The organism is Labrys sp. HAY1-8F, from assembly GCF_056754975.1.
In genome coordinates this window covers 4,837,606-4,893,134 of the sequence record NZ_JBPGWZ010000002.1, presented here as the reverse complement: position 1 = coordinate 4,893,134, position 55,529 = coordinate 4,837,606, and the positions used below count along the sequence as shown (strand labels likewise).

At 62.3% G+C, this 55,529-nt stretch carries 54 protein-coding genes and 2 pseudogenes (1 of these 56 running past the window's edge); 16 read left to right on the top strand and 40 right to left on the bottom strand.

Annotated features, from left to right (window positions below; genetic code table 11):
* Both ACR9ZN_RS31700 and ACR9ZN_RS31695 read left to right on the top strand, forming a co-directional pair.
* On the top strand, positions 1-412 hold the 3' portion of the coding sequence (locus ACR9ZN_RS31700; RefSeq protein ID WP_434955573.1) for a T6SS effector amidase Tae4 family protein. Its footprint begins 119 nt before the window's first position; 412 of the gene's 531 nt are visible here — the last part of the coding sequence; its start codon lies beyond the left edge, outside the window; its stop codon occupies positions 410-412.
* Between the two features lie 176 nt (positions 413-588).
* On the top strand, positions 589-1,119 hold the full coding sequence (locus ACR9ZN_RS31695) for a DUF3455 domain-containing protein (protein ID WP_481274103.1): 531 nt from the start codon (positions 589-591) through the stop codon (positions 1,117-1,119).
* An 87-nt stretch (positions 1,120-1,206) separates the two neighbouring features.
* On the opposite strand, the gene ACR9ZN_RS31690 is transcribed toward ACR9ZN_RS31695, so the two are convergent.
* The 4 genes from ACR9ZN_RS31690 to ACR9ZN_RS31675 all read right to left on the bottom strand — a co-directional run bounded on the left by ACR9ZN_RS31690 (position 1,207) and on the right by ACR9ZN_RS31675 (position 4,637).
* Complete coding sequence (locus ACR9ZN_RS31690; RefSeq protein ID WP_481274102.1) at positions 1,207-1,890, bottom strand: hypothetical protein; 684 nt, start codon at positions 1,888-1,890, stop codon at positions 1,207-1,209.
* Between the two features lie 134 nt (positions 1,891-2,024).
* Positions 2,025-2,501 (bottom strand): hypothetical protein, encoded by a 477-nt coding sequence (locus ACR9ZN_RS31685; protein WP_481274101.1) that lies wholly within the window; start codon positions 2,499-2,501, stop codon positions 2,025-2,027.
* 228 nt (positions 2,502-2,729) lie between these two features.
* On the bottom strand, positions 2,730-3,671 hold the full coding sequence (locus ACR9ZN_RS31680; RefSeq protein WP_434955570.1) for a T6SS effector amidase Tae4 family protein: 942 nt from the start codon (positions 3,669-3,671) through the stop codon (positions 2,730-2,732).
* A 213-nt stretch (positions 3,672-3,884) separates the two neighbouring features.
* A complete protein-coding gene (locus ACR9ZN_RS31675; protein ID WP_441774595.1) occupies positions 3,885-4,637 on the bottom strand; it encodes a hypothetical protein in 753 nt (250 codons plus the stop codon).
* A gap of 454 nt (positions 4,638-5,091) precedes the next feature.
* Here ACR9ZN_RS31675 and ACR9ZN_RS31670 point away from each other — a divergent pair, with 454 nt between their 5' ends.
* Positions 5,092-7,089, top strand: coding sequence for a peptidoglycan-binding domain-containing protein (locus tag ACR9ZN_RS31670; RefSeq protein WP_481274100.1), 1,998 nt, complete (start codon positions 5,092-5,094; stop codon positions 7,087-7,089).
* Between the two features lie 57 nt (positions 7,090-7,146).
* Here ACR9ZN_RS31670 and ACR9ZN_RS31665 read toward each other — a convergent pair whose 3' ends face one another.
* Positions 7,147-7,386 (bottom strand): hypothetical protein, encoded by a 240-nt coding sequence (locus ACR9ZN_RS31665; protein WP_441774597.1) that lies wholly within the window; start codon positions 7,384-7,386, stop codon positions 7,147-7,149.
* A gap of 125 nt (positions 7,387-7,511) precedes the next feature.
* Positions 7,512-8,432, bottom strand: a complete 921-nt coding sequence (locus tag ACR9ZN_RS31660; protein WP_454813259.1) for a LysR family transcriptional regulator — start codon at positions 8,430-8,432, stop codon at positions 7,512-7,514.
* Between the two features lie 145 nt (positions 8,433-8,577).
* Here ACR9ZN_RS31660 and ACR9ZN_RS31655 point away from each other — a divergent pair, with 145 nt between their 5' ends.
* Positions 8,578-8,853 carry a DUF4242 domain-containing protein gene (locus tag ACR9ZN_RS31655; protein ID WP_454813258.1) on the top strand — a complete coding sequence of 92 codons (276 nt, stop codon included), beginning with the start codon at positions 8,578-8,580 and terminating at the stop codon, positions 8,851-8,853.
* 97 nt (positions 8,854-8,950) lie between these two features.
* Here ACR9ZN_RS31655 and ACR9ZN_RS31650 read toward each other — a convergent pair.
* Positions 8,951-9,727: pseudogene (locus tag ACR9ZN_RS31650) on the bottom strand (DUF6882 domain-containing protein).
* A 138-nt stretch (positions 9,728-9,865) separates the two neighbouring features.
* Between ACR9ZN_RS31650 and ACR9ZN_RS31645 the strand changes: the two are divergent.
* The gene (locus tag ACR9ZN_RS31645; protein WP_481274099.1) at positions 9,866-10,279 is read left to right on the top strand and encodes a VOC family protein; all 414 of its coding nucleotides are present in this window, start codon (positions 9,866-9,868) and stop codon (positions 10,277-10,279) included.
* A 68-nt stretch (positions 10,280-10,347) separates the two neighbouring features.
* Here the strand turns inward: ACR9ZN_RS31645 and ACR9ZN_RS31640 are convergent, their stop codons facing one another.
* The 8 genes and pseudogenes from ACR9ZN_RS31640 to ACR9ZN_RS31605 form a co-directional block, all read right to left on the bottom strand.
* Positions 10,348-10,536, bottom strand: coding sequence for a DUF2171 domain-containing protein (locus ACR9ZN_RS31640; protein ID WP_441774447.1), 189 nt, complete (start codon positions 10,534-10,536; stop codon positions 10,348-10,350).
* A gap of 204 nt (positions 10,537-10,740) precedes the next feature.
* Positions 10,741-10,986 (bottom strand): annotated as a pseudogene (locus ACR9ZN_RS31635) (general stress protein); the annotation flags it as partial.
* A gap of 362 nt (positions 10,987-11,348) precedes the next feature.
* Positions 11,349-12,407, bottom strand: a complete 1,059-nt coding sequence (locus tag ACR9ZN_RS31630) for a methyltransferase (protein WP_481274098.1) — start codon at positions 12,405-12,407, stop codon at positions 11,349-11,351.
* 873 nt (positions 12,408-13,280) lie between these two features.
* Positions 13,281-14,504: a multidrug effflux MFS transporter gene (locus ACR9ZN_RS31625; RefSeq protein ID WP_481274097.1), complete on the bottom strand. Its 1,224-nt coding sequence runs from the start codon at positions 14,502-14,504 to the stop codon at positions 13,281-13,283.
* Positions 14,505-14,593: 89 nt separating this feature from the next.
* The gene (locus ACR9ZN_RS31620) at positions 14,594-14,884 is read right to left on the bottom strand and encodes a hypothetical protein (protein ID WP_434955559.1); all 291 of its coding nucleotides are present in this window, start codon (positions 14,882-14,884) and stop codon (positions 14,594-14,596) included.
* Positions 14,881-17,199, bottom strand: a complete 2,319-nt coding sequence (locus ACR9ZN_RS31615; RefSeq protein WP_481274096.1) for an FdhF/YdeP family oxidoreductase — start codon at positions 17,197-17,199, stop codon at positions 14,881-14,883. The genes ACR9ZN_RS31620 and ACR9ZN_RS31615 overlap by 4 nt, the downstream gene beginning before the upstream one ends.
* A 524-nt stretch (positions 17,200-17,723) precedes the next feature.
* The gene (locus ACR9ZN_RS31610) at positions 17,724-19,775 is read right to left on the bottom strand and encodes a caspase family protein (RefSeq protein ID WP_481274095.1); all 2,052 of its coding nucleotides are present in this window, start codon (positions 19,773-19,775) and stop codon (positions 17,724-17,726) included.
* A gap of 200 nt (positions 19,776-19,975) precedes the next feature.
* Positions 19,976-20,989 (bottom strand): DUF4261 domain-containing protein, encoded by a 1,014-nt coding sequence (locus ACR9ZN_RS31605; RefSeq protein ID WP_481274094.1) that lies wholly within the window; start codon positions 20,987-20,989, stop codon positions 19,976-19,978.
* 235 nt (positions 20,990-21,224) lie between these two features.
* Here ACR9ZN_RS31605 and ACR9ZN_RS31600 point away from each other — a divergent pair, with 235 nt between their 5' ends.
* On the top strand, positions 21,225-22,514 hold the full coding sequence (locus tag ACR9ZN_RS31600) for an aminotransferase class V-fold PLP-dependent enzyme (protein WP_481274093.1): 1,290 nt from the start codon (positions 21,225-21,227) through the stop codon (positions 22,512-22,514).
* 23 nt (positions 22,515-22,537) lie between these two features.
* On the opposite strand, the gene ACR9ZN_RS31595 is transcribed toward ACR9ZN_RS31600, so the two are convergent.
* Together ACR9ZN_RS31595 and ACR9ZN_RS31590 are read right to left on the bottom strand one after the other, a co-directional pair.
* A complete protein-coding gene (locus ACR9ZN_RS31595; RefSeq protein WP_481274092.1) occupies positions 22,538-23,353 on the bottom strand; it encodes a hypothetical protein in 816 nt (271 codons plus the stop codon).
* Between the two features lie 182 nt (positions 23,354-23,535).
* Entirely contained in the window at positions 23,536-24,927 is a 1,392-nt protein-coding gene (locus ACR9ZN_RS31590) for a cytochrome P450 (RefSeq protein WP_481274091.1), read from the bottom strand.
* Between the two features lie 95 nt (positions 24,928-25,022).
* Here ACR9ZN_RS31590 and ACR9ZN_RS31585 point away from each other — a divergent pair, with 95 nt between their 5' ends.
* Positions 25,023-25,667, top strand: coding sequence for a TetR/AcrR family transcriptional regulator (locus ACR9ZN_RS31585; RefSeq protein ID WP_481274090.1), 645 nt, complete (start codon positions 25,023-25,025; stop codon positions 25,665-25,667).
* A gap of 35 nt (positions 25,668-25,702) precedes the next feature.
* Here ACR9ZN_RS31585 and ACR9ZN_RS31580 read toward each other — a convergent pair whose 3' ends face one another.
* The 5 genes from ACR9ZN_RS31580 to ACR9ZN_RS31560 form a co-directional block, all read right to left on the bottom strand.
* Entirely contained in the window at positions 25,703-26,080 is a 378-nt protein-coding gene (locus tag ACR9ZN_RS31580) for an outer membrane protein (protein WP_481274411.1), read from the bottom strand.
* 156 nt (positions 26,081-26,236) lie between these two features.
* On the bottom strand, positions 26,237-26,527 hold the full coding sequence (locus ACR9ZN_RS31575; protein ID WP_481274089.1) for a hypothetical protein: 291 nt from the start codon (positions 26,525-26,527) through the stop codon (positions 26,237-26,239).
* Between the two features lie 180 nt (positions 26,528-26,707).
* Complete coding sequence (locus ACR9ZN_RS31570; RefSeq protein ID WP_454813241.1) at positions 26,708-27,154, bottom strand: SAM-dependent methyltransferase; 447 nt, start codon at positions 27,152-27,154, stop codon at positions 26,708-26,710.
* Positions 27,155-27,161: 7 nt separating this feature from the next.
* A complete protein-coding gene (agp, locus tag ACR9ZN_RS31565; protein WP_481274088.1) occupies positions 27,162-28,397 on the bottom strand; it encodes a bifunctional glucose-1-phosphatase/inositol phosphatase in 1,236 nt (411 codons plus the stop codon).
* Between the two features lie 79 nt (positions 28,398-28,476).
* Entirely contained in the window at positions 28,477-28,896 is a 420-nt protein-coding gene (locus tag ACR9ZN_RS31560) for a hypothetical protein (protein WP_481274087.1), read from the bottom strand.
* 321 nt (positions 28,897-29,217) lie between these two features.
* Between ACR9ZN_RS31560 and ACR9ZN_RS31555 the strand changes: the two genes are divergently transcribed.
* Positions 29,218-29,685: a hypothetical protein gene (locus ACR9ZN_RS31555; protein ID WP_441774434.1), complete on the top strand. Its 468-nt coding sequence runs from the start codon at positions 29,218-29,220 to the stop codon at positions 29,683-29,685.
* Between the two features lie 68 nt (positions 29,686-29,753).
* Here ACR9ZN_RS31555 and ACR9ZN_RS31550 read toward each other — a convergent pair whose 3' ends face one another.
* Entirely contained in the window at positions 29,754-30,929 is a 1,176-nt protein-coding gene (locus tag ACR9ZN_RS31550; protein WP_481274086.1) for a PcfJ domain-containing protein, read from the bottom strand.
* 414 nt (positions 30,930-31,343) lie between these two features.
* On the opposite strand from ACR9ZN_RS31550, the gene ACR9ZN_RS31545 reads away from it, so the two are divergent.
* Both ACR9ZN_RS31545 and ACR9ZN_RS31540 read left to right on the top strand, forming a co-directional pair.
* Complete coding sequence (locus tag ACR9ZN_RS31545; RefSeq protein WP_481274085.1) at positions 31,344-31,727, top strand: hypothetical protein; 384 nt, start codon at positions 31,344-31,346, stop codon at positions 31,725-31,727.
* A 158-nt stretch (positions 31,728-31,885) separates the two neighbouring features.
* Positions 31,886-32,305, top strand: coding sequence for a hypothetical protein (locus ACR9ZN_RS31540; RefSeq protein ID WP_454813236.1), 420 nt, complete (start codon positions 31,886-31,888; stop codon positions 32,303-32,305).
* A gap of 29 nt (positions 32,306-32,334) precedes the next feature.
* Here the strand turns inward: ACR9ZN_RS31540 and ACR9ZN_RS31535 are convergent, their stop codons facing one another.
* The 8 genes from ACR9ZN_RS31535 to ugpB all read right to left on the bottom strand — a co-directional run bounded on the left by ACR9ZN_RS31535 (position 32,335) and on the right by ugpB (position 39,389).
* Positions 32,335-33,276 (bottom strand): DUF6454 family protein, encoded by a 942-nt coding sequence (locus ACR9ZN_RS31535; RefSeq protein WP_481274084.1) that lies wholly within the window; start codon positions 33,274-33,276, stop codon positions 32,335-32,337.
* Between the two features lie 65 nt (positions 33,277-33,341).
* A complete protein-coding gene (locus ACR9ZN_RS31530; RefSeq protein WP_434955543.1) occupies positions 33,342-33,956 on the bottom strand; it encodes a pyridoxamine 5'-phosphate oxidase family protein in 615 nt (204 codons plus the stop codon).
* A gap of 48 nt (positions 33,957-34,004) precedes the next feature.
* Complete coding sequence (locus ACR9ZN_RS31525) at positions 34,005-34,418, bottom strand: VOC family protein (protein WP_434955542.1); 414 nt, start codon at positions 34,416-34,418, stop codon at positions 34,005-34,007.
* A gap of 130 nt (positions 34,419-34,548) precedes the next feature.
* Positions 34,549-34,959, bottom strand: coding sequence for a hypothetical protein (locus ACR9ZN_RS31520; protein ID WP_434955541.1), 411 nt, complete (start codon positions 34,957-34,959; stop codon positions 34,549-34,551).
* A gap of 80 nt (positions 34,960-35,039) precedes the next feature.
* The gene (gene ugpC / locus ACR9ZN_RS31515; RefSeq protein WP_454813234.1) at positions 35,040-36,095 is read right to left on the bottom strand and encodes a sn-glycerol-3-phosphate ABC transporter ATP-binding protein UgpC; all 1,056 of its coding nucleotides are present in this window, start codon (positions 36,093-36,095) and stop codon (positions 35,040-35,042) included.
* A gap of 7 nt (positions 36,096-36,102) precedes the next feature.
* Positions 36,103-36,951 (bottom strand): sn-glycerol-3-phosphate ABC transporter permease UgpE, encoded by an 849-nt coding sequence (gene ugpE, locus ACR9ZN_RS31510; protein ID WP_441774441.1) that lies wholly within the window; start codon positions 36,949-36,951, stop codon positions 36,103-36,105.
* 36 nt (positions 36,952-36,987) lie between these two features.
* The gene (gene ugpA / locus ACR9ZN_RS31505; RefSeq protein ID WP_434955538.1) at positions 36,988-37,869 is read right to left on the bottom strand and encodes a sn-glycerol-3-phosphate ABC transporter permease UgpA; all 882 of its coding nucleotides are present in this window, start codon (positions 37,867-37,869) and stop codon (positions 36,988-36,990) included.
* A gap of 209 nt (positions 37,870-38,078) precedes the next feature.
* Positions 38,079-39,389, bottom strand: a complete 1,311-nt coding sequence (gene ugpB / locus ACR9ZN_RS31500; protein WP_481274083.1) for a sn-glycerol-3-phosphate ABC transporter substrate-binding protein UgpB — start codon at positions 39,387-39,389, stop codon at positions 38,079-38,081.
* A 382-nt stretch (positions 39,390-39,771) separates the two neighbouring features.
* Between ugpB and ACR9ZN_RS31495 the strand changes: the two genes are divergently transcribed.
* Positions 39,772-40,929, top strand: coding sequence for a diphosphate--fructose-6-phosphate 1-phosphotransferase (locus tag ACR9ZN_RS31495; RefSeq protein ID WP_434955536.1), 1,158 nt, complete (start codon positions 39,772-39,774; stop codon positions 40,927-40,929).
* Positions 40,930-40,964: 35 nt separating this feature from the next.
* Here ACR9ZN_RS31495 and ACR9ZN_RS31490 read toward each other — a convergent pair whose 3' ends face one another.
* Together ACR9ZN_RS31490 and ACR9ZN_RS31485 are read right to left on the bottom strand one after the other, a co-directional pair.
* Positions 40,965-41,615 carry a DUF2161 domain-containing phosphodiesterase gene (locus tag ACR9ZN_RS31490; protein ID WP_434955535.1) on the bottom strand — a complete coding sequence of 217 codons (651 nt, stop codon included), beginning with the start codon at positions 41,613-41,615 and terminating at the stop codon, positions 40,965-40,967.
* A gap of 9 nt (positions 41,616-41,624) precedes the next feature.
* The gene (locus ACR9ZN_RS31485) at positions 41,625-42,626 is read right to left on the bottom strand and encodes a ribonuclease T2 family protein (RefSeq protein ID WP_454813231.1); all 1,002 of its coding nucleotides are present in this window, start codon (positions 42,624-42,626) and stop codon (positions 41,625-41,627) included.
* Positions 42,627-43,019: 393 nt separating this feature from the next.
* Here ACR9ZN_RS31485 and ACR9ZN_RS31480 point away from each other — a divergent pair, with 393 nt between their 5' ends.
* The 3 genes from ACR9ZN_RS31480 to ACR9ZN_RS31470 all read left to right on the top strand — a co-directional run bounded on the left by ACR9ZN_RS31480 (position 43,020) and on the right by ACR9ZN_RS31470 (position 46,463).
* On the top strand, positions 43,020-43,190 hold the full coding sequence (locus ACR9ZN_RS31480; protein WP_434955533.1) for a hypothetical protein: 171 nt from the start codon (positions 43,020-43,022) through the stop codon (positions 43,188-43,190).
* Positions 43,191-43,578: 388 nt separating this feature from the next.
* Positions 43,579-44,832, top strand: a complete 1,254-nt coding sequence (locus ACR9ZN_RS31475) for an MFS transporter (protein ID WP_434955532.1) — start codon at positions 43,579-43,581, stop codon at positions 44,830-44,832.
* Between the two features lie 224 nt (positions 44,833-45,056).
* The gene (locus ACR9ZN_RS31470) at positions 45,057-46,463 is read left to right on the top strand and encodes an MATE family efflux transporter (protein ID WP_454813230.1); all 1,407 of its coding nucleotides are present in this window, start codon (positions 45,057-45,059) and stop codon (positions 46,461-46,463) included.
* Between the two features lie 53 nt (positions 46,464-46,516).
* Here the strand turns inward: ACR9ZN_RS31470 and ACR9ZN_RS31465 are convergent, their stop codons facing one another.
* Complete coding sequence (locus ACR9ZN_RS31465) at positions 46,517-48,043, bottom strand: caspase family protein (protein WP_481274082.1); 1,527 nt, start codon at positions 48,041-48,043, stop codon at positions 46,517-46,519.
* Positions 48,044-48,167: 124 nt separating this feature from the next.
* Here ACR9ZN_RS31465 and ilvA point away from each other — a divergent pair, with 124 nt between their 5' ends.
* Positions 48,168-49,682, top strand: coding sequence for a threonine ammonia-lyase, biosynthetic (ilvA, locus tag ACR9ZN_RS31460; protein ID WP_481274081.1), 1,515 nt, complete (start codon positions 48,168-48,170; stop codon positions 49,680-49,682).
* Between the two features lie 240 nt (positions 49,683-49,922).
* Positions 49,923-50,102, top strand: a complete 180-nt coding sequence (locus tag ACR9ZN_RS31455; protein WP_209431936.1) for a hypothetical protein — start codon at positions 49,923-49,925, stop codon at positions 50,100-50,102.
* A gap of 181 nt (positions 50,103-50,283) precedes the next feature.
* On the opposite strand, the gene ACR9ZN_RS31450 is transcribed toward ACR9ZN_RS31455, so the two are convergent.
* The 6 genes from ACR9ZN_RS31450 to uvrC form a co-directional block, all read right to left on the bottom strand.
* Entirely contained in the window at positions 50,284-50,571 is a 288-nt protein-coding gene (locus tag ACR9ZN_RS31450) for a hypothetical protein (protein WP_068284544.1), read from the bottom strand.
* 202 nt (positions 50,572-50,773) lie between these two features.
* Positions 50,774-51,922 (bottom strand): hypothetical protein, encoded by a 1,149-nt coding sequence (locus ACR9ZN_RS31445; RefSeq protein ID WP_481274080.1) that lies wholly within the window; start codon positions 51,920-51,922, stop codon positions 50,774-50,776.
* 75 nt (positions 51,923-51,997) lie between these two features.
* Entirely contained in the window at positions 51,998-52,459 is a 462-nt protein-coding gene (locus ACR9ZN_RS31440) for a molybdenum cofactor biosynthesis protein MoaE (protein ID WP_454813226.1), read from the bottom strand.
* 121 nt (positions 52,460-52,580) lie between these two features.
* A complete protein-coding gene (gene moaD / locus ACR9ZN_RS31435) occupies positions 52,581-52,832 on the bottom strand; it encodes a molybdopterin converting factor subunit 1 (RefSeq protein WP_481274079.1) in 252 nt (83 codons plus the stop codon).
* Between the two features lie 19 nt (positions 52,833-52,851).
* On the bottom strand, positions 52,852-53,454 hold the full coding sequence (gene pgsA / locus ACR9ZN_RS31430) for a CDP-diacylglycerol--glycerol-3-phosphate 3-phosphatidyltransferase (protein WP_434955525.1): 603 nt from the start codon (positions 53,452-53,454) through the stop codon (positions 52,852-52,854).
* 61 nt (positions 53,455-53,515) lie between these two features.
* Positions 53,516-55,474, bottom strand: coding sequence for an excinuclease ABC subunit UvrC (gene uvrC, locus ACR9ZN_RS31425; RefSeq protein ID WP_481274078.1), 1,959 nt, complete (start codon positions 55,472-55,474; stop codon positions 53,516-53,518).
* Positions 55,475-55,529: the final 55 nt, after the last annotated feature.

Here is a 55,529-nt window from a genome sequence, read left to right as displayed (position 1 = left end):
ACATGCGTATGCGCCGGGCGCAACGTCGTGCTGTATACAGTTAAGTTACGCATTAAATGCAGCAGGCATTAAAGTTCCGGAAAGAAGCTATCGCCGGCCAAATTTTCGCGGAAAAAGCGGAGATTATTATTTTGGAGCCCCGGATGAAGTAGATCTTTTTCTCGAGGGAGAGTTTTTCCCTGGAGAAAATATTAAAAACATGGCCGACCCGTCCTTGAGTAATATGAAGGCTTACTTGGCAGACAGATGGGGGATATTGGTTTTTTATGATACCAGAACCCATCTTGGGCCCAGGGCTCACAACGAGTTATGGAACATGAGCACTATAAAACAAAGTGCGAATAGCCCTGCGGGTATGAGTGAGGGGGGCATTTTCAGCAACAAAACAGTATTGTTCTGGGATTTCGCATAAACGAGGCTGGTCCCAATTACCAACTACGGTGATAGTTTACGTATTTTGCTGTCTCACATATGGGGTGCAGTCCAGCTCCGGCCTGTGTTCCCCACAGTGTTGCCGCCCCCATGGCGCCGTGCCATGTTACCGTGGCCGCGACATGCACCAGCCCGGGATCGGGCCAGGAGACAGTGATGCTTATGCAAAGAACCCACGCATTCGTCGCCGCGGCGATGCTGCTTGCCGGAGGAACGCAGGCTGCAAACGCAGCAGAGGCCGTGCCGGCCACGTTGCAGCCGCCCGCCGGCTACACACTGGCCTTCACCGCCAAGGCCAAGGGCCTGCAGGTCTATACCAGCGCGGCGGAAGCCGGCGCAGCGCCCAAATGGGTGCTCGAGGCTCCTGTGGCGGAGCTGGCGGCGAAACAAGGCGCCGTGCATCATTATGCCGGCCCCTCCTGGGAAGCCGCCGATGGCAGCAAGATCGTCCGCGACAAGGATACGCCGGTGGTGACGGTGCCGGCCAAGAAGGCCAGCGCCGATATTCCCTGGCTGCTCATCAAGGTGACGGCCGATCCGGCCGCCGGCGTGCTGAGCAATGTGGGTTATGTGCAGCGTATCACAACCCATGGCGGCGTCGCGCCCGCCGCGCCGCCCGTGCGAACCGGGACGAAAGTGGGCGTGCCCTACACCGCGACCTACGCGTTCTTCGCCAAGGCCAACTGAGCCATCACGGGAAGCGGGAGCGCCAATGACCGACAGACAGGCGCCACCCTGCCTCTTCCAGCGCAGTTGCCGACACCACGGTGAAGGTTACCTGATTTCATAGCCTCTCTTCATCAAACGTTCGTGGCGCGTTTGCGAAAAATGAAGACTATCAAGAACGAAGCTGTCCTCTTCCGGAAAGTCCTTCCTGATATCCTCGATCTTTTCCTTCAATCGGATGCAGCGAGCGATATCCAGCCCCCTCATTGCGCGTTTGAGGTTAGCGTCATTCCAGAAGTCATTGCTAAGCGGATTTCGGAATGTTGGCTTGCGATCGCCAACGCCTGAGTTGACCAATTGGGAGAACGCTTCGAATGTTTCATCGGATGCATGAACCGCCCATTTGATGGTCGTGATCCGGACATAAAGATCCAGGTCGTGCAGGCATTTTGCCAGGCCGGCTCCAATCGCTTCGTCATAGCATCCTGAGTTCGTTGCATACCCAACGAAGGCACGTCGGCAGTCGGAAAGAGGGTCATCTGCCAGCGGCATTACGGATGCTTTCAAGCCGTCGATCGCCTCACCGAGCTCACCAAGATAATATGCACCTCGGAGGCGGTCTCGAGAGCGCTCGGACTGGATGAGTTCCACAAGAAAGCTCAGGTCAAACCCCAGCCGCCATCTCTTGAGTAGGTCTTGCTCGGCTCTATATCTCAAATCTCCATCCAGATCGTTGCGTATGAGACTTTTGATAATGTCTTCGGTCGAGTATTCGGGCACATTTTCAGCCATGATATCACTTAGTGAAATTACTCTTTATCGTAATTCTAGTTAGCTTAACTCTCTCGCCTTGACGACAGAAAGCCGGTCCGCAACGCACTTGTCATGTCTCGTCAGCTGCATCGCCGCGACCCGGCGCCGTCAGCTTAGGAACGCCGCTTCAGCAGTTCCGCGAAGGTCGTGCGCTGCCGTGGCAGGACGAAAGGCACGGCCCCGCGCTTGTCCAGGCCGAAAGGATCACCCGCCACGCGCTCGACGACATGCCCCTGATAGAGGGCGATCCCCTCGCATTCCCAGTTGCCGCCATAGTTGAGCGTCAGCGGATTGTAGGTGTTGGCGCCGTATTGGAAGCAGATGTTGTCCTGGAAACCGGTGGTCGGATCGGCACCGACGAGACGCCAGCGGCCCTGCAGCACGATACCGTTGCCGGGATACCAGAGGGCGGTCCGGCCGTCCTTGCTCAGGAACTCGACCTGCGTGCCATGGGCGTCGAACGACATGTTGGTCGTGCCGCCCTGGAATTTCTTCTTGGTCTCCGCGCTCGGCGGCGTCGTGCTGTTGGCATTCGCTCCTATCAGGGGCGCACAGCCAGCAATCAAAGCCGACACCCCCAATACCAACATGAATTTCCGCAACATCGCCAGCCCCACGGTAAAGCACCAGCGAACACACCATGTTTTACTCGAAATTGAAACTATAGAGACAGCGCTCACCGTCTTTTATTTCGCGACATACCCGATTGACCCATATCACCCGTTTACCGGTGCTGCCCTCCCCCCATGTCGTGGAATGTGCAATGGCGAACTACGGCACGATTTACCCAGTATCGGTTTCGGTCCGCACTTGCCGGCCTATAGCGCCACCAGCGGCCAGAAGCTGATTTTTCTCGACCTGAGAAACGCCGATTCACCCTGCATCGGGTCCATGTCGGTGTAGGTGTTGCCCATCCGATCCTTGTTCCACAAATCGATGTGCCCGCCCCACATCGAGGTTTGCCCCTTGATGCTGAAATAATGCGTGAACAGGATGATGCCTTGTCGGCCTTCGACAAATTTGAACGCGGCAAGGCCGGGCATCGGTTCGGGCGAGAATGGGGGCTTTGCCTCCCAGACATAGGCCTTCCCCTTGGCCCAGGACCAGGTTGGGAAATCGTAGGGGTTCGAAAAATGATGCCGGTGATCGGCACCGGGAAGCTGGCATGACGATCCCCAACACCCCTTGAACGACACCCCGCTCAGATGCAGGGCCTCGCAGAGCCGGACGAAACACTGCATATTGCGCAGCGGAGCCTCGCCCTTGTTGCAGGGATAGTGCACGGCCCCGTTTGTCGGGCTCATCGGATGGTTGTTCCACATCTCCTGAAAGCTGCCGACATGCCGGCCGGGCGCAGCCGGCAAGACGAGCAGCTTCGGGTTCGCCTTGACGCTGATGGGCAGTGACGGAGCATAAGTGGCGCCCATCTTCCCTGCCTTGGAAACCCAATAGAAGGCATCCAGTTCGGTATCACCGGCGGACCTGCCGCAAATCTGGAAAAAGTACCGTCCGTGAGACTCGATCGGAACATTATCAGCCGCGACCTTCGCCATGTCGTAGACGTCGATATATTTCTTCTTGGTCACATCGCCCAGATGAACGCATTGCTGGCTGAAGGCGATGTCAGAGTTCCGTGCAATCACTCCCACTTCGACCATGGGCTGCAAATCGAACTTTTTCAGGCTGACGATCCGAGTTTCACCCACAGCCAGATCGACCCGATGCACTGGCTTGCCATGAATATCGACAAAATTGTCCATGGAAATTCTCCGCGAGCCTGATCTTCGAACAACCCTGTGCGTTGAATTCGCTGCCTCGGTAGTTTTCCCCCGCAGGAATTCAACTTTGCTAGAACCGCGAATTACGACGACGATTACGGACGGTTGAGACGACGGTGCATTTCATTTACGGCGGCCGCTGACCGGCTGAACCCGGGATGCGGCCCAAATCCCCTGCAATGCCGCCGGTCCAGCTCAGCTTTTGCATTGGTTGTCCTGCACCGCGACACTCCGCCTGTATTGGGTGATCAGGCGATGGAACACCTTCGGAGGGTCTTCATCCATTGCCCACAAGGACGGATCCGGCTGCGCCAGCACGGTGGTGCGAAGGACGGCGTCCCGCTGGTAATCCAACAAAAATTCCAGCTTGTCGCTCACCCGCATCGCATTGGGTCCGAAACCGCAGCTCTCATACAGGCTGTTTGCCGCGAGTATGGCGGTTGTATCCAGCAGGTCCGTTCGCTGCATCAAGGGGACAGCGCGCCCGCCCCGCGTGAATAGGGCATCCAGATACATGAAAGCTTCCGGGGAAAGCGAAGGTTTCGTTTTCAAGGCGTACAGGTACAAAGCCGCGAGATCGGTGCGTCGCAGCGGCAGGTCCCACTTGTCCCTCCCCTGCACCTCCTGTACGTCGCAGAGGACGCCGTCTCCCCAAGTGCGGCAATCCGTACCCGCGGTGTAGCCTTTCGATTGCAGCCATCCAAGGATCTGAGGGTGCACGACGTTCAGATCGGAAATACTCAAGGCAATCGTTCTTCTCTCGACTTCCGTATCGAACAGTTGCTTGGCCTGCTTGTCCTGGTCGTCTCTCCAGATTTTATATCCAGAGACACTGGATGACGCCAGAATAAGGAAAATAATTGCGCATTTGGCCCACAGAGGCGGCTTGTCCAGGATCGCTCCGATGAGACTAATGAGGAGGGTAAACAGCAACGCTGCATATTCCATTCCTACCTCCTCGTCTTCCTTTCCTGGGAATTACACAGGATTGAAGTATTTGAAATGACGGTCACGACTTGCCGATTTCGCCAGAAACTCGGGTCACGGGCCTGTCATGGCGCTGGTTTTGAGGATTGCAGAACCATACTGAAGGCCGAAGCCGTGACAGCCCCGTGAAAAGCCGCTCGGGAGCGCCAAAACAGTCATTGAAAACATCGCCCGGCGGTGCGTACCTTATCGGCGAACTATCCACGCCTGAAATACGCGACTTCGTAGCAGAAAACCTCGCTCTGCATCGCATCCGTACGCGTCTATTGTGACTATCGATTTCGGCAAGCATCCCTTTTTCTATCGTGAATTCTTGAATCCTTTTCACGCCGCGATGCAGTGCGAACCACGACAGTAAAACCGCGCGACCATACCTATCCGCCTGAGATCTGCTGGCTCGTTGGGAGGGGCTGCCATGGCTGATTGCATCGTGATTTCGAAGGCGTCGCTTTTTCCGGATCCCGACGATTCCTCCATTGCGCTCGTCAGCCTCGCCGCGGGCGACCGGGTTTCGCAGCTGCGGGAGCTTTCGAGCTGGGCCAAGGTCTCGTTCACCGATAAAGCGGTGCAGACCTATCTCGGCTGGCTTCACGCCGACATGCTGAAGATCGCGCAGGCGACGGCGTTCAAGCTCTATGACGAGCCCCTGGGCACGCCGAGGCCTGTAACGGGCAGCATCATCGAGGAACGCGCCCAGTTGCCGCCCTGGAAGAAGGTGCGGATCCGGCTGGAGGACGGCAGCGCCGCCGAAGGCTGGATCGATACCAACGACCTGCCGGCCGATGGCTCCGATGACGCCGACGAACAGCAGGCCGAGGGGCCCGGTTCCGATACCGGCGACGAGCTCAGCCTGGGGCCGAACGAGGTCTATCGCACACCCCTCCTCAAGGCCCATGGCATTACCGACATCGACGCGGCCGCACTCGCTGCCCTCATCGATGCCGAGGCGGCCAAACTGCCGAGCGGCCAGTGGAACGCCAACTCCAAGGCCGGCACCAGCAGCGCTGCCGGGCTCACGCAGTTCCTCGATAGCACCTGGACCTCGCATGCCACCAACAGGAAGACGCTGCTGAACCAGGTCTGCAAGGCCAAGGGCTTCGTCAGCGCCGCCAACGACATCGTGGCCGCGCGGAAGCAGGCCTTGCTCGACCTGCGCTTCGATCCGGAGCTGGCAATCGTGTCGGCGGCCGAATATGGCCTGTTCAATTTGAGCGCCCTGATCGCCGAAGGGCTTGTTGACGACCAGATCGGCGACGACGAGAAAGCCCGCTTCATCTATATCGCTCACCATGAAGGGCTCGGCGGCGCGCAGGCCTTCCTGAAGCAGACGCGGTCCTACACCTTCAGCGACCTGGTGACCCAGATCGGGCGCAGCAAGGCGCAGGCCTATGTCGATGCCGCCGGCGGCGACACCACGCGGGCCTACCGCGCCTGGCTGACCGACTATGTCGACGGCCATATCGTGCCCGCCAAGTTCCGGAAGAGCGGCACCGCCGCGGCGACGGGCGGCGGCACGACCTCGCTGTCGCAATTCGACGGCGCCACCATCCCGGTGGCCGAGCTCGGCGGCAAGACCGGGCTGGTCACGGCGATCCAATGGCGGCTCTCGGAACTGGGCTTCCTCGATCCGCCCGCCGATGGCAAGTTCGGCCCGGTCTCGCTCTGGGCCCTCAGCGAATTCTGCGACCTGAACGGTATCTCGCTCGGCGGCGGCTTCAGCAGCGCCATCGCCCGCCGGCTGCTCGAGCCGACGGCGCTCCTGCCCGAGATCGCCACGACCGGAACCTGGTTCGACAAGGTCATCGCCTATATGAAGGCGCAGAAGTACTTCATCTGCCGCCATCCCGACTGCCGGAACATCGCCTATCTCGAAGGATTGAACCCGGACGGCACGCTGAACGACGACAGGCACAATGTCTTCAACGACCTCCGGATCGTCTTCGCCATCGACAGGAACGGCCGCCCCGATTTCAAGGACGCGCTCTGGGAAGGCACCACCGAGCCGGGCGATTTCTGGACCGTTCGTCCGATGAACCCCGGCGGGGCGGCCAGGATCGCCTTCAACCAGTACAAGGCCTGGGTCGTCGGCACCCACCATGCCGGCTCGCCGTCGGCCCATGAGGCCCTCGTCCAGGCAGAGCCCCTCAGCGTCTTCAGGGACCTCAACAAGGACTTCCAGCGCACCGGCGATCGCCTCGACACCGGCCTTTTCGCCATCAACCAGCATTGGGGCTATGACGCGCCGCAGGGCGATCTCGGCCGCACCAGCGCCGGCTGCCTCGTCGGCCGCACCAAGAACGGCCACCGCCAGTTCATGGCGCTGATCAAGGCCGATCCGCGCTATGGCGTGAACCGCGGCTATAAATTCGTGTCCGCCATCATGCCGGGCGACAAGGTGCTGCAAGTCGGGTGAGAGCGGATTTGATCGGTGGGCCTAACCGATCATCCCGACACCACCCTTGCTTTGCCCTCAATCGATCGCATGCGCCCGATGCGCCACCGTGGTGGCAAAGGCGCGGGCGCTGGCGGCGTACCATTCGGGCGGGTGCTTGGCGGCCAGCCCGGCGACCGAATGCACGGTGTCGGCCAGCACACGCTTGCCCGCGGTGCTCTTCGCCACGCTGAACCTATAGGAATGCCCCTCCTCATGATGGGCGATCACCACCTCGGTGCGGGATTTCGAAACGATGTCGAAGATATGAGCTGACATGAGCGCTTTCCCAGGATGATTATGTGATTACGGTGACGGTTTACCCAAGTGAGGTTCCGGCTCGCACTGTTTGCCGGCATAGTAGCATATTCAGCAGGCTGTCACCGCAATGCCTTGGCCCGGTCTCAGGCCTGCGCGACCGTCTTTTCGATATACTTCCGGGTCTCGCTCGCCTCGTTGCGCAGCCATGCCGCGAAGCTCTGAAGTTGCGGCCGCTTGTCGATATCCTGGCGAAGCTTCAGCCGATAGGGATGTGGGGCAATCAGATGTTGCGACATCGCAAAAGGATTGACGACCAGCCCCTCTTCCAGGTCGCGCTGGACCAGGGACAGGCCACAGACAAGAAACCCCACGTTCTGACGCACCGCCTCCAGGGCCAATCGCATGTGTTGATAGCGCACGCCACGATCCGGACCACTCTCGCGATGTCCGAATGCCTGAAACCATTCCACCCATCCAGGCGGCCCCGATTCCTCCAGCTGCGCTTTCAGATGCAGGAGCGGCATGCCCTCCATCTGTATGCTCGGATCCCGGCCGGCGATGCGGCGCAGATTGTCCGGCCCCGAGAAGGGCAGAAAGACATCGCTGAACAAGGGCTCGTCGCGCCCATTGCCATAGCCGACGCGCACATCTGGCGCCCCGAGCCTGAGCGGCACATCGCCGGCTCCATTGATACAGAACAAGATGTTGGGATGGTCCTGCCGAAATGCGGGCAGGCGTGGCGCCAGCCAAAGCTCGGCCCAATCCGTGTCCGCCACGATCTGGATTTCGCTGACGCGTTGGAAATCCAGCGTTTCGGTCACACGCTCCAGCGCCGCGAACGCCACATGCAGATCACCCAGCGCATGGCTGAGTTCGGGGGTTGGCTGCAGTCCCGAGCGCCCCCGCATCAAGAGGTCGGCCCCTAGATAATCCTCCAGCGCCCGAATGCGCTGGCCCACCGCGGCCGGCGTGATGCCCAGGCGATCCGCCGCCGCCTTGAGCGAACCGGACCTGATCGCCAATTCGAGCGCCTGCAGCGACTTGAGATGCGTGATGGCGGGCATTGCTAAAGATTATCTTTAGACGACAAAAGAACAAGCCTTGTTACTAAAGATTTTCTTTATCAGGCAAAAGAAATTTGCGCTTCCCGTCTCCCTGGCAAAAGCGCATCGTTGCTGGGAAATAAGCCCAAACAGCGAGGAAACAGACATGAAACGCTATGTGATTGAACGCGACATTCCGGGCATAGGGTCGTTCTCGGTAACCGAACTCTGCGGTGCGGCCCGCGCCTCGAACCAGGCACTCGCGACGATCGGCCCCCGTGTCCAATGGCAGCATTCCTATGTTGCCGGCGAAAAGACCTTCTGCATCTACCTGGCCGAGAGCGAGGAAGAGATCAGAAGGCACAGTGAGCTCAGCGGCATTCCGTTCACGAAGATCACCGAGGTTTCACAGATCATTGATCCGTTGACCGCGAACAACTGAACGCCTCGCTTGGCAGGATTGAAGCAAGCGGCCCGCCGAAAAAGCCGCTTGCTTCGGCGCTGGTATTTTCGAAACCCGGCAAAACCGTCCCCGCCGCTCACCATGGCTTCCACCAGGGCTTCTTCACCTCACGGGGCTTGATGACGCCCTCGACCTTGGCGATCCGCTGCTGCGCATCGAAGGCAAGCCTGACCTCGGCGCCATCCGCCTCGCGCGTCGCGGATATCATCGCGGGCTCGGCTTTGACCGTGTACCCCTGCTGGCGCAGGAAGCTCTCCGCCATCGCGCGATGATCGACCTCGAAATTGCTGACGACCTGCATCAGCACCGTGTTCACCCGCTCGGCCGCCACCGGTGCGCGCATCGAGGCAGGCAGCTTCTCGAGCAGAAGGAAGAGTGCGCCGTCCTGATAGGGAGCCCGGTAGTAGCAGGATCTGTCTACCAGTGCCCCGCACAGCATGGCGAGCATGTGATCGGTGATGGTGCCGAGCCCGAATTTCGGTTCGACGAACTCCCTGATGCCGCGCCGATCGCCGATCTCCTTGATCCGCGTGCAGGCCTCGAGAACGGAGGCCGGCAGGCCGCTCTGGTGGTTGGCCCAGCCTCACAGCCAGCTATTGTCCTGCTCCGCGCTAGTCCCGAGAACCTGGATCGGAAAGGCGAGATCGCTGCCGAACGAGATCTTTCCCTGCCCGATGTCGACGTCCCACGAGCGGTCGCCGATCAGGTCACCGAGCGCCAATTGCCGGGCGAATGCCGAGCCGGCTTCCGCGGAAAACAGGTCGTTCAAGGTAGGGCCATGGTTACCGTCCCGGATTGCCGCGTGAATGCCCGACTGCCGATCGAGATGAATCGCGACACCGCATTTCTGCACCGGAGACACGACGAGGCAATGTCCAAGGGAACATTGCCGCCGCATCGTCCCGCCCTGAAGTTCGCCGCACCCGCCCCGCGGCGTTGAATCGCCGCCCGCTTTTCAGCTACCCTCGCCCGGCCACCGCGGAGACCGGCCATGCGCTCGCTGTTCCACCTTGCCTATCACGTCACCGATCTCAATGAGGCCCGCCACTTCTATGGTGACGCGCTCGGTTGCGAGGAAGGACGCAGCACCCAGAGTTGGGTGGATTTCGACTTTTTCGGCCACCAGATTTCGCTGCATCTGGGCACTCCCTTCGCCACCAGCCGGACCGGCAAGGTCGGCGATCATTTGGTGCCGATGCCGCATCTGGGCGTGATCCTGCCCCTCGATGCCTGGCTGGCCCTGGCCGCCCGGTTGGAGAAGGCCGGCATCGCCTTCGAGATCCCGCCGGTGATCCGCTTCCAGGGCGAACCCGGCGAGCAGCGCACCATGTTCTTCCGCGACCCGAGCGGAAATCCGATCGAGATCAAGGGCTTCAAGGATTTCGACGGCGTGTTCGCGCGATAGACTGGCCATACCAAATGCAACGGGCGCCCGATCCGGCGCCCGTCGTCACGCCTCACTGACCAAACGACCTACCAGACCGCCTGCACCTCCGGCGCCTTGCGTTTGAGATGCACTTGCTCGTCGACGTGGTCGACCCAGTCCAGCGGCACGAAATGATGCACGCCGTCGGGCGAGGTGTTCTTGGCGAGCCGGATCTGGTCGTCGCCGAGATCGTCGACCGTGCCGATATTCACGCCATCGGCGGTGATGACCTCCATGTTCTCGCGAATGTTACCCCCGCCCGGTTCGGGGGCGAGCAGCACGCCGTCCGGGGCCACGGCAGCGAAACCCGGCCAGCCGCTCTGGCGCCATGTCTCGGCCCGCGCCGGCAGGTCGATCGAACCGTATTCCTCCAGGATCATCCTGGCGGTTTCGATCTGGTGGCTTTCGGCCTCGACCGTGAGCAGCGTGCCGCCGCGGCTCATGCCCTCGGTGTAGAGATAGCGCCGTTCGTCTGGAAAGAAGAAGTGCTTGAGCATCGCCCAGAAGCCGCCTTCGTCACGCCGGTGATCGTAGGAGGCGCTGTCTTCCTCCCGGACATAGTCGGAATTCTCGTCTTTGGCGTTGAGCGTGATCTGGTCGCGGGCAAACCCGGCCGCCAGCAATTGCTCGAGCGCGGCTTGCGCGTCGGATCGATTGTCGTAGAAACCGGTGATGATCTCGGTCATGGCAGACTTCCTTTGCATCCGCCCGTGGAGTCCACGGGCCTAAAGCGTTTTGCGATGAGACGGAATCGCCCGGAATCGCAAAGACGCGTCGAAACAAGGAACCAGAGCAAACAAGCGTTCAGGCATGAACGCGCTTTGCTCTGGGGTGACAGGACGTTCCACTATGACAATGCCTGAGCAGCGCATGCGTTCCATAAAAAGCGCAAATCGGTGACGGCAAATGGTGGGTGGAGAGCCGGAATCCTCCACTTACGGTCCGGTTTTGGCCGACATCGTACTCCCGATGACGAGACTATCGCTGCAACATTCGGTGCATCACCGGTCGCTGCTGCAGCTGCAAAATGGCCGGGATCACACCCTCCCTACGCCCGCACCGCCTCCACGACGCCCACGGCCGACTCGGTCGGCACCACCCGCGTCAGACGGAACCCGGCCTTGGCGAGAAGCTGCCGGTATTCCTCTTCCGTGCGCTCCTGGCCGCCGGGCAGTGTCAGCATCACCATGTCGAGCAGCTTGCCGGGATGGGGAGCATCGCCGGCGGGCAGCACCATCTCGACGAGCAGGAGCCGCCCGTCGGGCTGCATGGCCTTGTGGACATGGGCAAGAATGGCCAGGCACTGCGCCTCGCTCCAGTCATGGATGACGTGGGAGAGCACATAGGCATCGCCTCCCACGGGCACCGTCTCGAAGAAATCGCCGGCCTCGATCGTCACGCGCGCCCTCACGCCGCGCGCCTCGAGCAGGGCCGGCGCCTCGGCCACCACATAGGGCCGGTCGAACAGGACGCCGCGTGGCCCCGCATGTTGGGCCAGGATCGCCGCGAGCAAATTGCCAGTGGCCCCGCCCACGTCGACCACGGTGCGGAAGGGCGAGAAATCATAGGCTGCGGCGACGGCCGCCGGCTCCTGGCCATGCACGCCGACCATCGTCTCGCTGAACAGGGAGGCTTCGTCCGGGTGCCGCCCGAGATAGTCGAAAACCGGCATGCCATGCACTTTCTCGAAGGCGGTCTTGCCGGTCTGCAGCGAATAGATGATCTCATCGAGGGGTCCAAAGAACCAGGAACTGCCGAAGGTCAGCACCGTGGCCCTGGCCGCGCCCGGCGCGCCGGTTTTGAGCGCCTCGCCCAGCTCCGTCAGAGCGAAGCGCTGGCCGGGATGTTCGCCGAGGACACCCAGGCTGGCAAGGCAGCGCATGAAGCGGTGCAGCGAGGGCGCGTGGAGGCCGAGCGGACTTGCCAATTCGTCGGCGCTGCGCGGGCCGGCGGCGAACTGATCGGCGAGGCCCAGTTTCGCCGCCGCCCAGACCATGCGCGCAACCCAGCTGCCCATCGCGATCTGGATCAGCTTGACATGCGGGGGAGGCTCCTGGACCGTCGGAGAAATCTGCTGGACTGAAGCTGGGCGCGTCTTGTCGTCCATGGCACCTCTCCGGAGCGGCTTGTAATGGACCAGATCTGCAACCTAAAATAGCATGACCATCGATGCCTCGCACGGGAATGATGAAGTTGAATCATACCGCCGCATGGCCGGCCTCCGCCGAGCGCGCCCGGCACGGAAGCGTCGCGGGCAACGCTTCAACCCAAGCACGTTCCCCTTGTTGGAGCCACGGGCACGATCAAGAGGAATGTGCACGATATCAAACGCTTGCAGAATTTCCCGGCGAGGCCCACGGATGGATCTCGCCGGGAAATTCTGCTTGGCCAAAGCCTTCCGTTACCTCGGGGTTCTCTACGGCAATCGCGGAGGACACCGTCTCTCTTCCGCCAGTCCGCCTGCTCCAAAGTGGGCTCGAAGCTCTGGCTACGAATAGCCCTAGCGCGATCCCCTTTTTAGCCAGGAAACGCCGAGGGCAAAACCGTTAGCGTACGAACAAACATTACTGAACCGCCCTTATGAAATATTATTTTCCGCAATACTACTTGGATGTACTCCCTCAATCCGGTTGACATTGCGAAAAGTGGGTATAGTCTCCCTGGTTAACAGCCCTAATACAGGGAAGAATGGAAGTCGGGGATGTCAATCGTCAGCGTCATTACCGCCTCAGGTAGAGACCAGTGCGACTTTCGACCTTGATGACCAGATAAAACTTGAAATCTAAGGGAGGTTTTCGGACCTCCCTTTTTTATTGCCGTAAGGTTATCTCAAGCGCATCGCACCGAAAACTGGGTGCGGATTTTCGGCAAGAACGACGCGGCAGCGATAATCTACGGAGTCCATCTCTTTGCGCCTCGAAATCCGTCGAAGAGCATCGTCCTTCCATGACAATGTTGACGCGGTGGTTTGGCTTGCAAGTCAGCCCGTGATGCGCCCCTTCCCCGCCATCAGCGTCACGCAGGTCGCCGTCAGCGCGACCATGGCGACATAGCCGATGGCGAGGGGGATCACTGTACCGTCGAACACCTGGCCGATCAGGATGCCGATGGCAGCGCCGGGCACCATCTGCAGGAAGCCCTGGGTCGAAGCCGCGGTGCCCGCCACCTCGCCGAGCGGCTCCATGGCCAGGGCGCCGAAATTCGACAGGATCATGCTGAAGACCAGGAACTGTACCGCGCTGAGCCCGAAGAACAGCCAGAGCGGCAGCGCCTGCAGCAAGGCGGCGACGAGGATGGCCAGGGCCGCCGCGCCGAACACCATGAGCGCGAGCCAGGACAGGAGCTGCATGCCGTAGCGGTTGACCAGTTGCGCATTCACCATGCCGCCCAGCGCCGAGCAGGCCGCGCCGCCCGCGAAGAACAGCGGAAACATCGCCTCGACACCGAAGACATCGCGATAGATCTGCTGGGAGGAATTGAGAAAGCCCATCAGCGCGCCGAACAACGCCGCCATGCCGATGATATAGGCGAGCGAGACCCGGTTGGCGAAGACGATGCCGAAGCCTTCGATCACAGCGCTGAAGCCGAGCGGGCGCTTGTGTTCGGGCCGCAGCGTCTCTGGCAGGCGCCACCACACCCAGGCGATGACGATCACCCCCCACCCGGCCATGAAGCCGAACAGGCCGCGCCAGTCCATCACCGTCATCAGGCCCTGGCCGAGCGAGGGCGCGAGGATGGGCGAGAGCATCAGCACGGTGAACACCAGCGACATGATCCTGGCCATCTGGTTGCCGGCGAAGACGTCGCGCACCAGCGCGGTAGAGATTACGGCGGAGGCTGCCGCGCCGCTACCCTGGATGAAGCGCAGGGCCACCAGGGCATTGAAGTTCGAGGTGAAGAAGGCGCACAAGGCCGCTACACAATAGATGGAGAGCCCGACCAACAGCGGTCCGCGCCGGCCAAACCGGTCGGAGAGCGGCCCGAACACGAGCTGCAGCAGGCCGAAGCCGAGCAGATAGGCTGGGATCACCAATTGCCGCCGGTTGGGATCGGGCTCGCCGAGGCTGGCGCCGATCTGCTGCAGGCCGGGCAGCATGATGTCGATCGCGAAGGCGTTGACGGCAACGAGGCTGGCCACCAGCACGATGAATTCCGTGCGCCCGAGCTTGCCCACCACGGGCTCGTGGCTTGTCGTGTCGGTCATGATGGGATTCCTATGAACTGCTTTCATAGGATGATTCCAGGGGGCGCCGATAGGGCTTGGCGGCGGACCGGCAGCGTCCATCGGCGCCTTTACAGCCCGGCCAGCCGCGCCCTGCCCGCTTCGCTGATCGCCACCTTGGTGCGCTGCGTCCGCGCCTGGCGTTCCACCACGTCGAGCCAGCGTCCTTCCTCGGTGAGGTCATGTGCGGCGCGGATCACCAAGGCGTGCTCCACCTCGAACAGTCGCGCGAAGCTGCTTGTATCGTCGGCGATGTCCAGGGTCACGGCGGCGAGGATGACGCCATCGAGAGGCGAAAGACGCGGGTCGAGCCGGCGGATTGCCTCGATCGTCGCCATCAAATCCTCTTCCTCTTGGCTCATGCGGCCACCATCACCCGGCGCCTCAGGGAAACCAGCACCGATTTGGAGGTCGGCGTGTCGCTTTCCTCGCCGGCGCTCGACAGCGGCACCAGCACGTTCGCCTCGGGGTAGTAGCCCGCAATGCAGCCGCGCGGAATGTCGTAGGAGACCAGCCGGAAATTCTCGGCGACACGAATGATGCCATCGTCATGCTCGCCGACCAGATCGATGATCTCGCCGGGCACGGCACCGATGGCGGTGATGTCGTCGGGATGGATGAAGATCACCCGGCGCTCGCCCTTGATGCCGCGATAGCGGTCATCATGGCCGTAGATCGTGGTGTTGTACTGGTCGTGCGAGCGGAAGGTCTGTAATACGAAGACGCCTTGGCGCCCGCGAGCCTGCTGGAAGGCTGTCGCCTCCGGCAATGGGACGGCAGCGAAATTGGCGCGGCCGGTCGGCGTATTCCACTCGCGCTCGGCGGCGGCATTGCGCAGATGGAAGCCACGCGGCTTACGCACCCGCGCATTGTAGTCCTCGAAGCCGGGAATGGTGCGGGCGATCCTGTCGCGGATCAAATCGTGATTGTCGGCAAGCGCTGCCCAATCGACCTTGTGCGAGCCGACGGTCGCGGCGGCGATGCCGGCGACGATCGCGACTTCCGAGCGCAGCTCCTTGGAGGCCGGCGGATTGATGCCACCCGAGCCGTGCACCATGCTCATCGAATCCTCGACCGTAACGATCTGGATCTTGCCCGCGCTGTTGCGGTCGACCTCTGTGCGGCCGAGGCAGGGCAATAGATAGGCGGCGCGCCCCGGCATCAGATGCGAATGGTTGAGCTTGGTGGCGATGTGGACGGTGAGGTCGCAGGCCCGGAGCGCCTTTCCCACCAGGGGCGAGTCCGGCGTGGCGCGGGCGAAATTGCCGCCGAGACCGATGAAAGCCTTGGCGCTGCCGTCGAGCATGGCGCCGATGGCGGCAAGCACGTTGTGGCCGTCGGCGCGCGGTGGCTCGAAGTCGAACTCGCGGGCGAGCGCGTCGAGAAAGGCGGCAGGTGGCTTCTCGTTGATGCCGACGGTGCGGTCCCCCTGCACATTGGAGTGCCCGCGCACCGGGCACAGCCCCGCGCCGGGACGGCCGACATGGCCGCGCAGCAGTAGGAAGTTGGTGATCTCCCGGATGGTCGCAACCGAATGGAGATGCTGCGTCACGCCCATGGCCCAGGTGCAGATCACCTTCTCGGCCGACAGGTAGATGTCGGCGGCCGTCTCGATCTCGACCTGCGTCAGGCCCGACTGGTCCTCGATCTCTTCCCAGCTCGTGGCCTCGATGGCGGCGCGGTAGGCGGCAAGGCCATGGGTGTGCTCGGCCAGGAAGGTTTCGTCCAACAGGGTCGGCCGGCCAGCGGCGCGCTCGGCATCATCGCGGGCGAAGACGGTCTTGGCCATGCCGCGGAAGGCAGCCATGTCCCCTCCGAGGCGCGGCTGGAAATAGTCGCTGGCGACGGGTTTGGAGCCGCCACGCAGCATTTCGAGCTTGTCCTGTGGGTCGGCGAAGCGTTCGAGGCCCCGCTCGCGCACCGGGTTGAATACCACTACGCGGGCCCCGCGCATCGCTGCGCGCCTGAGATCGCCGAGCATGCGGGGATGGTTGGTGCCAGGGTTCTGGCCGACGACGAAGATGGCATCCGCCTCCTCGAAATCCTCGAGCAACACCGTGCCTTTGCCGACGCCGATGGCCTGGCGCAAGGCGACGCCGCTGGCCTCGTGGCACATGTTTGAGCAGTCCGGGAAATTGTTGGTGCCGTAGAGCCGTACGAAGAGCTGGTAGAGGAAGGCCGCCTCGTTGCTGGCCCGGCCCGACGTATAGAACTCGGCCTGATCAGGATCGGTCAGCGCGTTGAGATGGGCACCGATCTCTTGGAAGGCCTCGTCCCAGGCGACCGCCTCGTAGCGGTCGCTGGCCTGGTCATAGCGCATCGGATGCGTCAGCCGGCCCTGGGCTTCCAGTTCGTAATCGCTCCAGCGGCTCAGCTCGGCGAGCGTGTGCTCCCGGAAGAACACCGGCGTGGTGCGCTTGTCGGTTGCCTCCCAGGCCACGGCCTTGACGCCGTTCTCGCAGAACTCGAAGGAGGAACCATGCTCGGGATCACCCCAGGCGCAGCCCGGGCAGTCAAAGCCATCGGGCTGGTTCGCCTTCAGCATGGTGCGCGCGCCCGTCAGCGGCGAACCACTCGCCAACAGATGCCGGCCGCAGCTCTTGAGCGCTCCCCAGCCACCGGCGGCCGCCTTGCGAAGTCCGGTCTTGGCTGTCTCGGTCTTCGTGGTCTCGTTCATGGAGGGCTCGCAACGATCTGAAAAACTGCCCTCGCGACATATGGACGATAGCCAGTTTTATCAAATCGAAATATTCTATCGTGCGATAGGATATTGCCCCCATTCAGTATTTATATGCAGTCTTGTTCATATTTATACGAATTACAAACTGCGTGACATGGGTCATTCCCAGTCATACTGCACAATAACATGTCGCTATAGACGCATCGGCGATGCGAAAACGCGCTTCGTGCCCATTTCAAAGGCATCAACTCTCATTCCCTAAAGCAGATCTGCATGTATTGCATGGCGCATCAGCGCCGGGCTCATACCGGGCAACTTCGCAGATTATTTCTGGGAATGAGGTCAAACCGTTGCGCGAAAACTGGCAAAGGGATGCGCCGCTTAAAGCGCGCCCCGTTCAAGGTGCTTGCAGGCCATCGAGCCGGAAGTGCGCTACCTTATCGTTGAGGTCGCGGAGCCCCTCACCTTACACAAATCCATTCACTTTCAAGTACCTTGCAAAGACCTTGAAAGGGATGCGCTTAAGGCGTAGCTGCCACCGGGGCCGTCGGCATTGGAGCGAGCTTGCGCAGATCCTCCGTCATGCCGGGCGCGAGCTCGCTATCGGCCTTGCCTTCGATGAGGTTGCGCTTGAGCAATTCCTGCTGCAGCACGACCCGGTATTCCCGCGGCCATTTGGCGAAATTGGCAAGGATGTCGTCGACGCTGCGCGGATCGCCGCCGACGGCGGCATCGCCCATCATGCGGGCGGCAGCGGCATAGTTCTGCGGCACGCCGAGCCCATCCAGATACATCAAGGCGAGTTGATAGGTGGCGTAGCTGTTATCGGCCTTCTGCGCCTTGCCGAACTCCTCCAGCGCATCCTTGACGTCCTGCCGCACGCCGTAGCCGGTCTTCAGCATCAAGGCGAGATGGATGCCGGTGTCTTCGGGACGCGACAGGCGGGCCTTGTCGAGCGCCGCCATGCCCTTGGCATAGTCCTTCGGCACGTTGAAGCCGAAGAGATACATGTAGCCGATCCAGACATTGGCGGCCTGGTCGCCGGACGCGGCGGCCTTGCTCAGTTCCCGTGTGACGCCAGCCTTGCCCCGCATGCGCTCGAAGGGCTCGACGAAGCCGCGCTTGAAGAAGAAGGAGCCGAGCGGCTGCTGCCAGGCCATGGTGAGGGAGATGGAGCTGTTGCCGTCCGGGTTGCTGGCTCCGCCGGCCCTGGCCTTGAACAGGCGGCCGGAGCTGATCCAGCCACCCTGGCTGCCGGCAATGCCGGCCCGCAAATTCATGGCGAGCGCCTTGTCGTTCTGGCCGGCATCGGCGAGCGCATCGCCGAGCTGATGCATGAAGCGCCGCTCGCGCGGATATTGCTTGAGTGCCGCCTCGCAGGCCGCGACGATCTCCTTGGGCGAGGCCGTGCGGGTGCGCCGCATCACGGTGTCGGGATCGAGCGGCGCCGCCCCGATGCGATCGCATTCGGTTTCAGGCGCGGGGATGCGCTCGCCGGCCGGCGGGGGCAGTGGATCGAGCTCGCTGACGCCCAGAAGCTGCTTGAGCCTCTCCTCCGCCTCGCCGGCATCGCGAGAGTCGCGGAAACGGTCCCGGAATTCCTCGATCACCTCAGGCATGTCGACATCCTTGACCACTTGCCAGATGCGCGGATCGCTCATGCGCAGCATCGCACCGCTAGCGGCCCCGCCATTCTGGAACAGCGAGGGCGGCACCACCTGCGGCGTGAACTTGGTCTGCTTGCGCGGCGGTGGCTCGACGGGAGGCGGTGGTTCGGCCGGCGGCACCATCGCCACCTGCCCGCCTTTCGCAGGCGCCAGGGTGATGACGTCGCCGCCCAGCGAACCATTGAAGAAGGGCGTCTGCTGGCGGTCGGTGGCGCTGAGCACGTCGTCGCGCACCTTGCCGAGGGCGAGGCGGATGTCGAGGCCGGGCCGGGTGAGATAGCGCGCCAGCGCCTGCGCATAGGGGCTGTTGATGCCGTTGCCATCCAGCGCCACGCTGCCCTCACGGGCGGCATAGGCGACGAGCACATTGTCACCCTCCGGCTCCACCCGTGCCAGCCCCTTGCCGACGGAGCGCGTGCCGCGCGTGCGCGACATCTTGGCGAGGAAGGGATTGTTGCGGCAGGCATCGAGGATCACCAGCTTGAGCTGGCCGGCTCCATCCGTCGCCTCGACCACGCGCGACAGCGCCAGCGTCTCGTCCTGGACGTCGCGATCGCTGGTCAGATGCGCATCGATCGGCACCAGATAGTTCTCGCCGCCGATCTCGATGCCGTGGCCGGAGAAATAGACCACCGCGATATCGGCATTCGACGCGCTCGCCTGGAAGCGCCGCAGCGCCGCGATCATGCCGGCACGGTCGGCGTCAACCACGGTATCGACCGCATCGAAGCCGGCCTTCTGGAGCGTCTCCTTCAACAGCCCGACATCGCGCCCGGGATTGGCGAGGCGCGCCACCTTGGCATAGTCGCTATTGCCGATCAGCAGCGCCACGCGCCGGCCGGCAAGGGCGACATCCGGCACGAAGGCCACCGCAAGGAAGAGCAACAGGGCAAGGCATCGTTTCATCGGACAATCGGACCGTTCTGGAGACTCCATGGCCGCCAAAGGGCGGCGCGCCTATCTCCGATGGAACAAGTGGGCCCCGATGTCCATGGGCGGGGTTGGGATTCGGAGGCAACAATGGCACTATCGACTTATAATCGCACAGCGACCACCGCCCGATACGGAGCTGTCCTTCTTTCCCCAACACGACGCCACTCCAACCTTCATTTCTGTGACCGGCCAAACCAGTCGGCAATGCGAGCGCCCAGACTCTGTGGGCTTTTCCGTTTGGCCCACATCCCCGGTGGCACCAGTGTTGGCGGTATGTTTGCGACATCGGTCGGAAGCCAACGGATAACTTGGCGCGGTGGATCAGAGAGACCTTCGTCGACATGGTGGCCTCGCCATCTGATGTCACCTGGCCCGTCCATCGTGTCCCCTTCCTCTATGACATCACCCTTGTCGATGATGTAGAGCGCTGCGTTCCTGAGGAAACGATCTACTTCTTGCGGAGAAAAGCGGTTCTTAGGGAAGACGGCCTCCTGATCCGGCCGGTCGAATTGCCAGCTGCCGACCATATCCATGGCCAGCCAATCCCCCGCGACGTCGAAGAGCCGGATGTTGCTCCACGCATCGATGGCAGGCAGGCCATTTCGGCGATTAAAATCCAACGTATCTTCAAACACCTCGGATGGGAGCACGACTTCGCCATTCGGATTGAAATAGCAAATGGCTCCCGGCAGTTGCAGGACGTGTCTGGCAAGCCCGGTCACGAAGACGAGTTCATCGACGCCATCATAGTGTTCGGGCCGCACTGGCGCATCGTTGGGCTCTCCAAAAACATAGCTCGCTCTGATACGAACGAAGCTGTCGTGAGCCCCTACCTTCGACGTAGCATCCGCCCAGCGCCATGATTGCTGGACCGCTCGGGCAAGTGCGTTCGGATAGGTGAAAGGACCGAAATGTCCCAGGCTCCATGCGCCGAATAGCATGGCATCGATTTTGGAATCACCCATGTGATCCGGCCACATTTGATTGACGACATCGACGTTTACCAGTCCATTGACGTCCGGACGGTAGGCAACTGTCAGACTCGGACCGCCAAATTGCCAGTGTTCGGAAGACTGATTTTCTCCGATGATGGTATAACTAGGCTGCAGAATTTTCCGAATTACATCGAGATTAACCGCCCCCTCGAACAAGATCACGACAGTTTGTGTGAAGAAGCCTTTTCCCATGGCCATTACTTTGTGAAAATCCGAAACAATTGCGGTTTAGGATAATTACTGAATAGAGAAGATCTGTGCAGGAAAGACTGGCGGAAGGACCACCGGACGATGTTCCCTAGTTTTGCTTCTATCGCATCGCCAGTTATCTGGCAGCCGGAATCCATGATTTGAGCCGGTTTCATGCTCCCGTTATGAAGTCGCCCTAAGCGAACGCCATCGCAAGCAAGGGCAAAATGGAGCTACCATGATCCAGCGTCGCAATTTCCTGATCAGCGGGCTGCTGACCACCGTGATGGCGGCGGCGATGCGGCCGGCGCGGGCGGCCGAAAGCGTCACCCTGCCGGCGCAGGACCCGAGCAAGCTTGCCACCGATGCCGGCTTCTGGTCCGGCGTTCGCGACCTCTATGACGTCGACCGTTCCACCGCCAATCTCGAAAACGGTTATTGGGGCATCATGGCCCGGCCGGTGCTGGAGACCTATGTCGAGAACATCCAGCGCGTGAACCGCCAGAACACGCTCTATGCCCGCAAGTCCTTCGATGCCGACTTTGCCGCTGTGCGTGACCGCGTCGCCACCGCGCTCGGCGTCTCACCCGAGGAGATCGCCATCACCCGTGGCGCCACCGAGGCACTGCAGACACTGATAGCCGGCTACAACAAGCTCCAGCCCGGCGACGCTGTGCTCTATGCCGACCTCGACTATGATTCCATGCAATATGCCATGGGCATGCTCGAGAGCCGCCGCGGCGTCACGGTCAAGACTTTCGCCATCCCAGAGCCGGCCACGCGCGAGGCCGTGCTGGAGACCTATCGCAAGGTGCTGGAGGAAACGCCCAAGGCGAAGCTCCTTTTGCTCACCCATCTGTCGCACCGCACCGGACTGGTGATGCCGGTGCGCGAGATCACGGCGATGGCGCGCGCCAAGGGCGTCGACGTCATCCTCGACGCCGCCCATAGCTGGGGCCAGTTGCCGCTCGACATGACCGATCTCGGCGTCGACTTCGCCGGCTTCAACCTGCACAAATGGATCGGCGCGCCGGTCGGGCTCGGCTTCCTCTATATCCGCAAGGGCCGCCTTGCCGATATCGACACCCATATGGGCGACAAGGACTGGCCGGCCGAGGACATCCGCTCGCGCATCCACACCGGCACGCTCAATTTCGCCGCCGCGCTCACCATCCCGGCGGCGCTCGACCTGCACCAGTCGATCGGCGTCGCGGCCAAACATGCCCGGGTCAGCCATCTGCGCAATTACTGGGTCGAGCGCGTCGCCGACATCGGCGCCATCGAGATCCTGACACCGAACGATCCGGCCCTGCATGCCGGCATCACCTCGTTCCGGATCAAGGGCAAGGTGAGCAAGGACGACAACACCGCCATCGTCACCCGGCTCAGGGACGAGTTCAAGGTGCTCACCGTGCGTCGGGCCGGTGTGGCCGCTGGCCAATGCATCCGTGTCTCCCCGGCCGTCTACACAACCGAGGCGGAACTCGACCGCCTCATCGCCGCCCTGACGGCCGTGACAGCGGCCTGAAGCAAAACGCTCCAGTCCGGCGCTCACCAGCGCATGCTGCGGTCGAGCCGGATATCATCCTGCACCGGCGAGACCGCCGCCTGGACGGCGGCGCGTTCCTCGTCGGTAAGATCGAGTATCTCAAGCCCGGCATCGAGCAGAATCGGCGTCGAGGTCGTCTGAGGCACAACTGCGAGCACCTGGCGCTCCTCGGTGCCGAGGAAGAACGGCGTCTCCTTCTTCTTCAAGACGCTGGTCGCCTTGCGGGTCTTGCCGTCGAGCGAATATTCATACTTGATCGTGTAGTTCAGCCAGGTCCGGGCCTGCGTCAGGACCTTGGCGACGACAGGTCTCATGACAACCGGTTCGGCCACCGCCCGCCTGAGTCTCGATGCCTTGAGCAGCATGGCAAGGCCCGCGATGCCAAGAGCGGCAAACCCACCGACAAATGCGAGGAAAGTGAGGACGCGATCGGTGATCTTCTCGACGCCCAGCTCCAGTGTCAGCAGCTGGGGATCCTCGCGCGAGCGCACAACCCCCGTTTCATAGTCTCCGGCATGCATGTCCACGAACATCATCTCGACCCTGCTCCTGGCGCCGTCGGGTGCCGTGATGGTGGCGGAGCAATCGGTGAAGATGAGCTTGCGGGTCTTGCACTCGCCATTCGAAATCCGCGCATCGTCGGCGATCTCGTAATTGCGGCTGATCTTGTAATCGCGCCACAGATCCTCGGCCTGCCACCAGCCAATGCCGCCCGCGAGGGCGAAGCCGACCAGAACGACGAAACACCCCGTGAGGCGGCTGATGCCGATACGGTTCGCCCGCAGAGGGCGGGTGGGAAATGCGTCGAGCACACTCATGGGGCCGCTTGATCCAGATTGACGATGTACTCGTGTTATCGCCGGGCAGCGGGCATGTCATCAGATCAGGCCGGATTTCTTCTTGAGAAATCACAGTCGAGTTTCGCTGGTTACACCGACGTGACCTTCGGCAAGCGGGGATCAACATCACAAGCAGTCCACAAAACGATTGCGTTCCCTCGCTACCGCCTCTGCACCCCCTTCATCCGCAGCTTACGATCCGGGCGCAGCGTAATGCGCAGCTTTGGCTTGGGTTCGGACGCATCGACGGGGTGTAGCGAAAAGCTCTTCAACAGCACGGCCAGGATCGCGACCGCCTCCAGCATGGCAAAGGCACTGCCGATGCAGGTACGCGGCCCGGCGCCGAACGGCATATAGGCATAGCGGTGGCGTCCTTTCGCCCGCTCCGGGGCGAAGCGATCGGGATCGAAGCGCTCCGGCTCCTCCCACAGGCTGGTATGGCGGTGCACCGCATAGATGGGCACATAGATCGCCGCTCCGGCGGGAATGACATGCTGGCCGAGCTTGAAGTCGGCCAATGCGACACGCGGAATGATCGCCGCCGGCGGATAGAGCCGCATCGCCTCCTGGAATACCTGGCGCGTATAGGCGAGGTTGGCAATGTGCTCCGGCAGCACCGCGCCGGCCTCCCCGGTTACGGCCTCGATTTCTGCCAGGACGCGTGCCTCGATATCCGGATGGGTGGCGAGGAGATGGAACGTCCAGGCGAGGCCGAGCGCCGTGGTTTCATGGCCAGCCATGACGAAGGTCAAGAGGTTGTCGACCACCTGCCCGTCGCTCATTCGGCGTCCGCTTTCAGGGTCGACGGCCGACAGCAGCAGGCCGAGCAGGTCCTGCCGCTGCTCGGACGACAGTCGGCGCTCGGCCACCACCCGCGACAGCGTCGTGCGCAAATAGCCCGCCGATCGCGTGATGCCGCCCCGCCCCGGATAGGGCAACCAGTCCGGCGCCCTGAGCAGGCCCATGGCGAAGGTCCAGCCCGATCCTTCCAGGTAGCGGGTGACGCTGCGTTCCACCGCCTCGGCATCGATCGCGCCCTGCCCGGACATCATGGTCTCGACGATGATATCGAAGGTGGTGTGCATCATCTCGTGCCCGATATCGAATTCAGCGCCGGGGCCCGTCTCGTGCCAGCGCATGCGCGTGCGCTCCGCGGCGGCGATCATGGTGGGCAGGAAGGCAAGCAGCTTCTCGTGCCGGAAGCCCTGCGCCACCGATTGGCGTTGCCATTTCCAGTGCTCGCCATCGGCTGTGAGCAGCCCCTGCCCGAGCGCCGGGCCGAGGCCGCGCCTTGTGTCCTCGCCCTTGCCGAGAGCGGCGCTGTTGGTGGTCAACGCCTCGTGGATCAGCACGGGATCGGTGAGGAAGATCCGCAGCTTGCCGCCGCTGCGCGTGATCACCAGCGGTTCCCTGAAGGCCTCGGGCGGGATGACCTTGAGTGGATTGGTGATCATGGCCGAGAACACCGCCAGCAGGGAACTGCGGCTGACAGCGACGCCTTCGCTCGCCTCGGAAATCACGGGATCGACTGCAATGTTCACGCCGGCCTCCATCGCCTGAATTGTACCCGTACCAGCAATCGATTTAAGGTAATGACCTTAGAGTTAGGCGACATTAAGGTGAGCACCTTAAATTAGGACGGAGACGCATGGCGACGGGGACGAAGGCAAGAAAGGCAGCAACCAGCAAGGGCGGAGAGACGCGTGGGCGTATCGTCTCGCTTGCTCTCGGCCTGTTCAACGAGAACGGGCCTGATCGTGTCACCACGGCGCAGATCGCCGCCGCCGCCGGCATCAACGAAGGCAATCTCTATTACCATTTCCGCACCAAGGAGACGCTGGTCGCGGCCGTGCTCGACCGCTTCGAGGCCGATGCCATGGCGTTGCTGGCGGAAGGAACCGAGGGTACGGCCGATCCGGCAACATCCTTCGGATTACTGGAGCGCTGGTTTGCCTTGATCTGGGAGTATCGCTTCCTGCTGCGCGACATGATCGGCCTGCTTGCGCTCTCACCCGAATTGCGGCTGCGCGTGCGTGCGCTCAGCGCGCATCTGCGTGGCGCCGTCGAAACACTGGCGCAAGTCCTGCGCGAACGAGGATTGCTGGTCCTCCCGGACGACCAGTTCCAGCCACTGCTCGCCAATCTGTGGATCGTAGCGACGTATTGGGCACTCTATCTCGACGTCCACGAGGGCATCGATGCCCTAACGCCGGAGCATCTGGCCTGGGGCCTCGGCCAGGTCCGCAGCCTGCTGCGCCCCTATCTCGCGCCCAGTCTGCAGGCGCTGCTGTAATAGGGTGGCCCGGGAGGCGAGCCACCCACAAACCCTCAAAAATGGTAGTTCACGCCGAGCCGCACCGTATGAAAGGCGGTGCTGATCTTGGTGTGGTAGAGCATGTAGTCATTGTAGGCAGGTGGCGTGGCATTCGGCCAATATTCATTGGCATGGGCCTTCTGATCGCCAAAATCGAGATACTGATATTCGAGCTTTGCGGTCCAGTTCGGCGCAAAGGCATATTCCATGCCGGCGCCGAGCACATAACCGGCCTTGGTCTCGCTCTTGGAGACATGGCCGGCGTAGTGGAACCCTCCGGAGCCGACACCGCCATCGATGAAATCGAACTGGCTCTTGATGCCGCCATAGGCAAGGCCACCCGTGACATAGAAAAGGAAATCGCCATAGGCGTAACCGAGACGTGGACGCAGCGTGCCGAACCATTGCGCCTTGGCGCGGTTGCGATAGCTGTAATAATAGCCGGGACTGTTGCCCCAGGGCGCCTTCCAGGGCTCGAACTGGCCACGGGCCGTGTCCTCGACGCCGCTGACGTCGATATCGGTCTCCAGGCCAACGACGAAGGCGCCCTATTGCAGATTATAGCCGAGCTGGCCACCCCCGAAGACCCCTGAAGGCGAGACTGTGCCCGCCTTGCTGCGCCATTGCACCTCGTTGTTGCGCGAGATGCGGGCGATATCGACATCCTGGCCCGCGCCAAAGCCGTAACCGGCATGCAGACCCGCATAGAAGCCCGTCCAGCTCGGCGCCTCCAAGGGAACCGCGGGCTCGACAACGGCCGGCGCCAGATCGGCCGCCCCCGCAGTCTCCACCGTCCCCAATGCCGCGACCAGCGCAGCCATCCCCACCCAAACACGCATTGCCTGCCCCACCGAGCTCATTCCTGACGCGTGGTGATAGCGGCGGATGGATGAAGACCGAATGTCAGAATTCTGAAGCTTTCGTGAACGCAATTTCAATAAAATTCAAGTAAAAATGCAACTCAAGATTGCGCTTAAATTCCTCGAATTCTTAATGAAAAGCGACAACAGATACCGCCGTCATTTTGAATCCTGAACCCCATTCAGCATTATCTCGTACAAAGGATCACCACCATCGAGGAAAAGTCGCCCCCCGGGCCTCAACGCAGCCGCGAGGCGAAGCCGCACCGTCTCGCCGGCCGCCGGATGTCGCCCATCGAGTGCACCAACTCGTATGGCAACAGCCAGATCATAGGGCATCTCACCGTCTTCCAGCATGAAGGCCTCGGCGGCGACCTCCCGGAAGCTGAGCCGCCCCGCCATGATCTCAACCCTGGAGCTTATGACGGCCTGCGCAATCGCACGGGCGGAGCGGTCGATCGCCAGCACATGGCCATCGCCGATGCGCGCCGCCATAGCCCGCGCCAGTGCACCCGGCCCGCAACCAATCTCCAACACGCGCAGGCCCGGTCGCAGCGGTAAGGCCTCGAGAATAAGGCGCAGCCGCTCAGAGAGCTTACTCGCCACCGTCGTCCTACGGCAGTGCCTTGACGAAATCGCTCCAGGCGCAGAAGCCGTCCTTGTCGGTGGGACACCCCTTGAGCTTCAATGTCACCCGGCGCGGTGGGTTCTTTGGCGTGAGCTTGGCGCCTTGGCGCAATTGCGCTTTGGTCTGATAGACATAGTCGAGCCGGAACAAGTCGCGATTGCCCTTGCCGTCGCGCCAGCGCTGGAACTGGATGACGCCGCCGATCGGCGTCTTCTCGTCCTGTCCCGGCAGCACATAGGGCTCGGCCTCGAGCGCGGCCAGGACGGAAGCGACATTGGAATCGTGTCCAAACAGCACCGTCACCGGCACGGCCTTGCCGGCCTCCGGCTTCACCAGGACACCGGCGATGTAGGCCAGCATCGGGCCGGCTACGTCGCGGGCCACGGCTGGCGTGGTGAACAGAGCCTCCTGGTAGCCATTCTTGATGGCGGCGAGCGAGCGCCATTGCGCTTCGTTGCGGATCCTCCCCCAGGCGACCTCGCCAGGTGGGAAGCCCTCATAATATTGCAGGGTGAAAGCATCGACCACGGCGTTGCCGAGCTTGAGCGGGCCCTTGGTGCCCGGTTCCTCGCCAGCCTTGGCGGTGAAGCTGTCGTCGCTCTTGGTCAGATCGCAGAGCTTGTCCTGCCTGCAGCTCTGCGAGGCCTTGAAGGCGAGGATGCCGTCGAGCAGCCGGTAGCCCGGCGCGAGCGGCGTAGTCTTGGCCTGCGCAACCATCGCCGTGACCGCCTGCTCGCGGAAGCCATCGCTGTCGGCACGGATGGACGGATTGAAGGTGGGATCCATCGTGCCCATCTTGTCCTGATGGTGCACGGCGACATCGCAGCCGGCAAAGGCGCCGGCGACGAAGAACTGTGCCGTCGCGACCGTGCGCTGCAGGCTGTTGGCATAGATGTGGACGCTGCCCGGCGCCGGACAGGCATCCTTGGCGATGAGGCCGTTCTCGGCCAGCCAGCCGCCGATGGAGCGGCCCATATAGGTTTCGAGAATACCGCCCTTGACCGTGAGATTGCCGCCAGGCACCTCCCATTCCGGCCATTTCCTCTCGGTGACCTTGGCGAGCGCACTGCCGCTGTTGGCCAGCGGCGCGCGCAGATTGTGCCGGCTGAGCATCAGCACCTGCTCGAGCTTGTAGCCTTCAGGTACCGGCTCGGCCAACGCCGGCGTCGCCAAAAAGGCGCAAGCCATCGCGGCCAGTAGAGCGACATGTCGTGCAATCATGGCGATTCATTCCCCCTTGCCGACCTCCATCAGTGGCACAGGCGGAGGAGATTGTCGCCTCGCCGCAAAGTGCCGTCTCCTATTTCACGGTCAGATCAACCTCATAGCTTTCGTAGCGACTGGTATATTCAAGCACATTTGGCGCGATGCGCCAGGAAACGCCGAAGCTGTCGCCCCCTGCATAGTTGCCGGCCGGCTGGTAGATGACCCAGGGCGCAGTGACGTTGGTTCCGGCGCAGACCCCGAACGATGCCGGCAATTTAACGCTGACCTTGGCGATCCTGGCCGCGCCGTGCTGGGGCTGACGTTCGATCCGCACATCATGCAGGGAGTATACGCCGCAGGTTTCCCGCGCCAGCCCGAACAAGGGCACCACCGGCATCGGCTTGCCATGGGCAACGGTCCGGACGATGGTACCAGCATCGGCCGGCACCGTGTCGGCAAGCAAGACCGCCGCCACACTTGCTGCGGTAAAACAGAAAACAGATGCATGTTTCATGAATGATACGCCCCTTTGACTGGGGCATCCGACCATAAAACCCAATATTGTCAAGCTAGAACGCTATAAATAACTCCGGAAACCATAGCGATATCTTGAATTTATTGGAAGACGAAAACAAAAGGTAGAAATATACCTTATAAACTAAAAACCAAAATACTTTCCCTTGGAGCACACAAAACAGACCGGCCACAGCAGCCACTCCAATGGTTTGAGAAGACTGTCTGCCTGTCTGTTCTAGAGGGGACAGAAGCTCTTCGAAGATCAAGGTAGTATGGCCCAATGACAAAGCCTGAATTCAGTGGGACGAAATAGGCGGCTATGAACCGACATCGCAGGAATACCCTCATCCTGATGCTGGCTGGAGCAATGGCTGTCATCGGCACAGCCGCGCCGGCCGCAATTCCCGACATGTCGCAGGCTGCCCTCACCGCCGAGGCCGATCTCATCCTCACGGGCCGCTTGGTGGCCGCCACCGCCGCCAAGAAGGTGCCGGAATGGGTGAAAAGACGCGATGACATTTCCTTTTTCGAAAGAGGCGCATTCGTCGACGAAGTCTTCACGCTGACGATCGAGGTCGGCACGGTGGAGAAGGGATCGCGCGCACTCACCGGCCAACGCATCGAGGCGCAGGGTTGGCGTGCCTATGGACGACCTTCGGGCTGGGCCGGACCGGGCGGCACCATCCGTGACCTCCCGGCTGACGGGACACGCATCAAGGTCTGGCTGAAGCAAGAAGAAGGCCGCTGGCAATTGCTGTCCCCATCCGGGCTGGCCCCAGCGCCCTGATATCCCAAGGCTCATCGATATCGATGGCTGTCGGAAACACCCACCGGCAAGCCGGGGGGTGTTGTCCTTCAGCGCAGGGTTACCCCGCGCGCTTTCGCCCAGCGCTTCAGCATCTGCTCCTCTTCCGGCCTGGCGAGCCGGTTGGCAAAACCCCGGATCTGAATGGCGACATGCTGACGATCGAGTTCGATGGTCAGCAGGCGCTCCACTGCTCCTGCCACACGGCGGCGCAGCGACCAGATCGAGGCATTGCCGGTGAGGCACTTATAGGCATAGCCCGAGACGCAGTGATGCATGGCGCGGCTCTCGGTTAGTAGATCGGCGCCGGTCTTGAGCTGCACCATCAGGATCTCTTCCCTGCGGTGCGGGGCTTCCTTGGTCGAAGGCTGCCAGGACCAATCGGCCAAAGCCGCTCCCTGCCAGCGCCCGCCATCCGACGACTTGCCATCGCCATTGGCGGCCGGTCGCCTTGCTTGCGCGGCATGGCGCTGCGCCATCCGCCGGATCTGGTCCAGTTGGGCCAGTTCACGATGCCACTCCCGCATCTGCCGCTGTAGCGAAGCGGGCGTACGGCCCTTCAGGCTGTAGCGCCGGTCCGCCCGGAAGCGGGCCGAGAGGAAATCGCAAAGATCGTCGATCTCCTCCAGCGGCAGCGGATGCACACAGAAGAAGCGTGCCGCCTCGCGCCAAAAGGCATGCACCTTCTGCGTGCGCTGGGTTGCAGCGATCTTCGAGCGGGCGATACGCAGCGCCACGCCGACATCGTCGGTGTAGGAACGGGCGATCGCCTGCCAGAGAGCCGCCTCGAAGGAGAGCTCCGCCGGCGGATTGAGAAAGGCATGTACCTCCTTGCGGGAGAGCCAGTCCTTGGCGCACTCCTTGTAGAGCGAGCCGCCCTGGGCAGCCACAAGATACCAGCGCTTGCGTTCCTTCAGCTCGGACGCCTCCAGGCCGGCAGGACCAGACCAGACGTGTTCGAGCGGAGCGGGCACCGGATAACGGGCGAAGAGATAGCGGGCCGCCGCCAGCCGCAGACGCGCGGGATCGCGCGTCTTCAACTGCGGTCGCCATTCTCCGGGATCGCGCAGCACGGCGCTGGACAGGCCAACCCGTACTGCTGCGATTGCCTCGCTCAGGGGAGAAAAGCACTGCGCCTGCGGCGCGCGGGCGCGCAGCGTGGCCTCATAGGCCGCGATACGTTCGCGCTCGGCATCCTGCCGGCGCTGAATCATGGAACGTGCCATGGTCGTTCAACCTGATGGACATATGGACAGCCGGACGCAATGCGGGCGCCGGCACGAAACGTGACGTTCCCTGTTGCGATCTCATGGCTGTTCTCCCTCGGGTCGAACGGTTGCGGGGCGCGCTCTCTAATCCCGACCGCTCATGGACGCAAGAGCCCATGTCGCCATCGGACCATTTCATGCCGTCCTGTGGCATTGCTGCATCGAGGGCAGCAGGCTTCGGGCCCGCTTGCTTCCCAAAGCGGCCTCATCTGCCTATACACGACCGCAGTGCTCGGTCCAGGCAAGGAGCCTACAATGACCCCTTCGCTTTCAAAGCCCCGTATGCGGCCTCAGGCTGGGACATTGGCCGCGACCTTGGTCCTTGGCCTCGTGCTGGGCCTGCCAAACACGACTTCAAGCAAAGCTGGCGACGTGACAGACAAGGCCTTGATGCTGTTCCGGGACGCCTGCCTTGCCACGGCGCCAGCCTTCGACAGGGCGATGGCAGCAGCCAAGAAACATGGCATCAAGCCGCAGATGGATCTTGGGGCCAGCCTGGTCGGCATGGCCCCTGACGGCTCCTTTTCCCTGCAGGTGCGCGGCAAGAAGGAATGTGCCGTCACGGCCGAGAAAAGTGCCGGCCCGGCTGTGGCCGAGCAATTTCGCAGCGTAGTCGCTGCCGCCGCGGGCGTACCCGCCGCCAGCCTGGCCAGCGACGGCCCGATCCAGATCACGATGCGGGGCCAGACCTATGTGGTCCGCCACGATCGCAAAGGCGGCGAGGCCTATGTCATCATGAGCACGGCGGGTTTGTGAGGAGACCGAGACACTATTGGTCCGAAGTCGAATGCAAAGACCTTTGTAATCTCCAGCACAATCGTTCTGCCTCGCATCCGAGGTCCCGGTACAATCGGCGGCATGGATAACGTTACGTTACCGTGCTATCGATGATGCCCTGCCGGAATTGTCTCATCATGCAGCGAAACCCCATGATCAAATACGGTATCGCAGCCTTGCTTGTGTTCGGCGCAACCGCCGTCCAGGCTCAGACCTGTTCTTCCAATTTCACCGTTTCCGGCGGACTCGCCCCGGCGATCTCGACATGGGATGTCTTTCCCGGCTTGAGCCCCGCCACGGCGATCGACAATCTGACGCGCACGGCGCATCTCAACAGTTACTGGGTCGGCATCAAGGTGAACCGTCGGCTCGGCCTCCTCACCGCACTCAATGATGGCGCCCGTAACGGACGGGTCCAGGAAGTCAAGATGGCCGCCCGCAAGCGCGGCAACGCCACGCGGGTCGACTACACCATGATCCTGAATCCGGGCCAGATACCAGGCCCCGACTTCCGCTCCGACGTCTGCCGTATCATCCGCTCCGCAGCCGGAGGCTGAGCGCCAGGCCGCTGCCAACCGTAGCGACATCAGGGCGTCTGGGCCTCGTAGACGAACAGGGTCGACTTGTCGTCATCCGGCATGAAATAGGCTCGCAGCCCGCCGTCCCTGGTTTCGATGAAGGCCGGATTCTGCGTCATCGGCAAGCCCGAGGGGGCCCAGAGTTCAACAGGCACCTGCCAGACCGGCCGGTTGTCCTTGAGATCGACCAGTTCGAGGCCTCCCAGGCGGAAGGGCTCCGCATTCGGCGCAACCTTGTAGGCGTTCAGGCCGGAGCAGAGCATGCGCGAACCGCCGGCATAATGGCAGTCCTGATAGTCGATATATTGAGCCGGGTTCATCACCCGCAGCGTCTCCGGGCGGGCATCGGCATTGGTGATCTTGCCGTCCGCGCCGAGCGGCCAGGCATAGAAGCGCCGCGATCCCCAGCTCACGCCATGCAGGGAGTTGCGCTGCGTGTCATGGACGATGCCACCGACATGATCCTTGAAGCGAAACACCTCGACGGCCTTCATGGTGGCGGGATCGACCTTGTAAATGATCGACTGGCTGTTGGGCCGATATTCGGCCACCGGCACCCAGATGAACTTGCCGTCGAAATCGATGCCGCCGGGGTGATAGATGCTGCCCTCCCCCAGCTTGAGGTCGGCCAGCAGCCTGCCATCCTTGGAGATGCGGAACAGATGCCCCTCGCCCTCGCCGGTATCGCGGTCATACCCCTCGCGCGGCGAGGGGTATTTGGTGGTCGGCTTGATGATGTTCACCGACGACACGAAGAAATCATCACCGATCTTGACCATGCCCTGCGGATGGAAAGTCGGGAAGGCGATGGGGATGGCCGCCACCTGTTTCCAGGCAGTCCCCCGCGTGAGCCTGGTCACGCGTTCGGCGAGCCCAAGCTCACCCGCCGTGACCACGCTCGGCAACAGCGTCAGCGCGGCGAGAACGGCGGCAATCTTGATTCGGATCATCACAATATCCTCCCTGGCGCCTGCCTTACCGCACGCCCCTAACGTTGATGTGACCGCTGCGCTGCTCAGTAGATCGTCTGGCGCAGACGTTCGGGATAGGCCTTGTCATAGGCCTCGCCGTCGAAATCACCCTTGGTAATCGTGCTCAGGATCTGGCCCATACTCGGCAGCTGCGACCGCGAGATCTGCGTCGAAGGATCCCACAGCTTCGAACGCACCAGCGCCTTCTGGCATTGGGTGTAGATCTCGTCCACCGTGACGATGATGACGCTGCGCGGTGCCTTGCCTTGCATGGCGAAGCTGGCGCACAGGTCCGCATCGGTCGAGATCACGGCACGGCCGACCACGCGCAGCGTCTCGCCGATGCCCGGGATCATGAAGAGGAGATGGACGCGCGGATCCTCGATGATGTTGCGCAGCGAATCCAGCCGATTATTGCCGCGCCTGTCCGGAATGATCAGCGTCTTGGCATCGGCGACGCGGACGAACCCGGCCGGATCCCCGCGTGGCGAGCAATCGACGCCGGACGGCCCCACCGAGGCCAGCATCATGAAGGGCGAAGCCTGGATGAAGGCATGATACTGGTCGGACACATGATCCAGCACCTTGATGCGGGCGGCCGGCTGCACCGGTTCGCTGTAGAGCGTCTCGAGCTCGGCGATGGTTGTGATCAGCGACATCAGGAACTTCCGTTCTTTCGACTGCGGCAGGCGCCGCAGCCCCTCGTTTCAATAGGTTCGCCAAAGACCCGGCGTGGCGAATTCCAGCATATGGCCGTCAGGATCACGGAAATAGACGCTGTCTCCCCCCGCCTGCCAATGGGTACGTCCTTCCACGGCGACGTCATGCACCGCGAGGCGCGCCTCCCAGTCCGCCAGTTCGTCGGCGCCGATGGCAAAGGCGACATGGATGCGCCCCACGGCATCATGGCCCGGTATGGTACCGACCGGCGATGTCATGTCCTGAGCGGAGGCTCCCCGCTTGAAGACGAGCAGGACGCTGGCACCGCCCACGTCATAGGCGTAGAGCCGCTCCATCTTCAGCAAGGGCGGGAGCTGCAGCACCGTCTCATAGAAGCGCGCGGCACGATCGAGATCGTCGACATAGATGGCGGTTTCGAGGATGCGGTCGAGCTTGGGCATGTGATTCTCCTGCGACAGCCGAAGAGGATCCGCGCCTCCGCCTCCCAGTTCGCATCATCGGCCCGGAAGGCAGACAATCAAGACAGCCAGCAATCTGTCAACCTCATGATCGCACTGAATGAGGGTGGCGTCACTTGACCGTGATCTCGATCTCCATTTGGTTGGGAACGAACCGCACATTGTCGGTATGCGAGGGGGCCATCCAGGTGACTGTCACGTGGTCGACACCCGTGAAGGCACCGGCGGACTTGTAGACGACGACAGGTGCCTTGGTCGTGGTACCGGCACACACACCGGTATCCTTGCCCAGTTTGGTCGTCACGGTCACAAGTTGCGCAACACCATGCGTCGGGCCCGATGCAATGCGAATATCCCTGACAGGAAAGACTTCGCAGGTACCGGCACCATAGGAGCCCATGGCCAACAGGGGATACGGCTTACCGCGGGGTACCGTTACTTGCCTGGAACCCGCATAGGCGAAAGACGGCATCGCGGCAACGCCGATGGCGATACCGCAAAGTAGTTTCTTTACTTTTGTCATGTGAAAAACTTTGAAATCCGAAGAATATTGGAGCAGGCAAGCCAACATATCGCCGACCATCCCGCAAATCTATACGCGATTCAATTTGGGATTCTCAATCGGGTCGCGCCATCAAAAAGATGAACCTTGCCGGGATCGACAGCAAACTGCATATGGTCGCTGATGGTGTGGTCCATGCCGAGCGCGACAACCAGAGGCTGCTCGCCGATGTCCCCGTGCACCAGGCGATGAGCTCCCAGCTCCTCGACATAACGCAGCTTCACGGGCAGGCTTCCCGGCGACGGTGTTGCGACCGGCTGCAGGTCCTCGGCTCGCAGGCCGACCAGGACCTCCCCCGGCACCGTACGCGGCAAGGCCAGCCGAGCTTCCCCGAGGATGAGCGTATTCCCCTCGCCGCGCCCCTTCAGGACGTTCATAGCAGGCGAACCGATAAAGCCGGCCACGAAGGTGGAAGCCGGATTGCGATAGATTTCCAGCGGGGCGCCGATCTGCTCGATCGCGCCGCCATTCAGCACCACCAGCACATCGGCCAGGGTCATCGCTTCGAGCTGGTCATGGGTGACATAGATCGAGGTCGTGCCGAGGCGCTGCTGCAGCTGCTTGATCTCACCACGCATCTGCACGCGCAGCTTGGCATCGAGGTTGGAGAGCGGTTCGTCGAACAGGAAGGCAGCGGGCTGGCGCACGATGGCACGGCCCATCGCCACACGCTGGCGCTGGCCGCCGGAAAGCTGGCGCGGCTTGCGCTTGAGCATGTCGTCGCTGAGTTCGAGAATGCGGGCGGCTTCCTTTACCCGCTGGCTGATCTCGCCCTCGGCAGTTCTGCGGTTGCGCAGGCCATAGGCCATATTGTCGAAGACCGACATATGCGGATAGAGCGCGTAATTCTGGAAGACCATGGCGATGTCCCGGTCCATCGGCTCGATCTCGTTGACCCGGCGTTCGCCGATATGGACGTCGCCCGACGAGATCCGCTCCAGCCCCGCCACCATGCGCAGCAAGGTCGACTTGCCGCAGCCGGACGGGCCGACCAGCACGCAAAAGCCGCCATCGGGCACGGTGAAGCTCACTCCCTTCACCGCTTCGAAGCCGTTGTCGTAGATCTTCTTGACGTTGTTCAGAACGACTTGCGCCATCGGTTACTCACTTCTCGGTCTCGACCAGGCCCTTGACGAAGAGCTTCTGCATGACGACGACCACCACTACCGGCGGCAGCATGGCGAGGATCGCGGTCGCCATGGCGATCTGCCATTCGGTCAGGGCGTCCTGGGTGGTGATCATCTTGCGGATGCCGATGACGATGGTCTGCATCGAATCCTGGGTGGTGATCAGCAGGGGCCACAAATACTGGTTCCAGCCATAGATGAACTGGATCACGAACATCGCCGCGATCGAGGTTGTTGACAGCGGCAGCACGGTATCCTTGAAGAATTTCAGCGGGCCGGCCCCATCGATCTTAGAGGCTTCCAGCAATTCGTCGGGAATGGTCATGAAGAACTGGCGGAACAGCAAGGTCGCCGTCGCCGAGGCGATCAGCGGCAAGGTCAGGCCGGCATAGGTATCGAGCAGGTGGAGATCGGAGACGATCTTGTAGGTCGGGTAGATGCGCACTTCCACCGGCAGCATCAGCGTGATGAAGATCAGCCAGAAGGCGAACATGCGGAAGCGGAAGCGGAAATAGACGATGGCGAAGGCCGAGATCAGCGAGATCACGATCTTGCCCACCGCGATCGCCACCGCCATGATCAGGCTGGTGGTCAGCATGGTGAGCACCGGCTCGCGCGTGGCGCCCTGCGTACCGTGGAACAGGGTCTGGGTATAGTTCTTGATCAGATCGGGGCCCGGCAGCATGCCCATCTGCCCATTGGCGATGGTGGTGGCATCATGGGTCGAGGCCACGAAGGCCAGCCAGACCGGAAAGGCCAGAACCAGCACGCCGAGGATCAGGATGGCATGCGGTAGAAGATTTCCGAAGCGGCGGTTCTCAACCATGCGCCGCTCCTCCGGATGGCATCGAGAAACGGGGCATCAATAGGTCACCTTCTTCTCGATGAAGCGGAACTGCAGGGTCGTCATCGCGATCACCAGGATCAGCAGGATCACCGACTGTGCCGCCGAGCCGCCGAGATCGCCGCCGAGCTGGCCGTCATTGAATACCTTGAACACCATGGTGGTGGTCGCCGCGGCCGGGCCACCATGCGTCACCGCGTCGATGATGCCGAACGTGTCGAAGAAGACGTAGACGATATTGATCACCAGAAGGAAGAAGGTCGTCGGCGAGAGCATCGGCAGGATGATGGTCCAGAAGCGGCGTGCCGGGCGTGCGCCGTCGATGGCGGCCGCCTCGATCAGCGATTTGGGGATCGACTGCAACCCCGCCAGGAAGAACAGGAAATTGTAGGAAATCTGCTTCCAGGTCGCCGCCAGCACGACCAGGATCATGGCGTGCTGGCCGTCGAGCAGCGGGTTCCAGGCCACGCCGATTTGGCCAAGGCCGCGCGCCACCAGGCCGAGCGAGGGCTGGAACATGAAGAGCCAGAGCACGCCGGCCACAGCCGGCGCTACCGCATAGGGCCAGACCAGCATGGTACGGTAGAAGGAGGCGCCCTTGATCTTCTTGTCGGCTTGCACAGCCAGGATCAGCGCGAGGCCGAGCGAGAGCACAGCGACCAGAATGGCGAAGACCATGGTGACGCCCACCGCCTGGTAATATTCCGGCTGGGCGAACAACAGCTGGTAGTTCTCGAACCAGACGAATTCCGAAACGGTCCCGAAAGTGTCCTCCAGGAAGAAGGACTGGCGGATCGCCTGCACCACCGGCCAGTAGAAGAAGATCAGCGTGATCGCCAATTGCGGCGCCAGCAAAAGCCAGGGAAGGGTCTTGCCGGAGAAGACGGAGCGTTTTTCCATGGGCGATCCTAATGGGCCGCATCGCTACTGCCGAAAACCGGCAGCCCCTTGTCGGCACGATGCTCTAATGCTCTCGACCTTTGTCATTGCCGGGCTTGACCCGGCAATCCAGCGCCCATGTCCAGGCGGTGGGGGTGTTGGACTGGATGCCCGGGTCAAGCCCGGGCATGACAAAGCTTGGCATCTTTTCGCTGAGGCTTTTACGCCCCTTACCGTCCGGCCGTACGGGCGAAGGTCTTCAGCATCGCATCGCCGCGACGGACGGCATCGTCCATGGCAGCCTGAGCCGATTTCTTGCCGGCCAGGGCCTGTTCGATCTCCTCGGCCCAGACATCGCGGATCTGGGCAAGATTGCCGAGGCGAAGCCCGCGCGAATTTTCCGTCGGCGCCTTGTTGGTCAGCTCCAGCACGGCGACTTCGCTGTTGGGATCCTTGGCGTAGAAGCCCTGTTTCTTGGAGAGCTCATAGGCGGCCGGGGTGATCGGCAGATAGCCGGTCTCCTGGGCCCACCAGGCCTGCACATCGGGCTTGGACAGGTAGGTCAGGAACTTGGCGACGCCCTTGTAGGCCTCGTCCGACTTGCCGCCCATCACCCATAGCGAGGCTCCGCCAATGATCGAATTCTGCGGAGCTCCCTGCACATCGGGATAATAAGGCATCGGCGCCACCGAATATTTGAACTTGGCGTTGGCCTTGACGTTGCCCAGGAAGGCCGACGAAGTCAGGAACAACGGGCATTCGCCCGACGTGAAGCGCCCCTCGCCCTGGTTGGTACGGCCGGAATAGTCGAAGGTCTTGTCCTTCTGGGCCTCGATCAGATTCTCCAGATGCTTGACCACCAGCGGATTGTTGATCTTCAACTCGGTATCGAAGCCATCGAGGCCGTTGGCCTTGGTCGAGAGCGGTACGTTGTGCCAGGCCGACAGTTCCTCGATGTTGGCCCAGGTTGTCCAGCCCGTCGAAATGCCGCAAGTGGCATAGCCGGCTGCCTTCAGCTTCTTGGCCGCCTCGAAGGCCTCAGGCCAGGTCTTGGGCGCGGCCGCGAGATTGGCCTTCTTCAAGGCATCCTCGTTGACCCACATCACCATGGTCGAGGAATTGAAGGGGAAGGACAGCATCTCGCCCTTGGCATTGGAATAATAGCCGGTCACGGCGGGCAGATAGGACTTCTGGTCGAAGGGTTCGTTTGCGTCCTTCATCAACTGGTAGACGGGCTTGATAGCGCCCTTGGCGGCCATCATGGTTGCCGTACCGACTTCGAAGACCTGCAGGATATCAGGCGCATTACCAGCCCGGAACGCGGCGATGCCGGCATTCATGGTATCGGCATAGGAGCCCTTATAGGCGGGAACGATGCGGTAGTCGCTCTGGCTGGCATTGAAATCATTGGCCAGCTTGACGATGCGATCATTATTGGCACCCGTCATCGCGTGCCACCATTGTATGTCGGTGGCTGCCAGGGCCCCGGTGGATACACCGGCAAACAGAACCGTGGCCGAAGCCAAAACGCTCAATTTCATGGATGATACTCCCTCACGGTGCGCCGCTTCTTGAAAAGGACGGCGTTGTTTACGGCCGGATGGTTAGCGCTTCCGTGACGGAACAATGAAGCAATTATGACAATGGAACAAGCTGGCCGCGCACGCGCCTGTCGATAGCGTGAACGGAACACCGTTTTCCGCCTTCGCAACGATCGCCAGCTTTCTGATCCACCGGCAAGTCGCTCGTTGCCGCCCGGCTGTTTCGAGGCTAAGCAACTGGACACCAGAGCGTCAGGCAGCTTCCTCCTGATCGAGCCACGGGCTTGGTCAGGAGGAAGCTGCAGGATTTCAAACGCTTGAAGAATTTCCCGATATTGCCCATTCGTAGGCAATATCGGGAAATTCTGCCCAGGGAGGCTCCATGCCGTCGATCGTCATCGCCCAAGGGGGCGGCCCCACCGCCGTGATCAACCAGACCCTCGCCGGCGCCGTCGTCGCCGCCCGCCGGCACGACCCGTCGCTGCGCATCCTAGGCGCCCGTCATGGCGTGCGGGGCCTGACGCGCGGCGATCTAGTCGATCTTACGGCGCTCTCCGAAACCGATCTCGAACGCCTGGCCCGCACGCCCAATTCGGGCCTCGGCTCGACACGCGACAAGCCCGATCCGGCCTATTGCCAGACCATCCTGCAGGCGCTGGAAAAGCTCGATGCCCGCGGCTTCATCTATATCGGCGGCAACGACACCGCCGGCACGCTCGACCTCCTGCGCCAGCAATCGACCGGCTCCTGCAGCTTCGTGCATGCCCCCAAGACGATCGACAACGACCTGATGGAGAATGACCATGTGCCGGGCTTCATCTCGGCGGCGGCCTTCGTCGCCAATGCCTTCGTCAGCATGGATCTCGATTTCCGGGCGATGCCGGGCATTTATGTCGCCATCGTCATGGGCCGCCATGCCGGCTTCCTCAGCGCCGCTGCGGCCGGCTGGCAGCAGGCGCCGGAGGAGGCCCCCCATCTGATCTACACGCCGGAAAAGTCCTTCTCGGTCGAGCAATTCCTCAACGACGTCGATGCCGTCTACACCCGCGTCGGCCGCTGCATCGTATCGATGTCGGAAGGCGTGCAGGACGAAACCGGGCGGCCGCTGGCCGAGGCTCTCGCCGCCGGCACGGTCGAGCGCGACGCCCATGGCAATGTGCAACTCACCGGTGGCGATCTCGGTATCGAGATCCAGAAGGCCCTCAAGCAGCGCTTTCCCAAGGCCCGCGCCCGGGTCGACACGCTGGGTTACCTGCCGCGCGGCTATCTCGGCATCATCGACGAGACCGATGCGAAAGAAGCCTTCGAGGCGGGCGCCTTTGCGGCGCAGAGTGCCTTCACGGGCTCCGGGTCGGTGGTGCTGCATTATGACGGCAAGCACACCGCGCCGCGCATCGTATCCCTAGACCAGGTTGCCGGGCGCACACGTCACATGCCCGACAGCTTCTTTACCGGATCCAATGCCATTTCCGAGGAAGGCCGGGCCTATTTCCGCCGCCTGCTGCCGCGACGGCCGGACATCTTCACGCCCTATGTATAAGGGAGATACGCCCTCCCCCCGATGGGTCTCCACCCTTACGCCTGCGGCCAGCGCTCCAGCGCTTCCCGGCCCGCAGGCGTCAGGCCGTAAATGCCTTTCTCGACCCGTTCGAACCAGCCATAGACATTGCCTTTCAGGATTCTCGGAGCATCGGGCACCGATTTGGTAAGGTCGCGCCGACGCTGCGGCGCCATGACCAGGGCAGCGGCGCAGGCAAGCGCCTGCTGGCGATAGGCCGTCATCTGAGGCGTGCGGGTGGAGCCTCCGAGGACGGGATCGCCCTGGCGCTTGCGATGCTCCCTCAGGAGACGGGAGCGGCGCTTGGGGTCGCGGCGCGGGAACGGCGCCTCGGGCGTAACGATGATCTGCACCTCGTCACGCTCGGACACGCCCAGCAGGCCGAAGCCAAGCCGCCGGCAGAGATTGCGGAAGCGGGAGTCGCTTTCCCGCCCCTTGCCCCGGGCGGAGAGACGGGCTGCCAGCCAGACCTCGTCGCAGGCCCCGGCCCGGTCGACGCCCTGCAGCACCAGTTCCAGGTTGAAGCTCTGCTTGAGTTCGCAGATCACAACCACCGGCGGGTCGCCCTCGCGCAGGGCAAGGACATCACAGCGGCCGATCTCGCCCTTTACCGCGAAATCAAGCGATTCCAGGAAGGTCTTGATGGGCAGATAAAGTGAGGTCTCCAAGGCCGTCCCTCACTGCAGTCCAACAGGATCGACAATGCCCGACTTGCAGCCCTGATCAGTCGGCGAGGCAGCGGCGATCAGATCGGTGAGCTTGGCACCATCCTTGACCTCGCCGCGCAGGCCGATGGTCATCTCCACGATGATTCGCCGGTTGCCGGCCCGCTTGCAGGCGAAACGCACCCGCTCGCCGGCACCCGCACCGAAGCCCTGGTCGAAGGCGCTACGGATCTCGCCGGTATCGATTTCCTTGCCGATATTGTCGGCGAAGAGCTTTTGCACCGGTGAGGCGTTGATCTCGCCGATCAAGGCCACCGAACGGCGGAAATAGGCGTCGGCCGATTTCTCGAAGAAGCAGGTGCCATGCTCGATCCATTCGTGGCGATCGAGGAAGGAGGCCGTGCCGGGCATGGCCTTCTCCAGGGCGGTACGCGTGGCTGGTTCGAGCTGAGGCGCCGGCAGATCCTCCCAGCGATGCGCCTTGTCGGCCTCGACATCGCGTTGCGCCACACCGCAATAGGCATTGCCGCGCGGCTGCGGCCAGAGGCCGTGCAGGGTGAAATGGCTTGCGTCATAGCGGTCGACGGTTTGCGTGCGACACTCGGTCTTTTCGGGCAGCCCCTCGCAGAAGGCGGCCTGCCAGCTGATGGCGAAGACATAGGAAGCCCCACCCGCCGACGTTACCGGACCGGTTTTGGCTGCGCCAGGCGCGATGGCACTGCCGTCCGCCGCTTTCACCTCACCGCAGGAGACCGGCACCCAGCGTTGCGCAGGCTGCGCATCCTCCACCTCGACGCGATAGAAGGTCGGCTGGGGCTTGTTGCCGGCAAGCAGCCTGTAGCTCTGCGCGGGCACGAGCTTGACGTTGCCGGGATTGGTCTGCTTGCGGATGGACTGGAGGGCCGCGCAGGCCTCTCGCGCCGTGAAAGTTCCCGTCATCGTTTCATCGGCCTTGGCCGGCGCGAAGGGAACCAGGATCGAAACGGCCAAGGCCGCAAGCCGGCTTTTGTGCATGCAATCCTCCAGAGCAGGACGCGCTTCGACGGAAACGACGTTTTGCCCGCACTTCCTGTTCGATGCGTCCTTACGATTCTGGCGATTACGCCCAACCACAAGACGCCTCAGGCTCTATCGCGAGCCACCTGTGGCCCGCCCCCCTCGCCGAGGAATAAAGCATAGGGCTGAACAGAAACCTACCGGGGTATGGCATGGCGCGTGGCTGCACGCGATTTAGGCATCGAATGCAGCACCGTCAGCCATGCTACCGCACTGCGGTAACCCCCTCTAAACCATGCGAAAATAGCATGACGGGCATACCGCTTTGCACGTGCGATTCTGCACAAATTTCACCACGATTCGCCTATATACACGCCAGCAAGTGAGCTACTCTTTTTTGGAACCACTCCCGTGACGACCGTCGCTTTCATCAATGCCATCACCACCCGCCTCGTCGCCTATCGCAACCGCCGTCGCCTCGCGACCGTGCGCCGCGAATTGAGCTACCGCGACCTGCTGGATCTGGGTATCTATCGCGGCCATATCGACCGCGTCGCCAGCGCCGAGAACGAGGCGATCTGACCTCGCTCCCCGGTTCGGGCTTGCATGCCTCCTATCGATAGTCCGATCGCGATCCTGGCCATCCCGGATCGCGATTTTGTTTTCAGGGACCGGGCTTCCATCTTGAACCATTTCTTTCCCGCGCCCTGGCCGCTTTCATTGCGTTGGCGTGATGAATATCATCACGAAGTTTTATAATTGACGATGCGTCTCGATATTCCCCGATTGATGACATTCGGCTAAAACGGTTTAGCGGGCGGCTCCCGCATCTCTTCCCATCGACCGCATAGCCCAGCGGAACCAGGCCCGATCGGCCTTGGCGTGCGCCAAGATGCCGATTTTTCGTGCCGCAACAAAGGGATAGCCTGCGTTTGCACCCCGCGTGCCACCGCGGGTCTAGCACTGACGTATGGACGCCAAAGCAGCCACCTTGCCCCCCTCAGGTGTTTTCAGCCCCGAGCGGACGGCCTATTCGATTCTCATGGCGATCAGCGTCTCGCATTGCCTCAACGACACCATCCAGTCGTTGATTCCCTCGATCTATCCGATGCTGCGCGACAACTATGCCCTCAGCTACACCCAGATCGGCTTGATCACGCTGGCCTTCCAGCTCACGGCGTCGCTGCTGCAGCCCTTCGTTGGCCTTTATACCGATCGCCGCCCCCTGCCCTATTCGCTCACCGTCGGCATGGGCCTCAGCCTCGTCGGCCTGGTGCTTCTGGCCTATGCCCAGAACTACACCACGGTCCTGATCGCCGCGATGCTGGTCGGCACCGGCTCATCCGTCTTCCATCCCGAATCTTCGCGGGTGGCGCGCATGGCCTCCGGTGGCAAGACGGGCCTCGCCCAGTCTGTCTTCCAGGTCGGCGGCAATCTCGGCACCTCGATCGGGCCGCTGCTGGCCGCCTTCATCGTGTTGCCCTATGGCCAGCATTCGATCGCCATCTTCTCGGTGATCGCCTTGCTCGCCATGTTCATCCTGTGGAATGTCGGCAATTGGTATGCTGCCTATCGGCGCCATACGGCGGGCACCAAGGCCAGGGCCGTGCCGGCAGTGGCCTCGCTGTCGCGCGGCCGTGTCATCGCCTCGCTGGTAGTCCTGCTGGCGCTGGTCTTCTCCAAATTCTTCTACATGGCCTCGCTATCGAGCTATTACACGCTCTATCTCGAGGATCGTTTCGGCCTGTCGCCTGAAGCGGTGCAGATGCAGCTCTTCATCTTCCTCTTCGCTGCAGCCGCCGGCACGTTGCTCGGCGGACCGATCGGCGACCGCATCGGGCGCAAATATGTGATCTGGGTCTCGATCCTGGGCGTACTGCCCTTCAGCCTGGCCCTGCCCTATGCCAACCTGACCTGGACCCCGGTTCTGGCGGTGATCATCGGCTTCATCCTGTCCTCGGCCTTCTCCGCCATCGTGGTGTTCGCGCAGGAGTTGGTGCCGGGCAAGACCGGCATGATCGCCGGGCTGTTCTTCGGCCTCGCCTTCGGCATGGGCGGCGTCGGTGCCGCAGCCCTCGGCGTTCTGGCCGATTGGACCAGCATCGAATTCGTCTACAAGGTCTGCTCCTTCCTGCCGATGATCGGGCTGTTGACCGTCTTCCTGCCCAATATCGAGCGCCCACAGCCGCAGCCCGTGGAAGCGGCCAAGGAAGTGTTTGAATAGGAAAGGCGGCTCGTCTTTTCATCCCCGACTTTCTCGATGCCGAACGGGGCTCGTTGGAGCAAAGCGTGTTCATGTGAGAACGCGCTTTGCTCCAAGTCTTTGTTTCCAAGCCAATCCAACGGATTGGCTGGAGCGTCCTTGCGAAACTTGCCGGGTCCCGTCAGATCGCAGAACGCCTTGGGCGGCTCCCGCCCCAATTTTGAACGACGAATGGAAACGACCAAATGGCTACGGTATTTCCGCCGACTGGTTCGCAGGCGAACCTCGGCGGTCACCAGAGCTGGAGCCGGGAGGCACTCGAAACCTTCATCCTGGCCTGGCCTCTCATTCTGACCAATCTGGTCGAGCTGGCGCTGACCACCACCAATCTCATCCTCGTGGGTGAATTGGGGTCGCAGGCGATTGCCGCCGTGACCCTGGCCAACAATCTGTTCTTCTTCTTTGCCATCATTGGATTGGGCGTGGTGACGGCGGTGGCGCCGATGGTGGCCAGCGCGCTCGGTGCCGGTGACGACAGCGGCCGCGATATCCGCCGCACCGTGCAGCAGGGATTGTGGACGTCGCTGATCGTCTCGATTCCGGGCCTTGCCTGCCTGATGAACAGCGAATGGATCATGCTGCATCTCGGCCAGAGCCCCGAGATCGCCAGGCAGGCCTCGCAATATCTCAACGGCCTCGCTTGGTCGCTGCCGGCCTTCGTGGGCTACATCGCCCTGCGTTCGGCGGCAGCCGCCATGGGCCAGCCGCGTGCTGCCTTGTGGAGCGCGCTTGTCGGCATCGTCATCAATGCCGTCCTGGCCTGGGGCCTCACTTTCGGCCATCTCGGCCTGCCGGCCCTCGGCGTGCCGGGCCCGGGCATTGCCACCACGATCGCGACCTGGATCTTCTTCCTGCTGCTTGCCGCCTTCCTGGCCTTCAGCCGGCCGTTCCGGCGCTTTCAACTGTTCCAGAACCTGTGGCGGCCAGACCGGGAGCGGCTCTGGCAGATCTTTCGGCTGGGTGTGCCCATCGCCGTCACGCTCGCCTTCGAGGTCACTGTCTTCAATGCCGCGGCCTTCCTGATGGGGCGCATCGGCGAGACGGACCTGGCGGCGCATGGCATCGCCATCCAGATCGCCTCGATCAGCTTCATGGTGCCGCTCGGCCTCGGCCAGGCGGCGACGGTGCGGGTCGGCCTCGCCTATGGCGCCGGCGACAAGCATGCCATCAGCCGGTCCGGTTGGACGGCCTATGTCCTCGGTGTCGGTTTCATGTGCGCGGCGGCGGCCTTCATGCTGATCGCACCGCATCTGCTGATCGGCCGGTTCATCGATCTTGCCGATCCCGTCAACACCGATGTGGTCTCCCGGGCCAGCCTGTTCCTGATCTTCGCCGGCCTGTTCCAGATCACCGACGGTGCCCAGGTGGTGGCCGCCGGCATGCTGCGCGGCCTGCACGACACCCTGATCCCGATGCTGCTTGCCGCTATCGGCTATTGGGTGGCGGGGCTGCCGCTCGGCATCCTGCTCGGCTTCCATTTCGGCTGGGGTGGCGCCGGCATCTGGGCCGGCCTGGTAAGCGGGCTGACCGCGGTGGCCGTGCTGATGACCATGCGCTGGCTGCGGCGGGATCGCCTCAAGCCGGCGACCTGAGCCACCGCCAGCTCGGTAGGGGGCCAAAATTTCTCTTTGTGGGAATTGGCTGCCTATTGCTGGGGCTGGAAGTAGTTCAACCTTTGCCGATAGGCCGCTTCGATGCAGCTGGCTGCGGCGCCGCAGCGATCGCGATTGGTGCGCCAGGCCGTTTGGTTCGCCGACAGGGCAACCTGATCGGCCTTCTGCAGGCTCCTGAAACGAGCCTTGAAGACATTGTCGAGGGCAAGGTCGAGCCGCGCCAGCGTATCGCTCTGGCAAATGGCACGCTCGCTCGGATTGAGACGTCCGCCGCAGGGGAAACTCGGCGACACGGAGGGCGTGCCTGCCGCCTTGTCAACCAGGCTCTTCAGAAAGGCGAGCCGCTGCCGATAGCTCACGCCGATACAGGCCGCGTCCCCGCCGCACTCGTCGCGCTGGGCGCGCCAGGCTGTCTGGTTGGCCTTCAGCTTGGCCTGCAAATCCTTCGGCAGGGCCGAATTGATCATGCCATAGGCCGATGACAGCGTCTGATCGAGGGTGGCAAGACTGCCATCCTGGCAGATGGCGTTTTCGGTGGGATTCAGGCGGCCGTTGCAAGGAAAGCTTGGCGCCACCGATGCGGGAATGGTTCGATCGGGGGCCGCAAAGTCGAGGGCCGCATTCTGTTGCGGCGCGGAGCCGGTTTGGGCGTCACCACCCGTCGTCGCGGCCGGGGCGATGTCGGCTGAGCCTTGCGTCGACTGATCGACCGGTGCCAGGGCAGTGGCGCCAATCGCCTTGACAGGCTGAGGCGTCTCCATCTTTCCGGACATGGCGAAGGAACCGATGATGGCCTCGTTCACCCAGGGAGTCTGGCTGCCCTGGGTCGACTGGTCGACATCGGCCCTGACCTGGCCGAACATCTGGCGGATGTCGAGGCCGGGCGTCTCCATATGGGCAAGCAGCGCGGTGGTGAAGGGCGAGTTGCGCCCGCTGCCATCCTGGGCCACCGAGCCCGGCGCCGTCGAAAAGGCGATCAGCGTGCCCTTGGCCGAGGAGGCGTCGAGATCGATGCGCGCCAGCCCGCGTGTACCAGCCCCCCGCGTCAGCTGGCGCGTCAGGGGATTGTCGCGGCACGAATCCAGGATCACGATCTTCACCTTCGGCGCCGCGCTGTCGACCAGTTCCAGAAGCTTGTCCAAGGACAGGGTCTGGGTATCCAGATCGAGCTCGTCCGAGATCTTGGCCGAGACCGGGACGAGGTAATTGCGCCCCTTCACCTGCACGCCATGGCCCGAATAGAACACCACCACGCTGTCGGCATGATCGGCATCGCGCAGGAACGCCCTGAGCCCGTCATTCATCGCAGCCAGGTCGCCGTCCTTGACCAGGGTCACCGCATAGCCGATCCGCCCCAGCGCCGCCGCCATGTCATTGGCGTCATTGGCCGGGTTCACCAGCGGCGTCACCGAGCGATAGGCACTGTTGCCGATCACCAAGGCCGCCTTCTGGGCCGCACCGGCCGGCAGCGTGCCTGCCAGAACGAGTGCGGCAAGAAAGAACAGGCGTATCAGGGCCATGATGAGGTCTCTGGGGGTCAGGATCGACAGGCGCGACATTATCTCCGCCAACGGGCGCAAATCAAACGTGACAGCGCCATCCGAACGTCTCAAAGATGGAAGCCGACAGGTTTTTCTATAGGGAAGCACCAAACTGCTCCCCTTTTCGACAGTCAGGTGCGTTGTGATCGAATATGTCCGCCGAATCCTCGATGCCCGCGTCTATGACGTTGCCCAGAGAACGCCGCTGGACCCCATGGTGCGGCTCAGCCAGCGCCTGAACGCGGAAGTCCTGCTCAAGCGCGAGGATCTGCAGCCGATCTTCTCCTTCAAGATCCGAGGCGCCTATAACCGAATCGCCCGGCTCTCGCCCGAAGCCAAGGCGGCCGGCGTCATCTGCGCTTCGGCCGGCAACCACGCCCAGGGCGTCGCGCTCTCGGCAACCAAGCTCGGCATCGCCTCTACCATCGTCATGCCGATCACCACGCCGCGCATCAAGGTCGACGCCGTGCGCTATTGGGGCGGCAAGGTCGTGCTCAAGGGCGACGTCTTCGACGAGGCCTATGCCCATGCCCGCGAACTCGAGCGCGAACAGGGCCTCACTTTCGTCCATCCCTATGACGATGGCGACGTCATCGCCGGCCAAGGCACCGTGGCCGTCGAGATCCTGCACCAGCATCCCGCCCCGATCGAAGCGGTCTTCGTGCCGATCGGGGGCGGCGGGCTGGCGGCCGGCATCGCTTCCTATGTCAAGTTCCTTCGTCCGGAAACGAAGGTTATCGGCGTCGAGCCGGTCGACGCCGCCTCGATGCAGGCGGCTATCGCGGCCGGCGAACGGGTGGTGCTGGACCGGGTCGGTCTGTTCGCCGACGGTGTCGCCGTGCGCCAGGCAGGCGAAGAAACCTTCCGGATCTGCCGCGAGCTGCTGGACGATGTCCTGGTCGCCGACACCGATGCCATGTGCGCCGCGATCAAGGACATCTTCGAGGATATGCGGGTGCTGTCCGAACCGGCCGGCGCCCTGTCGCTGGCAGGCCTGAAGGCCTATGCGCAGGCTAATCCGGAGAGGTCCGGCGCGCTCATCGCCGTCAACAGCGGCGCCAACCTCAATTTTGACCGCCTGCGCCATGTCGCCGAACGGGCGGAGGTGGGCGAGGCCCGCGAGATCCTGCTCGCGGTAACCATCCCAGAGGAGACGGGCAGCTATCGCCGCTTCATCGAGGTGCTGGGCAGCCGCATCGTCACCGAATTCAACTATCGCTACGCCGGCGGCAGCCAGGCCCATGTCTTCGTCGGCCTGAAGCTGGCGGATGCCAAGCGCCAGAAAAGCGAGATCATCGGCCAGCTCGAGCGGCTCGGCTATGGTGTCGTCGACATCAGCGCCGACGAAACCGCCAAGCTGCATGTGCGCTATATGGTCGGCGGACGCGCACCGGGCCTGACGGATGAATTGGTGCTGCGCTTCGAATTCCCCGAGCGGCCGGGTGCTCTGCTCCGGTTTCTCGACGGTGTCGGCTTCGACTGGAACATCACCCTGTTCCACTACCGCAACCACGGTGCGGATTACGGCCGGGTGTTGGTTGGAATCCAGGTTCCAGAGGCCGATCGGCCACGCCTTTTCGAGCGTCTGGGAGAGCTCGGCTACCCCTATGAAGACGAGAGCGCCAACGACGCCTACCGCCTCTTCCTGCACGGCTGAAAACGGCACTCGGAGACTGTCGACAACCTTAAGAAAAAATAAAGCAATAACAGGAAGTTAAGACGTTCACAGCCGGCTATCGAAGGGTATGCTTTTCTCCCATATCAGGGTTGCAGAAAGGCATACCATTCCGTGCATTTTGACACTGCTTCAACACCGAAAAGTCGTAAAGGTCTTACAAGTAGAGACGGTGCGTTAACCGCGCCGATTTACGATGAAAGTGGTGTTGGAGTTGGTACGATGCGTTTGGCGGGATTGTTTGCAGCCAAGGATGGATTTGAAGAAGGCGACATAGCCGGTGTGACGATCGACGTCGTCACCGGTCTGCTTGCCGGTCTCGCCCTTATCATCGGTGTCTGGCTGCTCGGCAGCGCGTTGAACGCCGATGCCGCTCATGTCGCTTCGGCGCTAGCGCGCTGAGGACGACAACGCCGAACCACCGCTTTTTGGCATCGCACGATGGTGACGGCCCCTGCAGGACCATCACCAATCGAACGGCGTGCCGAACGAAATAAAGCAATCCAGACTTGTCTCACAACAGATCTGGACGCTTCACGGTGCACGTGTCGATTTGAGCGGCCGCCTGTCTCGGCAGCGAAGACTATTTGCTCATCGAATTCTTGATCATGCCGACGATGACCTGCAGGATCGCGCCGCCGGCACCGCCGCCGATGACATTGGTGACGATCGAGCCGATGTCAAAATTCCCCGACTGCATGGACGCGGCGACAGACGGCCAGACAGCGGTGATGATTTGACCCAGCACACCGCCGCCGACCAGACCAGCGATGATGTTGCCGATATTGCCCATGTCGAATTGCGGCAGAGCCTTGCCGGAACCGGCGCCGCCAAGCGCGCCCGCTACCAGGTTGATAAGAATCTGTTCCATTGTCGACTTCCGCTTTCAGTGGCGGTTGGTTGCTGAAAAGATGACCGCCTGCGACAATTTGTACAGATTCTGGTTTCGTTTCAATTAATCCGTGAATCGAACTGCGCTTCGAAGCGCCTTACACAAAGTAAAATCTGTGTATTTCGTGTTTGCAACGTCACCCGGTCTCAGTGGAAGGTTCGCTGCATTGATCCGCGGGGTTCTATCCACCCTGAAGTGGCTTGAAGTCACGCCGCCAAATCGCGCCGGTGATATAGCGCAGAACAGGATTGCCCTCTTTGGCATCGGGCGTAGCCAACAGCGATATCAGGGCCACGCAGGCTTCCTTTCCCTGGTGGATCGTCACCGAGGGTTCCATGCTGGTCCGTTGAGCGCCCGTCTGGCCGTCCCTGTCGGCGGCATTCTTCCACTTGTCGGCGAAGGCCCTTGCCCCCTCCCTGGCGATACCGCAATCGCCATAGGGCAGTGCGATCACCACACCATTGCTGGCCGGCTCCTTTGTCTCGACATCGGCGATCATCCCCCCGAGGGACACGGGCGTGGGGGCCTTTTTTGCCCGCTCTGCCATCTTGTCCGCCAGTACTTTCTTGTCCGCGGTGGGTGACGTTGCCATCAGGTCCATCACATCGTCCCCTTGCATCCAAATCGCCGGGGTGAGAACAATTGCCTGCAGGATCGAACCCTGGGCAGCCACCTTCTCGATACCGTCAAGGGCCGACTCGATCGGCGCCAGGCCGGCGAGGCTGGTCTTGGCCGAAACAGCACCCGCCTCGGCCACCGCCCCGGGGTCGGGAGACTGCGCTACGCCATCGGCGAAGGGCACCAGCATCGAGGCCCGGCCCAGCGGGCCGAGGAAGGGATTGGTGGCGCTGCGTTTGGTGAAATCGAGCTTCATCGGCTCGCCATTACGCCATACCCCATTGGCCAGGCTGAAGCCGCGCTGTCCGAGCCCTTCCACGAAAGGCGCGGATACACCAGGCTCCGTGAAGCGCCAGAGGACGACTGCTCGTGGCGGAGTGCCATAATCGGTGAGGCTGGCAATCTCGTTGCGTTTCAGGCCGGTGTCATCGTGCCAGGACCCGTCCGTGCTCATGAGCAGGGACTTCAGCGTATCGGTGCCGCCGAAGCTCACCCGCAGCCCCATCGCGGTGAGATCCCCCGCATAGAGCGCGCGCAATTCCGACAAGCCGACAAAGCTGGCGGCAATGCCGCTGCGATCCATTGCAACCTTGGCAGGAACACGAGACAGCGCGCGCCGCAGCTCCGAATCGGCCGAGGCCGCTCCCGAGACACCGCATAGCAAGGTCGCCGCCGTTATAGCGCCCGCGAGCTTTCTCAATCCGTTCGGCATGAAAATCTCTCCTGTCCATCGCAACGGCGGCAATGGCACGCCGGGCGGGCTAAGTCTGTCGCCAGGGAAACTGCATTAGGACTTCTTCGTCGCCCAGCGTGCGGCGGCAGCATCGTCCTCATTCTTGGCGGCGACCCAGCCGGTACCGGAGGCTCGTTCTTCCTTCTTCCAGAAGGGCGCCCGCGTCTTGAGATAGTCCATCAGGAAGGAAGCGGCCTCGAAGGCGGCCTGGCGGTGCATCGAGGCCGTCACCACCAGGACGATGTTGTCGCCAGGCACCAGGCGGCCATGACGATGGATGATGGTGACGCCCTGCAGCGGCCAGCGCTCGCACGCCTCGGCCTCGATGCGCTCGAGCTCGGCCTGGGCCATCTCGGGATAGTGGTCCAGCGTCATGGCGCTGATGCGATCGTCTTCCGGTCCGGCCCGGCAGATTCCGATGAAATTGACCACGGCGCCGATATCCGTGCGTCCCCGCGTGAGCGCGGCGACCTCGGCCGCGACGTCGAAATCCTCACGCTGCAGACGAACGCTCACTCTTCCCGCTCCCGACGGCCCAAAGCGTTTTCCAGAAAAGTTGCTAGACTTTTCGATTAAGAAAACGCGTTAAAACAAAGAGTTAGACTAAAATAGCGATTCGAAGAAAAGTCATTTTGGTCTAACCACCCGTCATGGGCGGAAAGAAGGCGACTTCCCTCGCCCCGGCAAGCGGAGCCGCCGGCTTGACATGGCGCCGGTCGATTGCCGCCCGCACGATCTTGCGGTTCTCGAAGGCATGGGCATGGGCCTCGCTGCGCTCGGACAGAAACTGCATCAGATCGTCGACCGTCTTGACCTCGGCCGGCAAGTCGACTTCCTCTTCCGGCACGCCGATGCGTTCGCGCAGCCAGGCGAAATAGATCAGCTTCATCGCGCGTCCTCCAGCCTCATTACGCATCTTCGAGGAGATGCTGCACGCCGCTGCGGAAATAATCATACCCCGTATAGAGCGTGACCACAGCCGAAACCCAAAGCAGCACCAGGCCGATGATCGTGCAGCCGGGCAGAACCGCATCGCCGGCAGGACCAGCCAGCAGGAAGCCGATCGCCAGGAGCTGGACCGTGGTCTTCCATTTGGCGAGCCGCGTCACGGGCACGGAAACGCGCAATTCGGCCAGGAATTCCCTGAGGCCCGAAACCAGAATCTCACGGCACAGAATGACGATTGCAGCCCATACGGACAGGTTGCCGGTGCTCACGGTCCCCGTCGCCGCCAGCATGAGCAGGCAGGCGGACACCAAGAGTTTGTCGGCGATCGGATCGAGCATGCGCCCAAGCGAGGATTGCTGCCCCCAGGCCCTGGCGAGATAGCCATCGAAATAGTCCGTCACCGCCGCCAGGGCGAAGGCTCCGAAGGCAACCCAGCGCACCCAGATCACCTCCGGCCAGAACAGGCAGGCCACCACCACCGGCACCGCCGCAATCCGGCCATAGGTGAGGATATTCGGCAGGGAGAGCGGTGATGTTCGCTTGGTGGGCACAGGTGCTGTCATGGCTTGAAGGAACATGGCGCGGGCCGCGCCGTCAACCGGGATTAAGGGATGAGGCGAAAGTTCAGGAGGCCTTCTCGTGAAAGAAGTCATAGACTTTGCGGGCGGTCGCCTGATCGATGCCTGGACAGCCTTCGAGATCGGCCATCGAGGCGCGTTCGATCGCCTTGAGAGTGCCGAAATGCCGCAGCAATGCGCGTTTGCGCTGCGGGCCGATGCCGCCGATTTCCTGCAGGCCCCCCTCCTTCATGGATTTGGAGCGTTTCTGGCGATGGGCGCCGATGGCGAAGCGGTGGGCTTCGTCACGCAGACGCTGCACGAAATAGAGCACGGGATCGCGTGGGGCGAGCTTGAAGGGCGACTTGCCTTCAACGATGAAGGTCTCACGGCCGGCATCGCGATCGACCCCCTTGGCGACACCGACCAGCGCGACATCCTCGACGCCAAGATCGGCAAAGACCTCGCGGGCGACCTGCATCTGTCCGGCACCGCCGTCGATCAGGACGAGATCAGGCCAGGATGGCACAACGCCCTCTTCCGGTTCCGCCGCGTCCTCCCGAGGCGTCTCCTTGATCAGGCGGGAAAAGCGCCGCTGCAGCACTTCGCGCATCATGCCGTAGTCATCGCCCGGTGTGATCTCCGTCGATTTGATATTGAACTTGCGATAATGCGTCTTGGCAAAGCCCTCGCGCCCCGCCACGACCATGCCGCCGACGGCGTTGGTACCCATGATGTGAGAGTTGTCATAGACCTCGATGCGGCGTGGCGCCTCCTCGAGGCTAAAGGCTTCGGCAACGCCTTCCAGCAGCTTGAGCTGCGAGGAGGATTCGGCCAGACGCCGCCCGAGGGCCTCCCGGGCATTTGTAAGGGCGTGCTCGACGAGGTCGCGCTTCTCACCCCTCTTGGGCGTCGCGATCTCGATGCGATGGCCGGCACGCAGGGAAAGCGCCTGCTGGAGGATCTCGCCGCCCTCGACCTCATGCGAAAGCAGGACGAGCCTGGGGGCGGGCTTATCGTCATAGAACTGGCCGAGGAAGGCATCGAGCACTTCGGCCTCGCTCAGCGTGCGGTCGGCTTTGGGGAAATAGGCGCGATTGCCCCAGTTCTGGCCGGTGCGGAAGAAGAACACCTCGATGCAGAACTGGCCGGCCTGCTCGTGCACGGCAAAGACGTCCGCCTCCTCGATCGAGCGCGGATTGATGCCCTGGGTCGACTGAATGGCCGAAAGCGCCGCGAGCCTGTCGCGATAGCGGGCGGCACGCTCGAACTCCAAGGTCTCGGCGGCCTGTTCCATCTCACGGGCCATCGCCTCCTTGATGGCCTTGGACTTGCCGGTCAGGAAGGCGCGCGCCTCGCTCACCAGGCCGGCATAGTCCTCGATCGAGACCTCGCCGGTGCAAGGCGCGGAGCAGCGCTTGATCTGGTGCAGCAGGCAAGGGCGCGTACGGGTCGAGAACACCGAATCCGTGCAGGAGCGAATGAGAAAGGCGCGCTCCAGCGCATTCATGGTGCGGTTGACGGCCAGAACGCTGGCGAAGGGGCCGAAATAATCGCCCTTGCGCGTGCGCGCGCCGCGATGCTTGGTCAGTTGCGGCGCCGGATGGTCGCCCGTCAGCAGGATATAGGGAAAGGACTTGTCGTCGCGCAGCAGCACGTTGAAGCGCGGCTTCAGGCTCTTGATCAGATTGATCTCGAGCAGCAGGGCTTCGGTTTCCGTCTGGGTCGTGACGAATTCCATCGCCGCCGTCTCGGCGATCATGCGGGCGATGCGAGCGGTCGGCGCGATGCCGCGGGCGTAGCTCGCCACCCGCTTCTTGAGCGAATGCGCCTTGCCGACATAGAGCACCGTGCCCTCCGCATCGATCATGCGATAGACGCCCGGGGCATTGGGCAGCGTCTTCCAGAAGGCATGGATGACCGCGGTCCCCGCCCGCAGCGAGGACGGCACGGCTTTTTCGTCGAAGGCAAAGTCGACGGAGGAGGAGGCTTCCTCGGTTTCGGCAAGATCGGGCGAGTCGGTCATGGCTGATAAATAGGACGCGGGAGGCACGCTGACGAGAGGGCACGCAGATCACTGG

Bases quoted from the DNA above. Each gene is read 5' to 3' on its own strand.
- ACR9ZN_RS31695 (WP_481274103.1), top strand. From the start codon at position 589: ATGCTTATGCAAAGAACCCACGCATTCGTCGCCGCGGCGATGCTGCTT.
- ACR9ZN_RS31690 (WP_481274102.1), bottom strand. From the start codon at position 1,890: ATGGCTGAAAATGTGCCCGAATACTCGACCGAAGACATTATCAAAAGT.
- ACR9ZN_RS31685 (WP_481274101.1), bottom strand. From the start codon at position 2,501: ATGTTGGTATTGGGGGTGTCGGCTTTGATTGCTGGCTGTGCGCCCCTG.
- ACR9ZN_RS31680 (WP_434955570.1), bottom strand. From the start codon at position 3,671: ATGGACAATTTTGTCGATATTCATGGCAAGCCAGTGCATCGGGTCGAT.
- ACR9ZN_RS31675 (WP_441774595.1), bottom strand. From the start codon at position 4,637: ATGGAATATGCAGCGTTGCTGTTTACCCTCCTCATTAGTCTCATCGGA.
- ACR9ZN_RS31670 (WP_481274100.1), top strand. From the start codon at position 5,092: ATGGCTGATTGCATCGTGATTTCGAAGGCGTCGCTTTTTCCGGATCCC.
- ACR9ZN_RS31665 (WP_441774597.1), bottom strand. From the start codon at position 7,386: ATGTCAGCTCATATCTTCGACATCGTTTCGAAATCCCGCACCGAGGTG.
- ACR9ZN_RS31660 (WP_454813259.1), bottom strand. From the start codon at position 8,432: ATGCCCGCCATCACGCATCTCAAGTCGCTGCAGGCGCTCGAATTGGCG.
- ACR9ZN_RS31655 (WP_454813258.1), top strand. From the start codon at position 8,578: ATGAAACGCTATGTGATTGAACGCGACATTCCGGGCATAGGGTCGTTC.
- ACR9ZN_RS31645 (WP_481274099.1), top strand. From the start codon at position 9,866: ATGCGCTCGCTGTTCCACCTTGCCTATCACGTCACCGATCTCAATGAG.
- ACR9ZN_RS31640 (WP_441774447.1), bottom strand. From the start codon at position 10,536: ATGGAGGTCATCACCGCCGATGGCGTGAATATCGGCACGGTCGACGAT.
- ACR9ZN_RS31630 (WP_481274098.1), bottom strand. From the start codon at position 12,407: ATGGACGACAAGACGCGCCCAGCTTCAGTCCAGCAGATTTCTCCGACG.
- ACR9ZN_RS31625 (WP_481274097.1), bottom strand. From the start codon at position 14,504: ATGACCGACACGACAAGCCACGAGCCCGTGGTGGGCAAGCTCGGGCGC.
- ACR9ZN_RS31620 (WP_434955559.1), bottom strand. From the start codon at position 14,884: ATGAGCCAAGAGGAAGAGGATTTGATGGCGACGATCGAGGCAATCCGC.
- ACR9ZN_RS31615 (WP_481274096.1), bottom strand. From the start codon at position 17,199: ATGAACGAGACCACGAAGACCGAGACAGCCAAGACCGGACTTCGCAAG.
- ACR9ZN_RS31610 (WP_481274095.1), bottom strand. From the start codon at position 19,775: ATGAAACGATGCCTTGCCCTGTTGCTCTTCCTTGCGGTGGCCTTCGTG.
- ACR9ZN_RS31605 (WP_481274094.1), bottom strand. From the start codon at position 20,989: ATGGGAAAAGGCTTCTTCACACAAACTGTCGTGATCTTGTTCGAGGGG.
- ACR9ZN_RS31600 (WP_481274093.1), top strand. From the start codon at position 21,225: ATGATCCAGCGTCGCAATTTCCTGATCAGCGGGCTGCTGACCACCGTG.
- ACR9ZN_RS31595 (WP_481274092.1), bottom strand. From the start codon at position 23,353: ATGAGTGTGCTCGACGCATTTCCCACCCGCCCTCTGCGGGCGAACCGT.
- ACR9ZN_RS31590 (WP_481274091.1), bottom strand. From the start codon at position 24,927: ATGGAGGCCGGCGTGAACATTGCAGTCGATCCCGTGATTTCCGAGGCG.
- ACR9ZN_RS31585 (WP_481274090.1), top strand. From the start codon at position 25,023: ATGGCGACGGGGACGAAGGCAAGAAAGGCAGCAACCAGCAAGGGCGGA.
- ACR9ZN_RS31575 (WP_481274089.1), bottom strand. From the start codon at position 26,527: ATGCGTGTTTGGGTGGGGATGGCTGCGCTGGTCGCGGCATTGGGGACG.
- agp (WP_481274088.1), bottom strand. From the start codon at position 28,397: ATGATTGCACGACATGTCGCTCTACTGGCCGCGATGGCTTGCGCCTTT.
- ACR9ZN_RS31560 (WP_481274087.1), bottom strand. From the start codon at position 28,896: ATGAAACATGCATCTGTTTTCTGTTTTACCGCAGCAAGTGTGGCGGCG.
- ACR9ZN_RS31555 (WP_441774434.1), top strand. From the start codon at position 29,218: ATGAACCGACATCGCAGGAATACCCTCATCCTGATGCTGGCTGGAGCA.
- ACR9ZN_RS31550 (WP_481274086.1), bottom strand. From the start codon at position 30,929: ATGGCACGTTCCATGATTCAGCGCCGGCAGGATGCCGAGCGCGAACGT.
- ACR9ZN_RS31540 (WP_454813236.1), top strand. From the start codon at position 31,886: ATGCAGCGAAACCCCATGATCAAATACGGTATCGCAGCCTTGCTTGTG.
- ACR9ZN_RS31535 (WP_481274084.1), bottom strand. From the start codon at position 33,276: ATGATCCGAATCAAGATTGCCGCCGTTCTCGCCGCGCTGACGCTGTTG.
- ACR9ZN_RS31530 (WP_434955543.1), bottom strand. From the start codon at position 33,956: ATGTCGCTGATCACAACCATCGCCGAGCTCGAGACGCTCTACAGCGAA.
- ACR9ZN_RS31525 (WP_434955542.1), bottom strand. From the start codon at position 34,418: ATGCCCAAGCTCGACCGCATCCTCGAAACCGCCATCTATGTCGACGAT.
- ACR9ZN_RS31520 (WP_434955541.1), bottom strand. From the start codon at position 34,959: ATGACAAAAGTAAAGAAACTACTTTGCGGTATCGCCATCGGCGTTGCC.
- ugpC (WP_454813234.1), bottom strand. From the start codon at position 36,095: ATGGCGCAAGTCGTTCTGAACAACGTCAAGAAGATCTACGACAACGGC.
- ugpE (WP_441774441.1), bottom strand. From the start codon at position 36,951: ATGGTTGAGAACCGCCGCTTCGGAAATCTTCTACCGCATGCCATCCTG.
- ugpA (WP_434955538.1), bottom strand. From the start codon at position 37,869: ATGGAAAAACGCTCCGTCTTCTCCGGCAAGACCCTTCCCTGGCTTTTG.
- ugpB (WP_481274083.1), bottom strand. From the start codon at position 39,389: ATGAAATTGAGCGTTTTGGCTTCGGCCACGGTTCTGTTTGCCGGTGTA.
- ACR9ZN_RS31495 (WP_434955536.1), top strand. From the start codon at position 39,772: ATGCCGTCGATCGTCATCGCCCAAGGGGGCGGCCCCACCGCCGTGATC.
- ACR9ZN_RS31485 (WP_454813231.1), bottom strand. From the start codon at position 42,626: ATGCACAAAAGCCGGCTTGCGGCCTTGGCCGTTTCGATCCTGGTTCCC.
- ACR9ZN_RS31475 (WP_434955532.1), top strand. From the start codon at position 43,579: ATGGACGCCAAAGCAGCCACCTTGCCCCCCTCAGGTGTTTTCAGCCCC.
- ACR9ZN_RS31470 (WP_454813230.1), top strand. From the start codon at position 45,057: ATGGCTACGGTATTTCCGCCGACTGGTTCGCAGGCGAACCTCGGCGGT.
- ACR9ZN_RS31465 (WP_481274082.1), bottom strand. From the start codon at position 48,043: ATGTCGCGCCTGTCGATCCTGACCCCCAGAGACCTCATCATGGCCCTG.
- ACR9ZN_RS31455 (WP_209431936.1), top strand. From the start codon at position 49,923: ATGCGTTTGGCGGGATTGTTTGCAGCCAAGGATGGATTTGAAGAAGGC.
- ACR9ZN_RS31450 (WP_068284544.1), bottom strand. From the start codon at position 50,571: ATGGAACAGATTCTTATCAACCTGGTAGCGGGCGCGCTTGGCGGCGCC.
- ACR9ZN_RS31445 (WP_481274080.1), bottom strand. From the start codon at position 51,922: ATGCCGAACGGATTGAGAAAGCTCGCGGGCGCTATAACGGCGGCGACC.
- moaD (WP_481274079.1), bottom strand. From the start codon at position 52,832: ATGAAGCTGATCTATTTCGCCTGGCTGCGCGAACGCATCGGCGTGCCG.
- pgsA (WP_434955525.1), bottom strand. From the start codon at position 53,454: ATGACAGCACCTGTGCCCACCAAGCGAACATCACCGCTCTCCCTGCCG.
- uvrC (WP_481274078.1), bottom strand. From the start codon at position 55,474: ATGACCGACTCGCCCGATCTTGCCGAAACCGAGGAAGCCTCCTCCTCC.